Raw genomic sequence first — 57,671 nt, 5'->3', positions numbered from 1 at the left:
TTTTATTTTCTGGAAGAACATTGAAAATGGTATCTAGCAACGGTAGAAATACTATCAGTAGAAAAATGAAAGGAAATATGTATTGCCTAAATTTTAACATTAGAATCTAAAGTATATAAACGGGCTGTAAGTATCTGCAACCATATAGGAAATGCTAATGAGAAATAAAGCAATTAGAAGACTGTAATATGATGTTTTCAAGACAGAACCCCACTTTCCAGCTTTCATTTGAATCATATTAACCAACATATTTTTAACAGGAGTTGATAAGATAACTGCAAGGGATGAAATGATTACAACTTCTTTGTTGATTAGGTACTTAACATTATTTGGAAAGTCCAGACTTGTTGATGGAACAAACATCTTTTCAAGGTAAGCTATGGCATGTGCCAAGTTTTCTGCTCTAAAAAAGACCCAACCTACAATAACAACCATTAACAAGTAGAAATGGGACAATATTTTCGGTGTATTTTTTGGCTTTATAATTCTTTCGATCACTAAAAAGAAACCATGATATACGCCCCAAATAATAAAATTCCATTTGGCCCCATGCCATAACCCAGTTAATAAAAAAACAATTATCAGGTTTACAATTGTTCGAGTTGAACCTTTTCGATTACCGCCTAGTGGTATATATAGATAGTCTCTAAACCAGGTGGAGAGTGAGATATGCCATCTTCTCCAAAATTCTTTCACTGATTTTGCTATATATGGATAATTGAAGTTTTCAAGAAACTCAAATCCAAACATACGTCCCAAACCAATGGCCATATCTGAATAACCAGAAAAATCAAAATAAATCTGGAATGTGTACGCAATAATGCCAATCCAGGCCAAGGGTGTATCCAATTCTGAATCATTATAATTAAAAATAGTATCTGCGATATAGGCCATATTATCAGCTATCAGTAATTTTTTCACAAAACCAATAATAAATCGCTGAACACCACTTTCAAATTTTTTCAGTGTAAGGCTTCTTTGCTTCAACTGATCATTAATGTCGTGGTATCGTACTATGGGACCAGCAATTAGCTGCGGAAATAATGAAATATACAGAGCCAGATCAAGAATGCTTTTCTGTGGGTTTACTTGATTTCTATAGACATCGATAATATAGGAAAGAGCCTGAAAAGTGAAAAAAGAAATTCCAATAGGTAGCAATATTTGTGGCAAACTCAACAACTCGAACCCTGAAACATGATTGATGTTTTCAGCAATAAAGTTTAGATATTTGAATGTAATTAATAATCCTAGATTAAATATTAGGGCGGCAATCAGGGCTATTTTTCGGTTATAAGCCATTAACTTAAGGCCAATCCAATAGTTGATAAATATTGAGCTAATCATAATTAGTATCATAATAGGCTCACCCCAAGAATAGAATAGCAGACTTGCTACCAATAAAATGTAGTTATGATAGTTTTTATTTGTAACCCAAATTAGAAAAAGGCAGATGGGTAAAAAGCAAAAAAGGAATATTGCAGATGAAAAAAGCATGAATACAAACCCAAATAAAAATTAGGTCAATGCTAAGAATATATTATTAAACATTTTTACCCACAGCCCAAATTCTTCTTTAAGTCCCTATCTGGGAGCATTCCTGTATCGTAGGAGTTATTAGAAGGATAAACATTTGAAAGAAACTCTGATATGGCTACAAAACACTCTTGTGTTGCCTCGAACATGCCCATGTGAGCTACATCTTTTAATTCTTTGATAGTTGCATTTTGCATTAGCTCATAGTGTGCTCTTGATTTTTCAATTGGCACTGAACCGTCCTGATCTCCTGCAATAAACAATGTGGGCAGAGTTAATGATTCCAAAACATTAGATCTATCCGGTCGGTCACGCATGGCTTCCATATAACTGATTAGTGAAGTCTCCGAAGTTTCACCTGCAATTTTTGTGACTTGTCTTATTTCAGTTTCTAATCGAGATCTGTTTTTAACATAAAAAAGCTGCTGCACAAAAGAATCAGCAAATACCTCTACACCGCGTTTTTTAACAAAATCAATGGTTTTGTTTCTTGACCGTTTCTTTTCGTCATCATCTGCAAAAGACGTACTATGAAACAACCCGAAGCCTTTGAAATCCTCCGCATGGCGCTCGGCCAAAGCAAGTGCTACATAGCCGCCTAAAGAATGCCCGATTACTGCACTTTGTAAAAGATTATTATCTTCTAAAATACCGTGCACCATTTCAGCAATATCCATAATGCTAAAAGAGCTTGATGGGAGGGGGCTTTTCCCAAAACCAGGAAGGTCGAGTGTAATTACTTGATAGCTCAGCGCCAATTTATTAGTGAGTGGCCTCCACACAGAAGAGGTTTCACAAAATCCATGAATTAAAACAATAGGGTCTCCCTCTCCAATTATCTCAGAGTGGATACTCATAAATTACTTGGTTAAAACGCCTTCTGTCATTGAAATTACAGCCTCTGCAATACCATCAGGATCAAACCCACACTCTTTTTGAAGTTCAATTTGCTCCCCATGTTCAATAATGGCATCTGGAATACCTAAACGTTTAACCTGAGCTGAATAGTTGTTCTCTGCCATAAATTCTATGATAGCACTTCCGAAACCACCCATCAGACAACCATCTTCTACAGTAACTACTTTCTTGTATTTTTTAAATACTTCGTGAAGCATTTTCTCATCTAAAGGTTTTACAAATCGCATATCGTAATGCGCAGGATTCAGTCCTTCCTTCTCTAACTTCTCGCAAGCTTCAACGGCATAATTTCCGATATGACCAATGGTGAGTATAGCTACATCTTCACCATCTTTAATTTTTCTACCTGTACCAATTTCAATTTCTTCCATTGGAGTTTTCCACTCCGGCATTACTCCTTGTCCTCTTGGGTATCTGATAGTAAAGGCTTTTCCTTCCCTTGGTAGCTGAGCCGTATACATTAGATTTCTCAGTTCCGCTTCATTCATGGGAGCTGATACGATCATGTTAGGAATGCAACGCATATAGGCAATGTCATACGCACCGTGGTGTGTTGGTCCATCAGCACCGGCAAAACCTGCTCTGTCTAAGCAGAAAACAACCGGCAAATCCTGAATACACACATCATGTATTACCTGATCGAACGCACGCTGCATAAATGTGCTATAAATGTTGCAGAATGGAATAAGTCCTTGGGTGGCTTGTCCGGCCGAGAATGTAACGGCATGCTGTTCGGCAATACCCACATCAAAAGCTCTGTCTGGCATGGCTTCCATCATGATATTCATGGAAGAGCCTGATGGCATGGCCGGAGTAATTCCCGTTATCTTATCGTTTTTCTCAGCTAACTCAACAAGCGTATGCCCGAAAACGTCTTGGTATTTAGGAGGCTGAGGAGTTTCGTGTACTTTCTTTCGAATTTCTCCTGTTACTTTATCGAACTTACCCGGTGCGTGCCAGGTTGTTTTATTTCCTTTTTCAGCAGGGCCATAACCTTTTCCTTTTGTTGTTACACAATGTAGGATTTTAGGGCCTTTAATATCTTTTAAATCGTCAAGAACACTAACTAGGTGGTTGATGTCATGGCCATCTACCGGACCGAAGTATCTCAGATTAAGTGATTCAAATAGGTTGCTTTGGCTTAATAGTGCCGATTTTATTCCATTTTCAACTTTAGCCACAACGTCTCTAGCGCTTGGACCAAACTTACTAATCTTACCTAACAGGTTCCAAACCTCATCTTTAACCTTATTATATGTGTGGGATGTTGTAATGTCTGTAAGATAGTCCTTTAGTGCACCCACATTTGGGTCAATGGACATGCAGTTGTCATTCAGAATAATAAGAATGTTGCTATTAGATACACCCGCATGGTTCATTCCTTCAAATGCCAGCCCACCAGTCATAGCGCCATCACCAATAATGGCTACATGCTGTTGTTCGTCATCACCTTTGTATTTAGAGGCTACTGCCATACCTACTGCAGCAGAAATAGAAGTGGAAGAATGACCTACACCAAAAGTATCATACTCGCTTTCTTTTCTTTTCGGAAACCCAGACATGCCTTTATACACTCTATTGGTATGAAAGATGTCTCTTCGGCCGGTTAGTATTTTATGACCATAAGCTTGATGACCTACATCCCAAACCAATTGATCTTTTGGAGTATTGAAAACATAGTGTAGTGCAACGGTTAACTCAACCACGCCTAAACTCGCGCCAAAATGGCCACCATAAACTGAAACATTATCAATAATAAAGTGTCTTAGCTCATCGCATAATTGTACAAGCTGTGTTTGATCTAATTTTTTCAGATCATCCGGACTGTTAATTTTGGCTAGAAGCTCTCCTGGTTCGATAAGCATTTTAACTTTAATTGGTGTATATCCTTAAACAAGAAGGTAAGGTAACTGTTTTATTTTCTTTATGCAATTGCTAATTAAATGGCAAAAATACACTTTTTTGTTCAACGCAATCGTAATTTAATGGGATAGTAATATCTTTGAAATCTTAATCATTAAACAAATCCGGTGAGTTTCGAAATTAAGCTTCCTCTTTTTGAAGGTCCATTTGACCTGCTCCTTTTCTTTATCGAAAGGGATGAGCTGGATATTAATGATATTCCTATTTCTAAGATTACTAATGACTTTTTGGACTATCTGCACAATTTGGAGCAGTTGAATATTGAAGTGGCAAGTGAGTTTATTTTGGTTGCTGCTACACTTATGCGCATAAAGTCTAAAATGTTGTTACCAAGACCTCAACTCGATGAGGAAGGCAATGAAATAGACCCTCGAGAAGAGCTGGTGAAGCACCTGTTAGAGTACAAGAAGTATAAATCAGTACTTGAAGAGCTCAAAGAGATGGAAGCGGGGCAAATTGATAAAGAAAAGCGAGGCAATCTAGCGAAAGAGCTGCGCTCACTTTCAGAGTCTGTGAACGTAGAGTCGGAAATGCAGGATTTAGACCTGTACAAACTTCTGAAAGTCTTCCAGAACGTAATGGAGCGGTATGAAGTGGAAAAAAACAAACCGCGCCATGAGGTGATACAATATCCATACACCATCAGTGGGCAAAGAGATTTTATTATGGATAACCTGGCCAATAGAAATAAAATTTCTTTCGGTGAGATCATTGAGCAGGATGCCAATAAAATAGCTGTGATATTTAATTTTCTTGCCATTCTCGAATTGCTTCAATTGAATATGGTTACCCTGATCATAGGTGAAGGGTTCAATAATTTCTGGGTGGAGAAGCTGGACGAGGTCGAAGAAAAGGCCTAAAGCTTAATAGCCAATTAACATCATTTTATTGATTCACACTCGCTTAACAAAGCATAGAATTTCAACATTTTAGGGCTGATAGATTCTTGATACTTTTTACTGATTATTAACATTCAATTTAGATTCTACAGACATACTATTTCCAAATTTTATTCTGAATGAAAAAATGGGGAAACTTTATAATTCCTTAACAACCTTCTTAAAAACGTCCTTCTTTCTACTTAATCAATTAATAATGCTTTGATTTTGGCTTAACCGGTTTACTCGAAATGCTGCTGAAATTTGTGTTGAACAAAAAAGATAAAACCAATAACAACATGAAAGCAGCAAAAATTGAAATGTTAGTACTCTTGATAGTTTTGAGTATTACAACATTTGCCGGTACTGGCGAAAAGAAGACAACACGCTCCTCAAAAATTGAGGTAGTTAAGAATGATCAGGTATTTAAATTATTTTATCTGGCAGATGATGAGCGAGATGTAAATGTGAAGATAGTTGGTAAAAGGGGTGAAGTTTTATTCACTGAAAAGATCAATGGACTGAAGGGATTTACCCGTCCGTATAACTTCGAAAATTTGCCGGAAGGAGATTACAAATTTGTTGTTTTAGATGAGTCGGGCACAATGGAGTTTGATGTTGCTCACAATGATTTGAAAAAAGAAAATGCTCACTTTGTAAGGTTTGATGAGTTAAAAGGCATAAGCAACAAACTGTACAAACTTTCTATTGCAGGTGAAGGGCAGCATGTGGCTCAAGTGAAGATATATGACAATGAATCGCACTTACTTTATCAGGGCAAAGAATCATTTACCAATAATTTTGCCCAGTTATACAATTTAATGCAGATAACTACCAATGGATATGTAGAGGTTATTTTGGGAGATAAAAAAGAGATCTTCAACTTCTAGTAAAAAAACAAATGAGGGAAGACCGGCTTATAGCTGGTCTTTTTTTATTTTGTTAGCGATAAGATTTCGCTGAAAAGCATGATCTGCTGCTTCGTAAGAATCTTTAACAATAATCAACTCAGTTTCACTAAGCCCGGCAGTTGAAGAGTTAATTTTCTTATTTTTCTTGGACTTGTTCACATCTCGGATATATATTAATTCAATTCTTCCAGGATGCTCTTTGGCAAGTGACGTATAAATTTCCGCATCACGTTGTCCACTATCACCAATTAAAATAAACTTCTGTTCAGGAAAGGTATTTAATAGCTGTGCGATGCTTTCTTTTTTGTGACTATGCGTGCCACCTCCAGAGAAAATAATTTTCCATAAACTGGTTTTTAATTCCTGAAGCATCATCGGCCCTTTTGGAATACCTCGTACTTCGAAAAAATCTTCAAGGAAATCGTAAAGGTTCCACTCGCTACTGCTCACATAAAACAATGGGTTTTTAGAGTTGATATTTTTACCAGCTTGCAGTGCTTCATAAAATTTGGCAACACCTTCAAAAGGCAAGCGGGTTTTTGAGTTTTTAAGTAAGATTAACCTCAATTTTCTCAGAACTCTGGTGGCATAACTTACCAATACAGTATCGTCAATGTCTGACACAATGATGTATTCACTCGATCTATTGGCAACTAATACTTCACTGGTTGCAACTATTTCCTGATCGTGTTCCAAACCACCAACCACCCGGTAGTGAATGGTGTGCCAACCTTCAGAAAGGTCTGAAATATTAAATGAGCTTTTGAACATTCCGCGCTCATCGGTAATGGCCTTTTGTTTTATATTGTAAAAGGTTATTTCTAGTTCAACATCTGCTATGGTTTTTCCCAGATAGCGACTGATCATCGCCAGAAAATTCTTTCTTTTCTTATCATCAGCCTGGCTCTCCTTTAACAAACGATCAAAAAGCACATGCCCCTGAACGTAAACCCTGTTCCCATTACTATAACCTTTATATGCCAGTATTGCCGGGGGGCTTAATAGTCCCAATAACTTTCTTATTAGTCGCGTTATAAATGATGCAGGTGTTCTAATAGTGTATTTTCTTTGTTAACAACAATAAACCTTAATTTAGGATTATTAATTCGATGGGAAAAATACTGTTTGTAATAAATCCGATTGCCGGGGATACTGATAAAGGTCACTTAAAGAATGACATTACAAAAATATTGGGCTCAAACGAAATTTCATTTTTTGAAACGACAGGCGAAGATGATGAAACCAAATTAAATGAGAAGCTTGATGATGTGAGCCCTGAAATAACAGTGGCTTGTGGAGGAGATGGCACCGTTAATCTGGTTGTAAAATGCATTATTGGTAAGGACATTAAACTTGGTATTATTCCACTTGGCTCAGCAAATGGTCTGGCAACGGAATTGGAAATACCTGCGGATATAAATCAGGCGATTAACCTCTATAACAACCCCAAGGTGCGCACTGTGGATGTGTTAAGAGTTAATGATGAATTTTTATGTATTCATTTGAGCGATATAGGGCTGAATGCAAAACTTATTCGAAGGTTTGAGGGCGATAATAGCAGGGGCATGGTATCCTATTTCAAGCATTTTTTTCAAACCTTCTTTTCCAAAAAGGCTATTAATTATTCATTCGACTTTGAGAATGATTTTTTTCAGTACAAAGCGGAGATGGTGGTATTTGCTAATGCTAAAAAATACGGAACGGGAGCAATTGTAAATCCGGTTGGGGAGTTAGGGGATAGAAAATTTGAGGTCTGCATATTTCAACCCTATCCGTGGTATGCCTTTTTTAGATTAACATACTTATTTTTTGTAGGCCGGCTGAATTATTCGCCTTTCGTGAAAATTGTGGGTACTGAAAAAATTACTGTTACAGGAGAGCAACCCGAGCATCTACAAATTGATGGTGAACCGATTGGAAAGTTTAAGAAAGTGAAAGTAGAGGTTTTACCTGATCAGATACTAGTGGTTTGTTAGGTCAAGTAACTCTTTATGAAGTTTAAGTACCTGTGGGATGACTAATTCATGCTCATCATTCTTAATAACATAATCCGAACGCTTTAACCTTTCCTCTTCACTCAACTGCTTATTAATGATAGATTCAATTTGTGCTTTGTCTCTAAATGGGTCTCGTTTTAGAACCCGTTCGATTCTTAGTTCTCGAGAAGCACTCACGGTAATTACCTTATCCAGAGCTTTGTATGAGCCTGATTCAAACATTAAAGCAGCCTCTTTAATAATATAAGGGCTATTTTGTTGTTCACACCAATTTTTAAAATCCCTACCAACAGCGGGGTGAATGATACTATTTAACAACTCCAGTTTGGCGGTATCATTAAATACAATTTTTGAGATATAATCACGATTCAGCTCACCCTTATGATACGATTCCTCCCCAAAGTTTTCTATAATTTTTTCACGAATTAAAGGATCGTTGTTGTTCAGCCATTTAGCTCGTGAATCAGCATCATAAATTGGAATGCCGAGTTTCGAAAAGATTTTACAAATCAAACTTTTACCGGAACCAATTCCGCCAGTTATACCAACTTTGAGTAAGTTATCTTTCATTGAACACTACCTTGGCAGAATCCTTTTCCAACTTCACATCTCTAATGAAGCTTGGGAATGATAATAGTTGAAGAGAAGTGAGAGAGTCTTTAGGATTCATCAATTTTAAGTCAGCTTTTACCTTGAAATTAGACAACACAATATCAGGCTCTTTACTTGCACTAACTTTATACTTTAAAGTAATTGTTGGCGATTGCAAATAAGCAGAGCTATCGGGTGGGAAGTTAACCGGAGAAATAGGGATATCCTTTGTTACCTCCAGGTATTCTTCCACACTAAAGGCAATGCTCATGGTTGGCGGGTTTCTCGAAATCAGCCTGTTATTCTCAATTTCAATTGGGATTTCCTCATTAAAATTTTCATCAATTTCATCCTGAGGTACTTTAACTAGTAACGGGCTTTCCATTTTATCTAAAAGTGAGGCAGGGCCATGAAGAGTAATTGAATCTGGCGTATAAGCGATTGAACTGGTCACCCAATAATTTTCTGAAAGCTGAATAGAACTGCTATCAACCTTTAGGGCGTAACGCTTACTTGCTCTTTTATCAATATTTAAAACGAGTGTATCAGTAAGTACAAAATTGACATCAAAGTCAGGTAGTTGGTCGGTAATGGTTCCTAACAGGCTCGAGCCCGGAAGTTTCTTTACTTCTGTAGGGTTATCGAGGCGAATGGTTACAGGAGTAGTTTTTATACCGAGGTTATTTCTGAACAAGTTCCAACCTAATCCACTAAGATTAATCTGCACATCGGTAGGTGGTTCGCTAATGGCAATATACTTGTCTTTGTCATAGGCAAACTCAATGGGGTACCGGAATGTGGTAGAATAAGAATCATTAAGGGCATTAAGAAACCAGAAGGTTGCCGCTGCCAAAACACAAAGCGATATTACCCGAATGTTCTTTATCCTTTCAGGAGTTAAAGAAGGCAGTATCGCTTTGATTTTATTCAACATTATTTGTTTTCTCCTTCAACTAACGAGCTGGAAGAGTCCATTGATATGGCAGTGCGGTTAAAAGTTATTTTAACACCTTTATCTACTTCTAATACTATAGTCGTTTCATCAGTAGACAACACTTTACCATGTATACCACCAATCGTAACAACATTGTCGCCTCTTTTAATTTCCTCAATAAATTTCTTTTGTTGTTTTTGCTTCTTTTGCTGAGGCCTGATCATGAAGAAGTAAAAAACGATGGCAATACCTCCAAATAAGATTAGTGATGAAAGTCCACTGCCTTCTGCAGCCTGAAGTAAAATAGAATTTACCATTAGTAAGTTTAAGTTTTAAGTAAAATAAATTAATAAAAACAACACATCCCAACTCCTTACGAAGTTGGGATGCGCAAATATAGACTATTTATCTTAGCTGATTATTTCACTGGTCCTTCAGCTGCTTCATCTTTAGCAGCAGGAGTTACCATAGCCTTAATTCTTAACGTAGAGTTTTTAGGCCAAGTGTTAGCAGTAATAGTAACTGTTTTGTTTTGGATGTTTGGCTTCCCTTTGCTGTCAAATTTAGCTACAATTTCACCAGTTCCTCCAACAGGAATTGGCTCTTTAGGCCATGTTGGCACTGTACAGCCACAAGAACCTTTTGCACTCTGAATGATTAATGGTGCTTCACCAGTGTTAGTAAATGTAAAAGTGTGCTCAACAACATCACCTTCGTTAATTGTACCGAAGTCATGCTCTTCTTCAGCAAATTCAAACGCTGGAAGAGGGCCTTCAGGCTTTTCTTCAGGCTGAGCCGGAGTAGCAGCACCTGGCTTGCTAGACTCAAGCTTTTCCAACTTGCTTTCTAATTCTGCGATTCTTTTTTCAGCGTCTTTATCGCTACCGCATGCACCAAAAACAAAAGCCAACAGACCAATTGCTAGTGCAGATTTCATAACTCTGTTCATTTTAATTGTAATTTAGGTTTTAAACTTTTATTCTAAAGATTTTTAACTTTTCTCTTTTTCTCCTCCTTTTATGTGGCTGATCAACTCATCCACATCCTCTAATAATCTTTCAGCTTTTTCTTTCGCATCGTTCACAACTTTTTCGCCATGAGTTTTTGCTTCGCTTAACGGGCCATCTTTGTGATTCACCAAATCATCAAGCAGATCTTCAAGCATAGTCTTATACTTATCCAACCTGTAAGTTAATTTGTCTCTTGTATTAGACCCTTTATCCGGTGCATAAAGTATTCCTACTATTGCACCTGTAGCTGCTCCAAGAAGAAAAGCCATAAAAGTGTTTCCTGATTTCTTGCTCATACTATTTTTATTTATTGTCTATTAATCCACGGCCACTTTTTCTTATTACTCCTCTATTTTCCAACTCTCCGGCTATTACATCTAACACACCGTTAATGAAAACTTTACTTTTGGGAGTACTGTATCTTTTGGCCACCTCAATATATTCATTAATTGTCACTTTAACAGGAATACTGGGGAAATTGATCATTTCTGCTATTGCCATTTCGATAATTACTTTATCGGTGGCGGCAATTCGTTCAATATCCCAGTTTTTAGTCTTTTCCGCTATAAGTGAGTTATATGCTTCCTCTACTTTTATACTCTCTTCAAACAGCTTCTGAAAGAACGTTTTGTCATCTTCCCAGTTGTAAGAAAGTTCTTGAAGTTCAAATTCTTCATTTACATCTTCTTCGGGGATTGACTTTAGGGTTTTGGTTACCAAGCTTTTTATTATGGCTCTGTCCTCATCCCAATTAATATCACTTTCTTCCATAAAGCCTTCGATCAGCTCATTTTTGAAAATGATATTTTTAGCAATGTGAAGCACTATTTCCTGATCATCTTTAAAAGACGCGTTTTCCAGCTTCACATACTCTTTATATTTTTCGTCAGTTTTTAAAATATCTTTAAACCACTGTCTTAAATGATCAGTCTCGTTAGACCAATTTAAATTTCGCCTCAAGCTAAGTGTTTCAACAGACTTATTGAACCTTATGGCTTTGATTAACAAATTTTTAACAAAGGTTGTTTGATTGAGTTTATGATCTTTTTCTGCTAAGTCTGCAAACTCAACTATTAACAATAGGATGAGAATATAGCGATCCACTATTTTCTCAGCCTCCTGAATCATCGTTTTATTAAAGTGCTTCTGATCTTTCAGGTTTCTTTTGTGATAGTCTCTTATCGCCTCTTCCACAACAGACTCTATATTGTTATCAGCCTCTGCCTGATAGTCTTTTTCTTCGAAGTGAGTTTTAAATATTTTGGAAGCTTCCGCTTTATCCTTTTTTAACTGCTCTTTATCCTGTACCTCCATTGAATTTAAATCGGGCGAGAATGTTTCGGCAATAAAATCTAAGGCAAGAGCATAATTAGCTTCCTGGCTTTGCTTGTAGGCAAAAAGAGTTTGCATCGCTTTGATGCGTAGGGTGCGTCTATTGAGCATTTACAGTATTGAATTAAAAACCTTTTTGTTTCTAACAAAAGCGGTGGCAAGAAGCCACCACTTTCAAGACCGCAAAATTAGGGTATTTAATTTTATCTCGGCAATCTAACGTTACCGATATCTGAAATTCTCTTTTCAGCTAGCTTAATAGCCGCATCTTGAGTAGATATATTTTCGCTTTCAGCAACATCAAAGATGTTTAAACACGTATTGTAAATATTTTCTGCTTGCAGATAAGCACTTTCTCTATTGTAATTGCCTAAATATTCCTCATAAACGTTAATGATACCACCTGCATTAATTAAGAAATCTGGCGCGTAAGTAATGCCTTTATCTACTAACATATAGCCGTGTTTCTTTTCATCGGCCAACTGGTTATTAGCAGCACCGGCAATCATCTGGCATTTTAGTCTTTCAATAGTATCATCATTAATAGTAGCTCCCAATGCACATGGTGCGTAGATGTCGACATTTAAATCATACACTTCGTCCATCCCAACCACAGTGGCACCAAACTTTTCTGAGATAGTCTTTAGCTTAGCCTCAGAAATATCTGTGATATATAATTTGGCATTTTCTTTTGCCAGATGCTCCACTAAGTACATACCCACCTGACCAACGCCTTGAACGGCCACTTTTTTACCTGTAAGGCTATCAGATCCAAATACTTTTTTGGCAGTAGCTTTCATGCCCAGATATGTACCATAAGCCGTTACAGGAGATGGATCTCCACCACCGCCCCTTACTTCCGGTAGGCCAGTTACATATTTCGTTTCCATACCTATGATTTCCATATCACGGGTTTTCATATTCACATCTTCCGCAGTGATGTATTTTCCACCAAGGCTCTCAACAAACTTTCCGAATCTTCTTAAAAACCCTTCAGTTTTCATTGTTGTGGCATCACCAATAATCACTGCCTTACCACCACCAAAGTTCAATCCTGAAATAGCCGATTTGTAGGTCATACCTCTGGATAGACGTAAAACATCGGTAAGAGCTTCTTGCTCGTTGGTGTAATTCCACATTCTGGTACCGCCACATGCCGGACCCAATACGGTGTTATGAATTCCAATAATGGCTTTCAATCCGGTGGGTTCATCATAACAGAATACTACCTGCTCATGACCTAACTTAGAGACCTCTGAAAACAGAAATCCTCCCTCTACCTTTTCCATTTCTTTTACATCCATCATAATGCGCTAATTAGTTGTTTGTTGTAGTTTTGAGCCGATCAAAAGAGATAGTCTCATGAAAATTGTGGCGCAAAATTAATCCTTTTTTATAATAATTCAATCAAAGCAAACGATTGAAACAACCATTCGCAACTCAATGCGTTGTATTTGAAAGCTTTCTATGAAAGAACTCAGCTATCTAAATAAATATCTTTGGAAATATAAGTACCATCTGGCATTAGGTATCCTTTTCATTATTATCTCCAACATCTTTCAGATTATACCTGCACAGCTCGTGAGATATGCATTGGATCTTGTGGGAGACAATATATTAATTTATAAATCTTTTCAAAACCTGGAGCTACAGCAAAGCATGTATGAAACGTTTGCTTTGAGCATCCTCATTTATGGAGGAATTATTTTATTGATGGCTCTTTTGCGAGGGGCGTTCTTATTTATGGTTCGCCAAACAATTATTGTGATGTCTCGCCTGGTGGAGTATGATTTGAAAAATGAAATCTATTCGCATTACCAATCGTTACCACTAAGTTTTTACAGAAGAAATAATACAGGAGATTTAATGAACAGGATCTCCGAAGATGTGAGCAAAGTGAGAATGTATCTTGGGCCTTCTATTATGTATGGATTGAGCCTTATAACATTGTTTGCCATGCTGATTCCCTATATGTTTTCTATTAATGTGGAATTAACAATGTACGCGCTCATTCCATTGCCAATTCTATCGGTAAGCATCTATTATGTGAATAATATTATTAATAAACGGTCAGAAGAAATACAAATAAGTCAAAGTGGATTATCGACTTATGTGCAGGAGGCATTTTCAGGAATTAGAGTCTTGAAATCATTTACACGCGAAAATGACTCGATTAACAAGTTTGCTATAGAGAGCAATGACTATAAAGAAAAATCGCTTGACTTGACCAGAGTTCAGGCATTGTTCTTTCCTTTAATAATGGCCTTGATTGGCCTCAGTACTATTCTCACTATTTATGCCGGCAGTGCTCAGGTGATTGAAGGTACCCTGACCTTCGGCAACATTGCGGAGTTTATCATTTATGTAAACTTGCTTACCTGGCCGGTAACCTCTTTAGGATGGGTAAGTAGTATTATACAACGTGCCGCAGCTTCACAGAAAAGGCTTAATGAGTTTCTTAAAACGAAGAATGATATTGTTTCTTCAGAGGGAATTAAAAAAGAGTTAGATGGTAAAATCGAATTCAAAGATGTTGGGTTTGTATATCCTGATTCCGGAATTGAAGCCTTGAAGGATATAACATTCAGCGTAAATCCTGGAGAGTCATTAGCAATTATCGGAACGACAGGTTCGGGCAAGAGTACCATTGCGAACCTGATCAGCCGAATGTATGACACCACTTCTGGTGAAGTGAAAATTGATGGTGAAACCATCGACAAATACGATGTGGTAGGTCTTCGAAGTCAGATTGGGTACGTGCCACAAGACGTATTTTTATTCAGTGATACCATATTTAATAACATTGCTTTCGGTAGTGATGAGTCGGACGAGGAAACTGTTATAAAAGCAGCAAAAGATGCAGATGTTTATGGCAATATCATGGACTTCCCTAATGGGTTCAATACTCGGGTGGGTGAACGTGGCATAACACTTAGTGGAGGCCAGAAACAGCGCGTATCCATTGCCAGAGCAGTTGCTCGAAATCCGAAAATATTAATGCTGGATGATGCGCTTTCAGCCGTTGATATGAAAACGGAGAATACTATACTTAACAGTATGAAGAAGATCATGAAAGGCAGAACTACTATCATCATCTCCCATAGGGTTTCTTCAGCTAAATTGGCGGACAAAATTGTAGTGCTTGATGATGGCCAAATAGTTGAAAAAGGCACTCACGATGAACTGATGGCAATTAACGGTTCATACAAAGAATTATATGATAAACAGATGTCTGCTGAGGAGTACCTAGAGGAGTAACTAGTTAGCTTTCACTGGGAAAAGCACCGTCAATTCACCTTTTTCAGAATAAATCTCAATCGAGAAATCATCGAGGCGATACTCGTTTTCCGAAGCGAAGTTCTCAGCGGCTTTTTTAACATCTTCAGGTAGTGGCATTACCAAAGGATGTGCTGTAATTTTTGCTCTTAGCATCGTTACCTCTCTCATTTCTATAGACGGAATGTTTATTTCTGAAGATGATTTAAGCCCAATAAATTGTTTGATAGAATCTTCAGAATTTAAAAAGTAATCAACGACAGTAAACTCTTTGTTAGTAGTTCTTGACAATTGTTGAAAATGTGAAATAAGGCTATCTAATTCCCCACCTTCTATACTGCCTTGGTAGGGTGCACCATAAATCGTTAAATCTTCATTTACCAGTTCGAAGTCAACCTTATTGTATCCACCCAAATAGAAGTAGATGATAAAGGTAAAAACGGAAACAATTAAAACTGCTATTAAGAGTCTCTTTGTCATTTAGAAAACAAATCTAAGACCTACACCACCCTGAAATCTCTGCCAACCTGGATCGTTGACTAAATCGGTGTACCATTCAATTTCCATGAAGGCTGCTATGGGTATTGTGAAATAAGAGTATTCAATACCAACGGCTACAGTAGGACCCAGTGAGATAAAAGCTTCATCAAACGTATCAATTTCTGTTCTGTCGAATGAGACATCCACTAAATACTCATATTGAATTTCGGTATCACGATATTGAACACCAGCCCCCACATACCATTGTAAGCCTTTTAAAAGTTTTGAAGCATCACGTTGGTATAAAAATTTTCCTTCAAAAACGAGGTCTTTTTCAACTACATGGCCCAGGTATTCAACTCCTTGATCCTGTAGCAGAGTGTCTGGGCGAGTTATATTATCGAAATTCTCTCGGTAGTACTTACTATAGAGTCCGCTGGCTGTTTTACCACCATCTAGTACGATACTGAAATTTTTAGTAGCATAGAATTTATAGGTTAAAGCAAACGGATCGCCCACTTTCACACCTATACCATGATAGGGATATTGACTGTCTTCAAACACAGGGCAGACAACACTGGCCTTGGCACGGCTAATATTAATAGATTTAAACCTCCCTCTATGATGGGAAGTGGCGGTTGGTCTTTTTCTCTTCTGAGCATGCACTTCATCTGCCACCAGAATAAAAAGAAAAACGATTAGAAAAAATTTGGTCAATCTAAACATTAGCCAACTAAATTAGCCACAATTATATAATCAAGCGAAATTGATTAAATAAATCGATAAGAACTAGACAATTTCTTTATACTGCATATTGTGCAGTTGAGTGTAAAAGCCACCCTTGTTGAGGAGCTCCTCATGAGAGCCACTTTCTTTGATTTCACCTTTATCTAATACAATAATGTTATCAGCCTGCTGTATGGTGGAAAGTCGGTGGGCAATTACTATGGCCGTTCTTCCCTTCATCATTTTGTCAATGGCCTTTTGTATCATTTCTTCTGTTTCTGTATCCACTGACGATGTAGCTTCATCCAAAACCAGAATTTTAGGATTGTACACCATGGCTCTTACAAATGAGATAAGTTGGCGCTGACCCACTGATAGAGTGGCACCTCTTTCCATTACATTATAATTCAAGCCTCCGGGTAGGCGTTCAATAAATTTTTTAGCTCCCACAAGTTCAGCAGCTCGCATAATATCTTCATCACTAATATCAGGGTTGCCTAAAGTAATATTATGCTTAATTGTGTCAGAATAGAGGAATACATCTTGTAAAACCACGCCAATATTTGAACGCAGGGCATCCAAGTCATATTCCTGAATATTTTTACCATCTACATGAATTGAACCTCTGTTGATATCATAAAAGCGGTTTAATAAGTTGATGATGGATGATTTTCCGGCACCGGTCGCGCCAACCAAAGCCACTGTCTCCCCTGGGTTTACTTTTAACGTTATGTCCTTTAATACATACTCATTGTCATTATAAGCAAACCACACTTTATCGAAATCAACTTCTCCATCAATGGTTGTTGGTACATAGGTTCCATTGTTTGGTATGTGCTCTTCATTATCCAACAATTTCATTATTCTGGATGAACTCACGATACCTAATTGCAAAGTATTGAATCGGTCGGCAATCATTCTGATGGGGCGGAAGAACATTTGAATGTACATAATAAAAGCAATGAGCATACCCAAAGTAATACCAGTCTCTTCTTGATGAATAACACCTTTTGCACCATACCAAACCAAAAGGCCAATTCCTGCTGCACTTATTATTTCTGCCACAGGGAAGTAGATGGAATAATATAGCACAGACTTTAGGTTAGCTCTTCTATGCTCTCTGTTTATTTCAGTAAACTTTTTGTACTCTCGCTTTTCACTACCAAAAATCTGAACGATGCTCATACCTGTGATGTGCTCCTGAACAAAACTATTTAGGTTGGATACAGCATTTCTAACATCATTGAATGCTACCTTAATTTTTTCTTTAAATACATACGTGCTAATGATAAGCAACGGCAGTGTAGACAAACTTACAAGTGCCAATCTCCAATCTGTATAAATCATTATACCTAGGATGAAGATCAATTGAAGTAAATCACCAACCATGGCCGCAAGACCTTCACTAAACACATCGGCTAAAGTTTCTACATCAGATACATTTCGAGTAACCAATCGGCCTATAGGGGTTCTATCAAAAAACTTTAGACGAAGACTTACCAAATGTTTGTAAAGTCGGATTCGAATATCTCTAATAATGTGTTGCCCTAGCCAGCCCGACATATAGGTGTGCGCATATTGCACAACTGATTGAAAAATTAATAGACCAACGAGAAGGATGACCATATTAATGAGGCCGTTGTAATCTCCCACAGCAACTTCATTGTCTAGTGTAAGTTGAATTACCCACGGACGAAGCGGAGCTAAAATACCGAGCGAGATGGTGAGAAAGATGAGTAAGTAGAACTGCATTTTGTAGGGTCTTACAAACTGCATTAAACGCTTCAGTACTTTGAAGTCGACTATATTCCCACTGGTTTCCTGCTCTTTTTCCAATCTATTTCTTTCTTATTTCTGAAGGGTAAGTGACCTCCGTTAAAAACAATCCGTGTGCGGGGGCTGCTGCCCCTGCATGTTTACGATTTTTAGCAATGATAATATTTTTAAGTTCCATTGGAGCTATTTTTCCAAGCCCAACGTCCAACAATGTTCCAACAACAGCTCGCACCATTCCTCTTAAAAATCTATTTGCTCTTATATGAAAAATAAGGTCAGTGCCCTCAATCTTCCATTCTGCTTCGGTTATATCACAAACAAAGTTATTTACCTCGGTTTTTACTTTGCTGAAAGACTCAAAATCTTGTTTCCCGATTAATAACGCAGCGGCCTCATTCATGGTTTTAATATCCAATGGCCTATTAAAGAAATATTTGAAATCTTTCTGAAATGGATCTTTTTTGATGGTGATGCGATATTCGTATTTCCTTGATATTGCGCTAAATCGGGCATGCCCATCTTCAACTACTGGAAACATGTTGTTAATAGCTATTTCCGGAGCGAGCATTTTATTGAGCGTATATACTAATTGCGTTGATAACTTATCATCCGTTTCCAGATGAAAGAACTGCTGTTCGCAGTGAACACCCGTATCTGTTCGGCCACTGCCTAAGATAGAAACATCCCGCTGAAGAACTTTTGACAAAGCCTTTTCTACCTCTTCCTGCACAGTTTTGGCATTGTTTTGTTTTTGCCAACCGTGGAAAGGGGTGCCATTATAAGCTATCTCAAAAAAGTAGCGCATTATAACTTTTCAAATATCACAGCAGCGCCTTGTCCAACACCAATACACATAGTTGCCAGACCATATTTAGCATTATCTCTTTTTTGCATTTCATGAAGCAGAGTTGCTGTTATTCTGGTTCCGCTGGCACCTAAAGGGTGCCCAATGGCTATAGAGCCACCATTAACATTTACTTTGGCAGGATCTAACCCTAAATCATTCATACAAGCGATAGATTGTGCTGCAAAAGCTTCATTTAATTCAATTAAATCCAGGTCATTTACTTTCAATCCAGCTCTTTTCAGTGCTTTTTGAGTAGCAGGAACCGGGCCTATACCCATACAGTCAGGGGTTACACCCGCAATAGCCATGGATACAACTCTAGCCATTGGCTTAAGGTTAAACTCTTTTAGTGTGTCTTCATTTACAATGAGTGATGCAGCAGCACCATCGTTAATGCCTGATGAATTACCTGCTGTAACAGTGCCACCTTCTTTAAAGGCGGGGTTTAAAGTGGCTAGTTTATCTACAGATGATAGCCTTGGGTGTTCATCCTTACTAAAGACAATATCGTCACCCTTTCTTTGAGGTATTGTGTAGGCTTCAATTTCATTCTTGAATTTTCCTTCTTCGTGTGCAGCCTGATATTTTACCTGAGTATTGTGGGAAAACTCATCTTGTTGCTCTCGGCTTATCTTCCACTTTTCGGCAACATTTTCGGCAGTTTCTCCCATCGCATAGGGATAATGAAGCTTGGCTAGTTTAGGGTTTATAAATCTCCAGCCTATGGAAGTATCATACGTTTCCATGGTTCTGCCGTATGCTGATTCGGACTTGGCTGTTACAAATGGTGCTCTCGTCATACTTTCTACCCCACCTGCAATATACGCGGCTCCTTCTCCAAGCATAGTAGCTCTTGAAGCATCCATTATTGATTGCAGCCCTGAAGCACATAATCTATTAACCGTTACTCCGCCCGTTTCAATGGGTAATCCCGCTAATAAACCAGCCATTCGAGCCACGTTCCGATTATCTTCACCTGCCTGATTTGCAGCACCGAAAACCACATCTTCAATTAATTTAACATCAAGAGATGGATTTCTATCAATAAGCTTTTTAATGACAAAAGCGGCCAGGTCATCTGGTCTTTCAGTAGCTAATGTTCCTCCGAATTTTCCAACGGGCGTTCGAAGAATATCAACGATATAGGCAGTTTTCATAGAATTCTTTTCTTTTTAAACAGAATGGTTTCTTTTACATTTGCGCTGCAAATAAACCGAAAAATGTCAAGAGCACCTTGGCATAACCAGTTCAATCATATGTTACAGCGAATTCAAACTATCTTTTTAATACTAGTTGTTTTGTTCATGGGCCTATCGTTCCTTTTTCCATTATGGACGCTTACCAATGAAGAAGGAATTATTACTCATCAACTATTTAATCTTAAGCTTAACATATTTTCGCTTGAAGACGGTTCATTAACAGAAGTGTATTACCCTTATTTATTCGTTGGTGTATTGGCAGCTACCACAATGGTTATTGCCATTTTAGAAATTTCTAAGTTTAAAAACAGGCTTTTACAAATGAAGCTTGGCGCATTAAATGCCATGTTAATGGCTGGTACATTGGGCATAGGTGTTTATTTTGCTACCGACCTGATCAATTCTATGGTTAGCAATGGTGGTGCTTATGGCCCCGGCTTGTTTTTACCGGCCGCTGCTATGATTTGTAATATAATTGCCAACCGATTTATTAGAAAAGACGAACGCCTTGTTCGTTCGGTGGATAGGATTAGGTAATGATATGGGCCGTGTATTTAGGAATTTTATTAAGTGCACATAACCATGCCCAGGTATTTCAAAACGTAGACGATCTTCAGTCTTTTGAGAATATAAGCTTTAGTTCCAGTCCGGAAGACTTACCCGGAGATTTACAGCTTGATCTCATTATCTCTTATGGACTAAAATACTACAAGTACTCTCATTCCAGCTTGGATGAGGTGTTTGAGTTCAAAACCTCTGATATAAATCTGGGATTCAATAATGAAAAGTTAGAATACATGGATTTTTACTTTCCAGATTTGAATAATTTAGATTTTGACGAACTTAGAAATAAGTTGGAAGTCAGGTTCGGTTCAGCAACCATTGTTGATGCTATTGAAAAGGGAGTAACCAACTCAGTGCAATGGAAGGGGCAACGAGTAACTATTGATTTGTATAAATATGGTGAAGATGTGATCGACACGAATGATCAAAATAAAACCGTATTGGCGTTTACATTGCTCAATTAATTAGTCCTTCAACTGTCATTTTGTCACCAAAATGCTATTGGAATAGTATTTGGAATTAGGCCTTCAGCTAATTGAAATTAATTAACACTTAAAAATATTGTAACAATGGCAGAGAAAGGTACTATTTCGATTCACACCGAGAACATTTTCCCGATCATTAAGAAATTCTTGTATTCGGATCATGAAATTTTCTTGAGAGAGTTGGTATCAAACGCAGTAGACGCTACCCAAAAGTTAAAAAGGCTATCTTCTTTGGGTGAGCTAAAAGAGGAAATTGGTGATACAACTGTAGAAATAAGCTTCGATAAAAAGAAGAAAACGATCACCATTGAAGACCGAGGTATCGGTATGACAGAGGAGGAGATTAAGAAATATATTAATCAAATCGCGTTTAGTGGTGCTACTGAGTTCGTAGAGAAGTTTAAGGACAAAGAAGACATTCAGGATATCATTGGTAAGTTCGGTCTGGGTTTCTACTCAGCGTTTATGGTGGCTAAGAAAGTAGAGCTAATCTCTAAGTCTTATCAGGAAGGAACGACCGCAGCAAAATGGGTATGTGATGGCTCTACAGAATTTGAAATTTCTGATGCTGACAAAAAAGATAGAGGTACTACAGTAATCCTTCACATTGCAGATGACTCTGAGGAGTTTTTAGATGAATGGAGAATAAAAGGAATTTTAGATAAGTACTGCAAGTTTTTACCAGTGCCTATCAAATTCGGTAAGACTACTGAAAGCGTTGAGGATGGAAAAGACAAAGACGGCAAGCCAAAATATAAGTCTGTTGAAAAAGACAGATACATCAATGAAACAGAACCTTTATGGACAAAATCTCCATCTGATTTAAAAGATGAAGACTATATAAAATTCTACAAAGAGCTGTATCCAATGGCGGAAGATCCATTATTCTGGATTCACCTGAATGTAGATTATCCATTTAACCTAACAGGTATTTTGTACTTCCCTAAAGTGAAGAATGACTTTGAAGTACAGAAAAATAAAATCCAACTATACTCTCGTCAGGTGTTCATCACGGATGAAGTAAAAGATGTGGTTCCAGAGTTCTTAATGTTATTGCATGGTGTTATCGACTCACCAGATATTCCATTGAACGTTTCTAGAAGTTACTTACAGTCTGATAGTAACGTGAAGAAAATCAACAGTCACATTACTAAAAAAGTAGCGGATAAATTAGCTGAACTTTTCAAGAACGACAGAAAATCTTACGAAGAGAAGTGGGACGACATCGGCATTTTTGTGAAATACGGAATGTTAAGCGAAGAGAAGTTCTATGAAAAAGCGAAGGACTTTGCTTTATTCAAAAACGTAGATGACAAATTCTTCACATTTGGCGAATATGAGGATGCTGTAAAAGCGAATCAAACAGATAAAGACAAGAATAAGATTTACTTGTATACTACTGATGCAGGTAAGCAAGACACATACATCCAGTCAGCTAAAAATAAATCTTATGATGTGTTACTGATGGACGGCCCGCTTGATAGCCATTATGTGAATTTCTTAGAGCAGAAGTTAGAGCAAACTCAGTTGAAGCGTGTGGATGCTGAAACCATCGATAAAATCATAGATAAGGACGAAAAGATTGACAGCGTTCTAACGAAAGAACAGGAAGAGAAAGTAAAAACAATCTTCGAGGAGGCTATTAACAACACGAGCATGACTGTTTCAGTTGAATCACTTTCTCCAGATGAAATGCCTGTAACTATTACCATGTCTGAATTTATGAGAAGAATGAAGGATATGAGTAAAATGGGTGGAGGCGGATATGCCATGATGGGTAATATGCCGGATCAGTTCAACGTGAGTGTAAATGGCAATCACCCGGTGGTAGATAAAATATTGAAAGCTAAAAAAGCAGAGAAGAAATCTCAATTGGCTAAGCAAGCTTTCGATTTAGCGATGCTGTCGCAGAATATGTTAACAGGTAAAGACCTCACTAACTTTATCAAGCGCAGTGTAAGCCTAGCGGCTGAATAACTATAGATCCGGCATTGCCGGCACTCCCGCAAGGGAGACACTCATCAAGTCACCGAATGGCGGAAGCTGTTCGGTGATTTTTTTATAGTGTCACTGCGAACCGCCAGTGGGCGGTGTGGAGTCTTTAATTTGAGATTGCTTCTCCACCTTTTGGTGGATCGCAATGACGAACAAGAAACACCTATTGCCAAAAAAAATAAAAAAGGGCTTCTTTACGTTGTTTATTACGCACTTGAAAAAACTAGTATACATATCGCTATTGCTTATCATCCCACAGTTCATCTGGGCTCAGGGAGATATTGACCCTAACAGTACAGATGAGCAGTTTACGATATCTTCTCCGGTGACCATTGACTTAAAAGAGGACGAGGAAGAAGAGGAGTTTGTGGAGCCCAAGAAAAAGAAGAGGAAAAAGAAGGTCTTTTATGGAATTAAAACCAGAAAAGGCTACACGAGAGAAGGTTATGGTAATCGAGTGACCTATGAGTTGTTTTACATGCTCAAAGATCCGATTGAGTTGGACCCTTATGTGCGCGATATCTATTGGTACGATTTCAGAAGAAAGGAAATTAGAATTGGCGGCAAGGTGGATCAAAAATATGGAGCTGTGCTACACGGGCCTTATAAAAAGGTGCGTAACGATCAGGTGATTGTTGAAGGCATATTCTTTAAAGGCATGAAACACGGCCGCTGGATTCAGCTGGATAAAGATGATTTATTGGTTGACAAAGAAAAATACTATAAAGGCTGGCCAAAGGAATCTTTGGTTAGGTATTATAGCCGTGAGCAGGAGAAAATGAAGGAAATTATTCCTGTAGAATATGGAGAGAAAGAAGGTAATTATTTCTATTTCTATGAATCGGGCAAAGTTGGTGTAAAAGGGGAATACCATTGGGATAGACCTGTAGGTGATTGGTATGAATATTACCCTTCAGGTAGGAGAAAGAAAGTGATTCGCTACCCTAAAGATCCGTTTGAAGAAGATTTTAATCCATACATCTGGAAAGAGTGGGATCCGCAGGGGAGATTGGTGTATGAGAGAAGGTGAACTAGCTGCTGGTAGTTAGTCACTAGCAACCAGAAACCAGAAACCAGAAACTAATAAAACGCATCTTCAAAATGCTTAATCTCAAATCGGCCTTTAATTTTTACAATGGATATGACATCAAATCTGATATCTCCGTGCCAATTAGTTTCATGAATGTATTGCTCAGCCCCTTCTATTACTTTAGCTGCTTTTTTCTCGTCTACTGAAAGCTCTGGCTCACCAAAGGAGGTATAGCTCTTCGCTTTTACTTCTACGAAAATGAGTAGGTTTTTATGTTTACAGATGAGGTCAATTTCAGATCGTTTATAACGATAATTTTGAGCTAGAATTTCATAGCCTTTTTTACTGAGGTATTCAGCTGCCTGTTCTTCTCCTTGCCTGCCTAACTCAGCTTTTGTGTTCATAGAATTATCTACCTTTGAGGCTCTAAATTTAGCATGAACCACCACATCAACAAAAAAGTAAAATTTATAAACCTGGGTGAAATAGATTACCAGAAGGCCTGGGACTACCAGACAGAATTATTTGATGCAGTCGTTCAAAGAAAAATTGAAAACAGAAAAGTAGAAGCTGACCAACAAAAAGTAACAGATAACTACCTGATTTTTTGCGAGCACCCGCATGTATATACCTTGGGTAAAAGTGGTTCGGAAGATAATTTGTTGCTGGATGAGGCTGGACTGAAAGAGAAGAACGCCACCTATTACAAGATTAATAGAGGTGGAGATATTACTTACCATGGGCCTGGTCAGTTGGTGGGTTATCCTATTTTAGACCTAGATAATTTCTTTACAGATATTCATAAATACTTGCGGTTATTGGAAGAAGCGGTGATCCTTACATTAAAGGAGTACGGAATAGAGTCGGGGAGAATTGATGGATTAACAGGCGTGTGGTTGGACCATGAAAAGCAGGAGAACCCACGAAAAATTTGTGCCTTGGGAGTAAAATCCAGCCGCTGGGTAACCATGCATGGTTTTGCTTTTAACATTAATACAGATTTAGATTATTTTAAAAATATTATACCCTGTGGTATAGATGATAAGGCGGTTACTTCATTGAAGTTTGAATTGGGCAAGCCAGTAGAAATGAGTGAAGTGGCCAAAAAATTAATACATCATATTTCAGATTTATTTGAAATGGAATTGATATGAAAGAAGATATTATAAAACCGGAAGTAAAAAATGTAACTGTAGCTGTTGCCAAGAAGGTAAACGATGCCAATGTGGAGGAATGGTCGGTGTATTTAATCAACCAAAACGACCATGAGATTGAAAATACATTAGTTACATCTAAAGGCTATGGTGAGCAAGGCAATGAAATTCAAAAAACCTCAACCCTGAGACATTTTTTACAAACTGTAGATGCCAATAGTGCCGTTTTAATTGAGCCGATACAAAAAGAAGTTTTTCACCTCAATAATGAGTATTGGGTGAGCTATTACATAGAGTCAAAAATTTATGATAAAAAGTTCATATTCTTACCTGACTCCATAAAAGATGAAAATTTGACCTACATTAAGGAGCTGGACACCAAAGGCATTTTACATTCGTGAACAAGCAGTTAAAAAATATTCTGTTTTTAGATATAGAAACAGTAAGTCAGACCTTCGACTACCAAAAAGTTGATGAACGATTAAAAAAACAGTGGGCGAGAAAAGCTTCTTTTCTAAAAAGAGAAGAAGGAGTGAGTGATGAAGATCTTTACATTGAGCGTGCAGGTATTTTTGCTGAGTTCGGGCAAATAATTGTTATTGGAATGGCCTTTTTCCATATGGAAGGTGACGAACTTCAGCTGCGTACCAAAGCCATAAAGGGCGATAATGAAAAAGAGCTTTTAGAAGAGTTTAAAGGCATATTGTCTAAAATGAATTCTGACTTGCTACTATGTGCGCACAATGGTAAAGAATTTGATTTTCCTTATTTGAGCAGACGCATGTTGGTGAATGGAATTCCATTGCCAGATGTGCTGAATTTATCAGGCAAAAAGCCTTGGGAAGTAAACCATTTAGACACCATGGACATGTGGAAATTTGGCGATTGGAAACACTATACGTCACTGGATTTGCTCGCGGCCATTTTTGGTATTGAATCCAGTAAATCAGATATGGACGGCTCCATGGTAAATGCTGTTTACCATGAAGAAAATGGGTTGGATAAGATTGCGGATTATTGCATTCAAGATGTAATTGTTACTGCTCAACTATACGCCAAGTTGAGGAGTGTAGAGTTGGGGGAGTTTAAAATCCTAAGTTAATAGAATATGATTCGTCTGTTCAGCATTATTATTACGATGGCAATAGTTTCTGCATGTAGCAATAAAAAAGAAGAGATTTGTGTTCCATATGATCAATCGTGGTCAGAACTTAATCAGGAATTAGCTTTAAGCTTTGGTCAATTGGTAACCATTGAAAGCAAGATTAATGCAGTTGTGGTAGATGTTTCAAAGGATGAAGGAGGCATATGGTATGGCTTATGTTTTTACACTGATAAAGGTCTTTTTGGAAGACAAATACCAAACGGAATGGTATTCACAACCTGCACAGATATGGTTGACCTAACTTATTTGAATGAATCATCACTTGACATTGTTCAAAAAGGTGAGATTTTAAGTATATCCTGCTTCCCTTATAAAATTGGATCAAATACGCCAGCTGAAAATAAAGAGGATGTAATTCGTAGTTTCGAATATGGCATTAATAGAAGAAAATTGCAGCAAACACCGTGTGATGAAGGTATTTTTGATCTCAATACCGTAAGAGAGTGCTATTTCACTTTAAGTAGTATTACTGGTGAAGGTGGTAATTTCGAGTAATCTATATAATCATTTGTTAATCGTAATTAAATCCATCATCTTAAAATAAGTTGCATCTTTGTTAGTGAACAGAAAGCATTTATGAGCAAAAAGAGAAAAAAACAGAAAGCAGGGAAGTCAGAAAACATTCAGGAGAAGCTTTCTCAAAAAATAGTCAATCTGCTCAATTCAAATTCACAAAAGGCTTACAGCGTAAGTCAAATTACTAAGAAACTTGGATTTAGAAGGAAAGACTACAACAGGGAAATTCCTTATGTAGTGAAGCAGCTCGAGAGAGATTCCAGAATTCAGGCCCTTTCCAACGGAAGTTATAAGAGTAATAGAGAAACAGAATTTATTGAAGGTACGGTGGATCACGTAAATCCGCGTTTTGCCTATGTAATTCCCAAAGACGGTACGGACGATATTTATGTGTCGGACAAAGACCTAAAGTTTGCCATGGATGGCGATAAAGTGAGAGTTGGGTTAAAAGATAAAAAGCATGGTAAACATGCTGAGGGGGTTGTTCTTGAAATATTAGAAAGAGGAAAAGATGAGATTGTTGGTAGAATAGAATTTTCTCCACGCTTTGCTTTTGTGATAGCCGATAACAGAAAAATTCATCAGGATGTATTTGTGAGCCTGAATGAAACCATGAAGGCCGCGCATAACGATAAGGTGATCGTAAAAATTAAGCAATGGCCTTCGCATGATAAAAGTCCGGAAGGTGAGGTAATTAGAATATTAGGGAAAGCGGGTGAAAATAATGCCGAAATACATTCCATCATGGCAGAATTTGATCTCCCCTTTGAATTTCCTAATCATGTAGAGGAGGAGGCAGAAGCCATCAGCGAGCAATTGCCAAAAGATGAAATTGCGAAAAGAAAAGACTTTAGAGGCGTTACTACTTTTACCATCGACCCTGAAGATGCCAAGGATTTTGATGATGCACTTTCTTACAGGAAGTTAGACAATGGAAACACCGAAGTGGGCGTACACATTGCTGATGTTACCTATTATGTCCAGCCAAATACACAGTTAGAAAAAGAGGCCTATGATCGGGCAACATCGGTTTATTTGGTGGATAGAACCATACCCATGCTTCCTGAAAAGCTATCGAATGGTTTGTGTTCATTAAGGCCAAACGAAGACAAATTCACTTTTGCAGCCGTTTTTGAGCTGGATGAAGAAGCCAAAATTGTTAACGAATGGTTCGGCAGAACTGTTATACATTCAGACAGGCGTTTTGCTTATGAAGAAGCACAGCAGGGAATTGAAACAGGTGAAGGCGACTTTGGGAAAGAATTACAACTCCTGAATGCATTAGCTAAAAAGTTAAAGGCGAAGAAATTTGCTGCAGGTGCTGTAAATTTTGAAACGACTGAAGTAAAATTCAAGCTGGACGAAAAAGGGAAACCGCTAGGTGTAATTCCAAAAGTTAGGCAAGATGCGCACAAGCTAATTGAAGAGTTTATGCTACTGGCTAATAGGCAGGTGGCACGCTTTGTTTATGGCAAGAAAAAAGGCGAAGAAAAGCTCACATTTGTTTACAGAACGCATGATTTTCCTGATCCTGAAAAGATAGAAACTTTTGCCACTTTTGCCCGAAGGTTTGGCCATGAGTTGAAAACAGAAGGCAGTGCAGTGTCAAAATCATTAAATAATTTAATGACAGAAATTGAAGGCAAGCCGGAAGAAAATGTGCTTCAACAGCTAGCTATTCGATCTATGGCCAAGGCCAAATACACAACCGAAGCCATGGGCCATTTTGGGTTGGCGTTCGATCATTATTCTCATTTTACATCGCCTATCAGAAGATATCCTGATATGATGGTGCACCGATTGTTGCAGCACTATTTAGATGGAGGCAAGTCAGCCAAGAAAGAAGATTACGAAGAAAAGTGCGTGCATTCTTCTGAAAGAGAAAAACGAGCGGCAGAAGCAGAGAGAGCATCCATTAAGTACAAACAAGTTGAATACATGTCGTTGGTGGAGGAGAAGGTATTTGATGGGATCATATCGGGCGTAACCGAGTGGGGTATTTTTATCGAAATTGTAGCTACTAAATGCGAAGGCATGGTGCGTATGGTTGATCTTAAGGATGATTATTATGAGTTTGATGAGAAAAACTATCGCGTAATAGGGCGAAAAAATAAGAAAATGTATTCTCTAGGCGATAAAGTAACGGTGGCGATTAAAAATACGGATATCGACCGAAGAACAATCGACCTGGAGTTTGTTGATGAAAAGGATAAATTCTTTTACGAATAAGAAAAATATATGCAACACACCGTAGCGCGTTTCCACGCTATGCTGGAAAAAAAGTTTGAAGGCCATGAGTATGGTCAGCATCCCAAAGAACTTTACGAGCCAATTAACTATATAATGAGTCTTGGCGGCAAACGTCTGAGACCATTACTGGTGATGTTGGGCTATAACCTCTTTAAGGAAGATACTGAGACTATTTTAGATCAGGCCATGGCAGTGGAGGTGTTTCATAATTTCACGCTCATGCACGATGATATTATGGACGAAGCCCCCATTAGAAGAGGCAAGGCTACCGTGCATGAAAAATGGAACCACAATACTGCTATTCTTTCAGGTGATGTAATGTTGGTGAAGGCCTATGAGCTCTTACTGGGTACACCTAAAAAACAACTAAAACCGATTCTGCGATTATTCAACAAAACGGCCTGTGAGGTATGTGAAGGGCAACAGTTGGATATGGTATTTGAAACGAGAAAGAAGGTTTCTGAAGAGGAGTATCTGGAGATGATTCGTCTGAAAACAGCGGTGTTGCTAGGTATGAGTCTGGAATTTGGCGGTTTATTGGCTGAAGCAGATAAAGAGGATGTGAAAGCGCTGAGAGTGTTTGGTGAAAATATTGGGGTAGGCTTTCAGTTAAAAGATGATTTATTAGATGTGTATGCAGACAAAGCCAAATTTGGCAAACAGGTAGGTGGTGATATTCTTTCGAATAAGAAGACCTATTTACTGATTAATGCCATTGAACGAGCGAAAGGAAAGCAAAAGACAGAGCTGAGTAAATGGCTAAATGCCGAGATGTTTAAGCCCGAAGAAAAGGTGGCCGCAGTTACGGATATTTACAATCAGCTTGGTATTAAAGAGCTCACTGAAGCTAAAATGAACGAATATTTTGAAACGGCCTTCAGTCATTTAAAAAAGGTAGATTGCTCATTGCCACAAAGGGCTAAGCTCAAGGAGTTTGCAGAAGCTTTGATTGATAGGCAGAAGTAATTTTACTTCTTCACCAACTCCTGAAAAGCCCCGGCACGGAGCTGGTAATCCAGGGGGTTAATTTTAGCATCAATAGGACCAATGATTGTCTCTATTTTTTTGGTGATTTTATCGAGTGATTTATAATATTCTAACCAAGAAGTGGAGGAGGCATTCAATCCTAACTGATTACACCATTGCAGAAAATCATCGGATTCTTGATACTCTTCCAAACTATTCAAGATCAGAAACAAGCAAAGGGGCTGGTTTTCTAAGGTAAAGTCGTTGAACTCATCTTCAATGTAAAGTTCAAATTCATTATTGTTAATATTCAGTTCTACTAACAGCAGGCTGTCCTTATAATGTAGATTCGATTGAATGCGGATATTGTACTTTCTAATCAATTCAAGCAGCTCACTAATTTCAGGGTAACTCATTACTCAACAATTCTCCAGCCTATGAACCGAAAGGTTTCTTCTCTTAGAAATTCGTATAAAGAATTTTCTGGTGCTTTAAAGGGCTCCGTTAAAACCAACTCGTAGTGGATATCGCCTTTTTGTTTATGTGCTAAAATCTGCACTTTGGTACTACCTGGAATGCTGGCTAATTCAATATCCTCGCCTTTGTTCATTTTGTCCCGAAGCTCACGAGTACGATCTCGAAAATAAGGTGAAACGCCCCTGAAGTCATTTCTATCAGCAAGCAAAGTGAGGTTACTGTATGTTTTTACGGGAGTCTCAATTTTGTCAGCATCAAACCAACGAATCATGCCTATGGCTACGACCACTTCCTCAATAGTTGTTTGCAAGCTTTTTGAAATGGAGTAGGTGTATAATTTTGAAGTGTAAGAATCACAACAAGGATTCTCGACTGTTTTTAGTATTACACCGTTATCAGTTTTTTCCAGAGAAAAAATCCCACCGTTTAGCTCTTTTTTAATTTTTAGAACGTCATTATCCAACTCATACACTTTGGTACCCATCCTATTATTCCAGCCGTTTTGACCTGAATATATCAAGTCTAAATCGTCATCGCCATCTATATCAAGATAATAGAGACCATACATATTTAGAGGATAGTACTGTGTTTCATCTTCATCTTCTGAGTAAATGAATTGTACAGAATCGCCTTTAGGTAAGGCGTGCAACTTCTCCCATTTCTCTTCATCGGTCAGCACAGTTTGGTCTATTTTAAAATCAGAGGGCTTGAATAACGCATTGATTTCATTCGACATTTGCGCGGTTAGGGTGAATGGAAGAAGTATCAAAAGGATGAAAAATCGGGGCTTAATGGGAATCATTTAACTTAGTAAAAGTGCTTTTACTTGTAAGTTAATAACTTCCTACTAAGATTTAAACCCATGAAGCTTTCAGAATTATTTTTAGTCATACTCACTTTCCTATCTATTCAGGGCTATGGACAGACCTTTTTTCAAGCCTTAGACGCAGAGAATGCCTATTTTGAGAATGAACCGATTAAGCAATTTCAGGGGTTTAAAGCGGGGGATACTTTGGTAGTGGAGAAAAATGGATATGTGGCATTAGTCAGTAATTTTTACCATGCAGTTGAGCTACTTAACGATACAACATGGGTGGTTCCTCATATTGACCAGCATAAGTATTTATCGACAATGAAAGCCCCGATACTAAAACAATTTTTAGAAGAGAATAAGTTGGCATTAGATCAACCTGTGGAGCATGCTTTGCAGTATATGGAAATTTACTGGCCTCCCAAGAAGTGGGTTCTTGATGCCTCTGAAGAATTTCCGATCTTCTGGGAATTACATGGTTTAAAAGAAGGGTTAGTATCAACAAAAATTCAATTTACTAGTCTTTTTGGTGAGGTTATTTTTACTATTCAGGATTATGAGAAGGATGAACCGATCACTTTTTCGGATTCCTTAAAAACAGCATTTGAGAAAGAAAAAGAACTGTTTATGGAAGTTTCAGCCACAGCTTTTGAGAAGGAATTCTCTGAAAAAGTATTGCTAAGCATAACGGAAAATAAAATAGGAATAGCCAATGCAGCCGATGTTGATAATGCTGTCGAGGCTGTCGCATTGGCCTTCTTCTTTGAACGAAATTGTCCAGAATTAGAACATCGCACAAGAGAATTATATAAACAGGCACTTCGATTTTCTGATCGGGAAATTTACAGGCAACTGTATCAGGCTTTTGAAGAGCGGAATAACTAAAAAAGCCACTAACATTTCTGGCAGCGGCTTTTCGAATTAAACTTAATCAACTATTTAAAGACAATTTCCAAATTCGTTGTTTCCAATGGATTATATGGAGCTAAATCTTGAATTCTACTAGCTAATGAGTTCCATGATTCACCAGGACTAACACCTGCAGACAAGAATCCGTTTTTATCGAAGTATCCCGGAGGATTTGTGTTAACAAGAAATGCATCTAAATCTTGTTGCGGGATATTCGGGAATGCGTTTAAAATTCTTGTTGTAAACACATTCTTGATTGAGTAATCCTCCAATAATATTGATCTGTCATCAGAATCTAAGGCACTTGGCGGTAAACCCACTTCAGCTACACCAATGTTGTCTGAATCATCGCCTGAGGCTACGAATGCCCAGTTAAATCCAGGATTTTCAGAATCAGCGAACAACCTTGCTCTTGGGTGATTAGAGTTTCCAAACACATCTACTACATCACCCGTTCTTCCCACAAACATTCTTAGCTTACGCATCACAAAGTCATCGTCCTGTGGTCTGTCTGTTCTTAGCCCTGAGATGGCTACTTCCATGGTAGCATCATAAATGTCATTACCCGCAGAGTTATAGTCTATTCGGTACATGGCATTTAATTGACCATCTCCTTCACTTCTATTGATATTGTAGGGCTTTAAAATCGCTATTCCTTCTACAGCAGGGGTATTATTCCAAAATACTTGCATTGCTTTGCCACCATCAGCATCATTTTCAGAGTCTGAATCAACCACGGTTAATTGATACGCCCACTCTTTTCCTTCAAACACCACATTTTTCTCCACGGTCATGGTTTTACTTCTGCCATCTTCATCACTCTGATAAGTGATTACCTCAATATTTTGAATGTCGAATCTTCTTATGGCGGTGATGATATCTTCTACAAGCCTTCTTGAGCCGTCACCCACGTGAATAAATACTCTGAGCAGACCGTATACATCATCTCCGGCTAGTTCTTCTTCCACTCGGCCATTTACCTTACCACCAGTAGTAATAGTTGCACTGTTAATAGAAGATGGAATCTCGATTCCGAAAGACTCGGGCAAAATTTGATCTTGCGTTACCACATCGGGGTTCTCGTCACATGATGTTAATCCGATAGAAACCAGCAATGTTAAAACTGCCAGTACCAGTAGACTTAAGTTTGATTTTAACGTTTTCATAATTTTAAAATTTAATGTCCTAATTCAGTTTCAGTTTGTGAGAGTGTTTTGAACTCCCTTTCGCTACTATAACACGAGACTTGTCAGGCACCCTTACTCCGATGTAAAATTTTTTTCAATTAACTATCAAAGTATCCACATCTACAGTTACCGTAGCAAAAAAACCGACAGCATCACCTTCTACATTGGTAGGTATATTATCTCTGGTAATGTCAAAAAAGCCACCTCGCCATTCGGTTTCGGATAATAATGAACGCAAAAATTCTTTGTATCGATCACTTACTGTATGCTTTCGCCTGATTACCGTACTCCCTTGAGGAAAATAAAACTCATCTTTTTCTGTGGCGAAAATTTCCTGAACATCAATGTTTTTAAGGTCGTAAAAGACAACTCTTCCTTCACAACTTTCTTGGGGTGAGCAATTAGGTGTTGCAGACCAGTCAATATCATGTGTGACATAATTGGCAGCAGTACCTGTCTCCTGATATTCCAACCGATAATGAATGACCCCATCGATCAAGGCCGTATCTAATGCAACATCACCCAGAAACTGTCCGCCCGGAGGTGTATCAAACGCACGGTATTCTTTACCTCGGTGGCGGATGACTAACAAGTAAAATTTACCAAATACAGCCCTCATGGGAGGGGTGTAATACTCGCCTGAACCAACAGGATCTTCGGTTAAAACCACAAACTCTTCGTCACTATCAACAATGGCCATAAAGGCACGACTTACGGGTCTGGGATCTTCATTTTGGCTACCAAAAGGCCTGGTTAACTTTACGCGATGCCGTTTTAGCTCATTGGTCATGAGTCCTTCCACCACAATTAAATCTTGCGCGGCAAATTCAACATCCTCCTCAAACCGTTCTTCGCAGCTTATTATTAGCAAGAAAATGGACAATATGGTGGTTAACTGCTTCAAAGAAATCTGAAATTATAAGTGATAGAAGGAGTGAACCTGAATAGGTACGACTGTGTGGTGAGTCGATTGTTTTCTAATAAGTTTGAAGGCATTCTAAACTCACCTTCGGCATCTTCCACCTTGCCATAGTTGATAAATAGGGTGTTTTTACGACCATATAAATTGTATATGGAGAAGGAGAGATCGTGCGTAAAGCGGCTTTCAGGGTTTTTGTTCAACCTAAAGGTAGCCGACACATCCATTCTGTGATAATCGGGTAACCGACTGCCATTTTTTTCACCGTAAATGGGAGCTTCTAACCCATTATAATTAAAAAATCCTATGGGTTTAGAGTAAGGCGATCCGGTATAATAAGTCCAGTTCATACCTAGTTTTATTCTTTTCGTTAAATCGTAACCCATGACCAGATTTATCTCATGCGGCCGATCATAGAATGAGTTAAATTCTTTGCCTTCATTGATATCTTCAAAAGTGCGTGTAGCACGCGAGATGGTATAGCCTACCCACCCACGCAGTCGACCCAATTCTTTTCTTGCCATTAGTTCCAGGCCGGCAGCCTGGGCATCGCCAAACCGCAATTCACTTTCTATTAACGGATTAAGTAACGTTTCAGCGTGCGGCTCATAATCAATCTGGTTTTGCATGTTTTTAAAATACAGCTCTGCACTCAACATTAAACCTGACTTTTTTAGCTGCTGCTGGTAACCAAACACAATTAGGTCAGCAATTTCCGGCTCTATGTTGTAACTGCTGGGCAGCCAAACCTCTAACGAGGTAAACGGACTGATTGAGTTCGTGATGAGATGTACATTCTGAACGTTTCTGGTATAACTAAATTTAAGAGATGAGTAAGGGGTTAATTCATAATTTAAGCCTAAGCGAGGCTCGGTATTTCCAAAATCGATGTAATCTTCCCCTGCATCAAAAAATAAAGTATCCATCGGGCTGTTGTTCTCATCAAAAAGAAACTCAAAAGCACCACCCTGATTCGACCAGGATGATATTCTTAAACCATAACGGACACCCAAACGATCGGTAAGTTTTACTTCCTGCCCTCCATAAAGTACAGTTTCAGCAGAGTTTCTTATCGAGATTAATGGAGGCTGAACATTTGGATTATCCGTGGTAAGGTTGCCGGGGTTAAAGTTGTATCCATTGATTGCAAGGCCGAATGACCATACGTTGTTGGCTTTTTTAAAGTAGGTAAAATCAGACTTTAGGGTAATGGTAGCTATGCGAGATTTCCATTTGGTATTGGTGCTAACATCAGTATGTAGGAAATAATCATAGCTACTACCCGCTACAGTCGCATTCATAAAGAGTTTATCATTGAACAGATGGTTCCAGCGTAAGCTACCCAGTATGTTTTCCCACTCCAGCCCTACATTGTCTACAAAATAGTTGTCTTTACCTGTATAAGTAGAAATATAGATATTGTCTTTAGGGCCCAATGAGAAATTCAGTTTACCGGTAAGATCGTAGAAGTTCAATTTTTTCAAATCGTCATTTCCATTGTCGAAAAGGTATTTAATTCTTGAAACACGACCGGATACAAGAAATGAGCTGAAGCCTTTTTTAATGGGGCCTTCCACGCCTAATTTACTGGAGATAAGAGTGCTGTTACCCCAAACCTCAAAGCGTCTATCGTTTCCTTTTTTGGTGCGTATGTCAATGACTGATGAAAGCCTTCCACCCATAGATACCGGCATATCGCCTTTATAAATTTCAATGGAATTGATAGCGTCTGGGATTACGGTAGAAAATACGCCAAGCAAATGGCTGGAATTAAATACGGGAGCATCATCTATCATTAATAGATTTTGATCTCGATTGCCACCCCTCACATAATAGAAAGTAGAACCATCGGAATGAGCTTTTATACCAGGTACAAATTCCATTGATTTTACCACATCCATTTCACCAAAGAGAGCAGGCATTTCAGTCACCGTTTCAGCACTTATTTTCTCTTTGCTTAGTTGTACTTCTTCCAGCTCTACACTTTCATCGGATGTTATTACTATTTCCTCTAATACCGGTGGCTTTTCTTCCAGATCTATTGAATAGTTAACATCTCTATTGCCAGTTACCGAAATACTTACAGGATTGTAGCCAATAAAAGAGAAGGTAACTTTATGTTCACCTTCGGGTATAGGAAATGAGTAGTAGCCATAGGCATTCGTTAATACACCAATGGATAATGAATCAATAGAAACGGTGGCGCCTATAATGGCCTCACCATTCAATTGATCTTTCACATATCCACTGATTACTGCTTTTTTAGAATCCTTTGGTTTCTTTTTTTTTAACACTACCTGTTGCTCGATAAAATCGAATTCAATACCCATAGGATCGAAGAGTGACTTCAGAACGTTTTCCAATGTGGCAGTTCCTCGATAGCTTACTTTTTGGCTAGTCTTTATTAGTTTGGAATTATATGAAAAACTAATGCCAGCCTGCTCTTCAATCATATCAAGCACATCACCAACAGGTAAATTATCGGCTTGAATAGTTATGATTTTTTGAGCACTCGTTTGGGCGTACGCCTGTTGGGCGGCTAGGCAACTGATGATCGGGAAAATGGCAAGAAAATGTACAAGTCTTAGCACCCTGCTTTAGTTATTTCAATATCCTGACCGGTTTGTTCGATGGTCAAATCAAGGGTAGAAGTTAATACTTTTAATACAGAATCTAATGGCTGATTATCAAAAGTAGCGGTTACTTCGCACGTAGCAGTAACTTCATCGGATATAGAAATAGAGGACTTGTAAACTTTGTTTAGATCTTCAATGGCCTTTTTTAGTGAGGTGGATTCAAAAACTATTAAACCTGTCTTCCAAGAATTGAAATTTGTGTCTTCATTTTTATATTGAATAAGTTCCCCCTGGCTTGATAATTTTCCTGCATCGCCAACTCCTAATTCAATCTTTTTATCTGTTGATTGAGATGATAACGCCACCAATCCAGTAGACACCACTACCTCTGTGGCTGAAGAAGTAGTACTCACATTAAAAGAAGTTCCAAGCACAGTCACTCGGGCATCACCAGCCGAAATTATAAAAGGCAGCTTTTCATTTCTTTCCACCTCAAAAAATGCTTCACCCTTTAGCTCAATCGCTCTGGTGGTTGATCCAAACTCAGAAGTATAACTAATGGACGAATTAGCATTTAACGTAACAATTGATTTGTCAGGCAGAACGTATTCTTGTTTAGCATCAGCAGTTTGATGTATGATTAGGCTATCACTAAACAAATACTTGTAGATGATAAAGGTAGAAGCAAAAATTAATAAAATGGCGGCAGCTACTTTTAGCCAGTTGGCGCTGGATTTAGGTGTCATTTCAATGGTTTTGGCACCAGACACTTTACTTCTAAACAATTCCCATTCACTGTCAACATCAATAGCTAAATCAGGAACAGTGAAATGTCCTTTATCAATTGCATACAGTTTTTTGTAATGATCGAATACTTGTTGGTTTTCAGCGCTCTCTTTGCACCAATCTTCAACCGCAATTCTCTCATCATAAGTGCTTTGACCAGTAATGACTTTTGCAATTAGTATTTCTATATGGTTTTTATCTTCACTCAAATTTTCAATTCTCTATTGTTATAACACATCAATAATGGTTTACCCTTACTCCAGAAAAATAAAAAAAAGTAACATTAAAAAATCGGCCAGGTGCTCCCGCATCAATCGCAAAGCTTTAGACATTTGTGCTTCAACCGTTTTTACCGAAATATCCATTCTCTCTGCTATTTCAGAGTATTTTAACTCTTCAACCCTGCTCAGCTCAAATACTTTGCGGCATTTATTGGGCAAGGTGTTTAATGCATAAGATATCTCTCGTTCTAATTCTTTGGTTTCTATTGTTGAAGTACTATCGGCTGTCAGTTCTTCATTAGCCTCACTGATGGGCACCACTTTTTTACGGTCCCTTATTTTATTCAGACATCTGTTACGCACAGAGGTGTATAAATAGCTTTTGTAATTGGTATCAGGCTCCAGCCCCTTATGCTTTTCCCAAAGTTTGATAAAAGCATCATGCACAACCTCTTTGGCTTCATCAACATCTTGCACATATTTTACGGCAAATGCAGTTAGTCCACCGAAGTGTTCCTTAAATAAAGTTTCAAAAAGGGGAAGTTCCTGTTTGTTCAAATTTTTGGTATCTGCCTAACTCCCTACTGCAGGGATGGTACATTTTGGAATAAATATACTAAAAGCTTATTTCTTTCTATAGAAGTATAGAATTGCCTCAATATCCCTGGGTTCTTCACTCAATGTAAAAAAACCTGAGCCATCCTTCATCCAGGCTAATGCTTCACCCTGAGGCTCAACAATGTAGGGTACAATTTCAGGCTGAGACATAAGTAATTCGGCTATGCTTTCACCATTTCTTTTCCAATAAAATACGGAGTTATAAGTCTTAGTAATTATCTCCTGACCATCTGCAGAGATATCCGCTGCCACAGTATTGAAATAAGGCATAGTACCTAATTTTTCTAAAGTGATTGTTTCTGTTAGAGATTGAGGATATGCGGCTCTGTAAATACCAATATTTTGTTCTCTTTTGGATAGTATATAAATGTCTTTTGTTAAAGGGTCTACCATCAAACTTTCAGCATCTCTTTTTCCGTCAGGGAAAACGAAAGTAATGATATCCACCTCCTCAATATCTCGGCTTTCGGAGTCTAATCTTGGCTCTTCAAATCGGTAAATATATTTTAACTCATGAACGGCTTTGTTATCGCCCATTTCAGCCACATACAAATAGTTTTTAGTATCATCGGGGCCAACTCCGCTAGCTATATCTTCCCAGTCTCTGTTTTTTATTGTTGGGAAATTGAATTGTGCCTTAAACTTACCATATTGATCAAGCAAAAAGAGTCTTGCCTGATCTCCACTATCGTTATGCACCCAAAGCATATTCGGATTATTGATTCCCACAGCCAATCCAGAGGCTTCATTTATTTCGTTATTGTCAATTTCACCACGCGATTCTGCCGGATGAAAAGTAGGCTGTGCCAGTGCACTAAAAGAAATGAATAGAATTAAAACAGAGGTGTAGGTGATTCGATTCATGATAATTGATTAAAAAACACCGAAACATAATGCATAAATTTCTGAAATGGAAAGGAAAAATTTGAAATTACTACACTTCGCATTTTGTTAATGATGTGTTAAATATTCATTCGGCTTGCTGTATTTTCATTAATTTCAATTCTTATGAAGCGGAAATCCATTTTGGCTTTGGTAGTGATGGCAGCCATAAGCATACTCGGTATAGTAGGTGTGCAGGTATATTGGTTTAACAAGGCCTTCAATACAGAAGAGGAGCTCTTCAACAGAGAGGTAAATGCCGCACTTTACAATGTTGCAACTAAGTTTTTTGAGATAAGTGAAACGGCAATTCCTGCCAATAATCCCATTAAGCAGCTTAGTACCAATTACTATGTAGTCATGATTAACAACGAGATTGATGCGAACCTGTTAGAATATCTTCTTAAATCTGAGTTTGAAAAAAGGAATATCAAAGCTGACTTTGAATACGGTATTTATGATTGCACGAGCGATAAAATGGTGTATGGAAACTATGTGAGTGTGGAGGCCGTGCAAAAGGAAGAGGCTGACCTGGCAGGGCTGCCAAAATGGGAAAATCAGAACTATTATTTTGGAGTGCAATTCCCTAATAAGGCATCCATTATTACCGATAGAATGGAAATTTGGATCTTTTCATCGGCCGTATTAGTGTTAGTGATCATATTTTTTTCCTATGCACTTTTCGTGATTTTAAAGCAAAAGAGGCTTTCTGAAATTCAAAAAGATTTTATCAACAACATGACGCATGAGTTTAAAACTCCTATTTCTACCATTGCTTTAAGTGCCGATGTGTTAAGCGATCCGAATATCAGCTCACAACCAGAGCGAATTAAGAATTACACAACCATTATTAAGCGTGAAAATGTCCGCTTGAAGAAACAGGTGGAACGCGTGTTACAAATGGCCGGAATGGATAAAGACGAAATCGCACTTAAAAAGGAAAAAACGTCATTGCATAAACTTATAAATGAGGCAGTAGAAGGCATTGCTGCCGGGAATGCCGGTAATAAGAACAGGATTCAACTCCAATTAAATTCTGCGAATGACAATGTAGAGGTTGATCGGTTACATGTTTCTAATGTGATATACAATCTCATTGATAATGCACTAAAATATTGTGAGCAGGAGCCAAAAATTGTTATCTCCACCGAATCTGTAAAAGATAAAATATGGGTAACAATAGAAGATAACGGTATCGGCATTAGCCAGGACGATCAGAAAAAGGTATTCGATAAATTTTATAGAGTTTCTACCGGAAACCGGCACGATGTAAAGGGTTTTGGCTTGGGGCTAAGCTATGTAATGCAGGTAGTTAAAGCGCATAAAGGGAGCTTGAAACTTATGAGTGAATTAGGTAAGGGTAGTACATTCAAATTTTCCTTATACAATGAATAAGACTTCAATAATGCTAGTGGAGGATGATGAGAGCTTATCTTTTGTGATTAAAGATAACCTCTCATTAAATGGTTATGACGTGATTCACTATGCGGATGGAGCTTTGGCAAGCAAGTCATTTACCAAAGGAAAGTTTGATCTGTGCCTGTTAGATGTAATGCTTCCAGCGGTTGATGGGTTTACCTTGGGCAAAGAGATAAGAAAGAAGGATTCTAATGTGCCAATATTATATCTCACGGCCAAGTCGATGCAAGAAGACAAACTTGAGGGGTTTAAAAGTGGTGGTGATGATTATATTACCAAGCCGTTTAGCATGGAAGAACTCATTTTTAGAATAGAAGTCTTTCTTAAACGTAAGTTGAGCACCAGCACAACCAAACAAAATTTTAAAATTGGCGAGTACGATTTTAACTACTCTGATTTAAGCCTTACTTACAAAGGCGAAATAAAGAACCTAACCCAGAAGGAAGCAGATGTGCTCCGGTTCTTTTGTTTAAATAAACAGAGAGTAGTAAAGCGCGATGAAATTCTCAAAGAAGTGTGGGGCGATGACGACTATTTTTTAGGTCGTAGCCTTGATGTTTTTATTTCTAAGCTTCGAAAGTACCTCGCTAAAGATTCTAATGTGAGTATAGCCAACAGGCATGGCATTGGATTTGAACTTGTGATAACAATCAATTAATAAAGAATTGTTAAATTCAGGCTTTCTCAAAATAACAGAGTAAGCATGAAATTAGAAACACTAACCCCAAACCTCATGGTAGATGATGTAAGGGCTACTATTAACTACTACCATGGAATTTTTGGATTTGAAACAGTATCAACTGTTCCTGAAAAAGGTGATGTGCTTGACTGGGCTCGAATGAAAAAAGGCGATGTGGACATCATGTTTCAAAGTGAAGAAAGCCTTAAAAAAGATATTCCTGAAATTAGACATGAAAGCCCGGGAGGAGGAGCGACATTATTCATAAAAATGACTGGTATAGAGGAGTTTTATGACAGGCATTATAACGATGCTGATATTGTTGTTCAACTTCATGACACTTTTTATGGGATGAAGGAATTTACGGTTAGAGACATCAATGGCTATTACCTAACTTTTGCCGAACCAATCGACAATCAATAAATACTAAAAATATTCTAAATTACTAATCTAATTAGTAATTTAGAATATGAATGATTTACTCAAAGGGAGAGGGGCGCAATCTGCGATTTCCAATGATTTTTTAAATCAGGAGATTGTAACAGATCACATAGAAGGGTTAGATGAGGAATTGTTAATTGAACGGCCGAAAACGCAGCTGTTCTACGAAACACCAAACAAGGTGGTCAATAAGGTTACCAGCCCTGATGTGGGCATGGAATACTCACTAAACCCCTATCAGGGTTGTGAACATGGCTGTATTTATTGTTACGCGCGCAAAACACATGAATACTGGGGCTACAACTTAGGTCTTGATTTTGAAACTAAGATTATTGTAAAAAGTAATGCCCCAGCTTTACTAGAAAATCATTTGCTTAAACCTTCCTGGAAACCTAAGCCCATTGTGCTTTCTGGCAATACGGATTGTTATCAACCTATTGAGCGTGAGCTAAAAATCACACGGCAACTTCTAGAGGTTTTTGCCAAATACAGGCACCCTGTGGGTATTATTACTAAGAATGTGCTGGTTACACGAGACTTAGATATTTTGAAAGATCTAGCTTCTGATAATCTGGTGAAAGTAATTCTATCCATTACCACTTTAGATGACGGACTCAGAAGAATTTTAGAACCACGAACAGCGAGCGTAAAGTCTAAATTGTTGGCAATAGAAAAGTTAACCGAGGCAGGTATTCCGGTAAGCATTATGAATGCCCCAATAATTCCTTCTATCAATCATCATGAAATACCCGCAGTTATTAAAGCAGTGGCAGAAAGGGGGGCTCAAGGAGTTAATTATACCACCGTTCGATTAAACGGTAAGATTGCAGATATTTTTGAAGCCTGGCTACAGAAATATTTCCCTGATAGAGCAGAAAAGGTGATTAATCAAATAAAGGAGCTTCATGGTGGCACAGTGAATGACAGCGAGTTTGGCAAAAGAATGAAAGGTGTTGGGAATATTGCCTCTACTATTAATAAGCTACATCACATCTCTAAAAATAGATATATGAAGAATGTTAAAAGTACACCCTTGAACCTCACAGCCTTCCGAAAAGGGGGTAATTATAGTTTGTTTTGAACAGGCATTTGGTTAATGCGAGGAATGAAGAATTATTAATTTTATTAAAGACTCGGTGAACAGTCTTGATGAGATTGCTTCTTCGTTCATTCCTCACTCATCGCAATAACTAGATACGTTGATGACTTTAGGTAAATGTCGTGCCAGCGTCAAACTTAATGCAACAATGGAGTAGCTCATTCAGTTATAGAAGTGAACTAGAGAATAAACAATGCTAAAATTACCATCAATACTACTCATAAGCATACTCATGGTTTGCTGCGCTGCCAAAAAAGACGAACAGAAAACTGAAAAATCTTCCATTACACATGAACAACGGGCAAGGTTAGATACAGCTTACTTTGCCAGTGGGTGCTTCTGGTGCACCGAGGCCGTTTTTGAAAGAGTAAAAGGAGTAGTAGATGTTGTATCAGGCTATGCTGGCGGTGACAGACCCAACCCAACATACCAACAAGTGAGTGCCGGTATTACTAATTATGCTGAGGCGGTTAGAATAGCGTACGATCCCGAAGTTGTCTCATATAAACAGCTTATTGAATTCTTTTATGCGAGCCATGATCCAACTCAGCTGAACCGACAAGGCCCCGATGTAGGCAAGCAATATCGCTCTGAAATTTATTTTCAAAATGATGAGGAAAAGAAGCTGGCCGAAGCAAGAAAGGAGTATTTGGATCAATCAGGTAAGTACGACTCTAAAGTTGTTACGCTTATTACCCCATATACCAATTTCTATGAGGCGGAAGACTATCACCAAAACTATTATGAGTTACATCCTAATCAACCTTATGTCTATTCTGTCTCAAGACCCAAAGTAGAAAAGTTCATGAAAGAATATAAGGAATTCCTTAAAGAGGATTATAAATAAAATTTCCCTTTAGGGTGGGGATAAAGAGGTAGGTTCATACCCTTAAATCTTCAAATCTACTTGCCCTTTCAATAGGTCTTCCATGGTTTCTCGTTCTCTTATTAAATGGGCTTTGCCATCGAGTACAAGTACCTCGGCAGGGCGGAATCTTGAATTGTAATTAGAAGCCATGGAAAAGCCATAGGCTCCTGCATTTTTCATCATAAGGATATCTCCTTCACGCACTTCACTTAATTTACGATCCCAACCAAATGTATCAGTTTCGCAGATGTACCCTACAACAGTATAAACCCGTTGCGTTCCTTTCGGGTTAGAAATATTTACGATTTCATGATATGCATCATACATCATTGGGCGAAGCAGGTGGTTCATTCCACTATCAACCCCCACAAATACAGTGGCAGGAGTAGTTTTAATTACATTGGCTTTAGCTAAAAAGTAGCCTGCCTCACTTACGAGATATTTACCCGGCTCAAACCACATTTCTAATTTTCTTCCGTAACTCTCGCAAAAGTTATCGAATGCCTTTCCAAGCTTCACACCCAGGTCATAAACGTTGGTGGTAATGTCATTTTCTTTATAACCTACTTTAAAGCCACTTCCAAAATCTATGAATTCAAGATCAGGGAAATCTCTGGCCACCCCGAAGAGTATTTCAGCAATCTTTAAGAATACCTCAGCATCCAGAATGTCAGATCCGGTATGCATATGCAAGCCGGTAACTTTAATGCCAGTTGTGTTTACCACTCGTATTAAATGTGGCAGCTGATAGATCGAAATACCAAACTTAGAGTCCACATGGCCGGTAGATATTTTGGTGTTTCCACCTGCCATAATATGCGGATTTAATCGAATGCAGCACGGTACTTTATTATGATATTTATGACCAAATTGCTCGAGTATAGAAATGTTGTCAATATTGATCATTAAACCCAGCTTCACTCCTTCCACTATTTCATCAAAAGACACACAATTTGGAGTGAACAAAATCTCACTAGGTTCAAAACCTGCCTTTAAAGCCAGTTGTGCTTCTTGAATAGATACCACGTCCACACCTGCACCATGCTTCTTCATTAACTTAAGTATGTTAATGTTGGTCAATGACTTTGCAGCATATTTAATCTTCAATTTTTGGTTAGAAAAGGCATTTTTTAACGATTGAAGCTGGTTTATGATCTTCTCTGCATCATAAACATAAAGCGGAGTACCAAATTCTGAGGCGATTTTGGTGAGGCTAACTCCTTGTATACTGTATTGACCGTTTTTCGAATCCATGGCCGAAATTATCTGTAAGCGCACTAAAAACCAAGAAAAGTGGCCACTGGCTGAAAAGTTAAAAAAGGTTAATTCTTCAACTGGCTGCATTTATACGTGTATTTTTGAACAATGAAGAAGTCCTCGGTATGGATAATAGTTGTACTTATGAGCATTGCACTGATAGGCCTGGCGAGCTTTCAGGTGTACTGGATTAATAATGCTATTAGCTTAAACAGGCAATCTTTTAATGAAAATGTGATTCTATCACTCAGGCAAGTAGCCACCAGTCTTGAGCGAATGGAGGTAGCCAACCTTGCCGCAAGTAGTTTTTATGCAGCTGTAAAGGAGTCTGATAGTGAGAAAATTAAACTCATTTACAGAGAAGAAACTATTGATGTCGATGGTAAAAGGCATGTCCTTATCGATGATGATAGTATTTCCGTATCAGAGAGACATTTGAAGTCGTTTAGGGAAGTGACACAAATTAGTGAGATCAAACCGCCTAGCCCTCCCCCTAAGCCCATCGATTTAGTTGTAATTAATGATTCTGTATTTAAGAGCAACAGAACTGAAAAATTTCTATCCAAGAGTCACATGGTAAATGTGGTTATTGAGCAATTAATAAGTCCGCATGCTATTAAAGAGAGAGTAAATCAGAAACTATTAGACTCCCTGTTACATACAACATTTTTGAGTAATGGAATCAACATACCTTATCATTTTGGAGTATTAGATGCTACTAAAAATGAGATTATTATGGGCGAGGCCGAGTCATTTGAAGAACTCAAATCTACTGAGTTAAGGGCCTCATTATTTCCGAACGATATTTTATCGAATGCCAACTATCTGCTGGTCAATTTCCCCGGACAAACAAGCTATCTGTTCAGGCAAATCTGGGCAACATTAGCGGCTTCAGTTTTATTTATTATTATAATTCTGGGATGCTTTACTTATGCTATTTACATCATCTTCAAACAGAAAAAAATCTCTGAAATGAAGAATGATTTTATTAATAATATGACGCATGAGCTGAAGACCCCAATTGCTACAGTAGGTTTGGCGGTGGAGGCATTAGGCGAAACAGAGATGCGTTCAAATGAAGCTACGCTTATCCGATATTTGGGAATGATTAAAGAAGAGAATAACAGGCTTTCTGTGCAGGTTGAAAAAGTGCTGCAATCCGCATTATTGGATAAGGAAACATTTAATCTTAAAACTGAGAAAATTCAACTGCATAGACTTATTGAATCAGCAGTAGATAAGATTCAAATAAGCTTGGAAGAAAAAAGTGGTTGGCTAAAAGTTGACCTCCAGGCGCAAAATGATCTGATAATTGGCGATTCGCATCATATCACCAATGTGATCATCAATATCCTGGACAATGCCATGAAATACTCGATAGACGCACCAGTTTTAACGGTATCAAGTTATAATAAGTCGAAAGGTATATGGTTAGAGATTACTGATAATGGAATGGGAATGGATTCTGAAACACTCAAGCATATTTTTGAAAAATTCTATAGGGCACATACTGGCGACAGGCATGATGTGAAAGGTTTTGGTTTAGGATTAAGCTATGTTAAAACTATTATAGACAGGCACGAAGGGTATGTTGAGGCAGAGTCTGAGCTTGGAAAAGGAAGTACATTTAAAATTTATTTGCCCAATGAACGATAAACAAAAAATACTTCTGGTAGAGGACGACCCAAACCTTGGCCAGATATTAAAAGAATATCTGGAGCTGAAAGGCTATCACATTCAGTTGGCACGAGATGGTGAACAGGGCAAAACCATGTTTGCCAAAGGGAAATATAATTTGTGTTTGTTAGATGTAATGATGCCGAAGATTGATGGGTTTGAGTTAGGCTCAACTATTAGAGAGATCGATGAAGAGGTGCCAATCATTTACCTAACAGCAAAGTCGATGAAAGAAGATACTATTAAAGGTTTTAAAATTGGAGCAGACGATTATATCACCAAGCCTTTTAGTATGGAGGAGCTCTTGCTAAGAATCAAAGCCATTTTTAAAAGAGTTGCACCCAATACGTCTTCAGTTGAAGGTCCCATCTCATTGGGTAGCTTTACTTTCGATCCTACAAGAAGGTTATTGGCCAAAGATGGTGAAGAGAGTAAGTTGACTACCAAGGAAAATGAGCTGCTTAAAATGCTTGTGTCATATCAAAACAAGGTGCTTACCCGAACGCTTGCATTAAAGCATATTTGGGGTGACGATTCTTATTTTAATGCCCGCAGTATGGATGTGTACATTACCAAGCTCAGAAAACACCTGAAAGCAGATGAAAATATCCAGATTCTAACCATACACGGAGAGGGGTTTAAGCTTGTTAAATTGTAATTATTTTAGTACTTTACCATTTCCCCTTAGGATTAACGAGTAAAGTGCTGTGTGAATTCCTTCGGCCAATTTTTGATAATTATTTAACAAATTAATTACAGCCAATCGGCAATGGTTGGTTAGAATTGTAGTCTCTAAAAGTTAAGATAATATGATTCAAATAATACCCTCTATCGCAATCATAGATGGCAAGGTGACTAGGCTCCAGCAAGGAGATTTTAGCAAAGAAAAGGTATATGATCAAACGCCCATCGATTTGGCTAAAACCTTTGAAGATCATGGCATAGAGGTAGTGCATTTGGTGGATTTAGATGGAGCCAGACGCGGCCAGCCTGTTAATTATCATATTTTGGAAGCCATTGCCGGCCATACCAATTTAAAAGTAGATTTTACAGGTGGTATTCATACCGATGGAGATATTTCAAAGGCCTACGAGTATGGAGCCAGCTATATCACTGCTGCCAGTATTGCTGTAAGCAGAAAAGAATTATTTGCTTCTTGGATTATTTCTTATGGTAGGGAGAAAATTACATTAGGTGCTGACGCACTAAATGAGAAGATATCAATTCGGGGTTGGCAAAAACAAACAGAGCTGGATTTATTTGACCACATCGACTATTTCTATTCCAGAGGTTTGAAATATGTAAAAACCACAGACATTTCTAAAGATGGTGTAATGGAAGGACCAGGTTTTGATCTATACAACAAAATGATGGAAAGATTTCCTGATATATGCCTTTTAGCTAGTGGTGGCGTGAGAGATATTAGCGACATTGAAAAGTTGAATGAAATGGGCGTATTTGCGGTGATCTTTGGTAAGGCTTTCTACGAGGGTAGAATCAAGCTGAAAGAGTTGGAAAAGTTTCTAATAAAAGTATCATAAAAAAACCTCCCCGATTGCCGAGGAGGTTGTAACTGATTTCAACCTAAACCAAAAAGAGAATATCAGTTAATTGTAATATCAAATTCTAAGTCAATATCACTTTCACCATCTTGTGCAGTGGATGTAGCAGATTTAATATCAGGCTGATGCTTGAGAATAATTCTGAATGTTCCAGATTGAGCGGTTGCTGCAGTTTGCCATACCGTAGTTAAACCTAATGGGTAACCAGCAGCATCATTTTCTGAGGCGTCATAATTTACAGCTCCATCTCGGCTATCAACGTTACCATTGCCTGCGGGGTCAGCGAACAAACCTGAAGTGAATTCAAAAAAGAACATATGCTCTTCATCTTCTTCTCTAATTTCTGCAGTGATGTCTTCACCTTCGGCAATATTATTAACGGATAATGTAAGTGTATAAGTCTCATCAGTTGAAAGAGTTATGGAAGGTGTGGTAAAATCAGCGGCACCATCACCGTCAGGATCAATGGCTGAGACAACTACTGGGGCTGATGAACCAGCTGGAGTAAACGTCAGAATAACGTTATCAATTACTTCTTCTTCATTTTCTGCTGCAGGAGCATCGTCATCATCGCAAGATGTAAAGCCTATTAATAAGGCCAACATAAAAATGTTAAGATATTTCATGGTACTAGTTTTGTTTTGATTTCTGCAATTATATTGCAAATGCAACAATGTTGCAAACAGATTATAATTTTAATTGCACGCCAACTTCAAAGTTGATGCCTTGCTCATCGGCAAAGTAGCGAATTAGGTTAGTATACTGCCTATAGGACGTATTCAGGGCATTTAAAACTCTTACAGAAAAAACCCACTGTCGTAAGCTTAATGCTGATGATAGATTCAGAAGAGCATAGCCATCAGGAGCCTCCGTAAAGTCAAAATTGGAATTATTATCCAAGAAAGGATTGTAATCAGGATTTTCCACAAAAACCTCTGGTGCAATGACTCTTGGTGCATTGTATTGCCTAAAAGTATAACTTACATCTGCAGCAGCAGACCATTCATACTCACCAATTTTAGTACGGTAGCCCAACTGATATGATAATCTATTGGGTGGGATGTTAAATAAAACATCGTCATTTTTAATATCTTTTGTGTACAGGAATGTGCCGCTAACCTTAGATGATAACCTATCAGTATGCTTGTATTTAATCGTTACATCTGCCCCGGTAAACACGGCATCAGTTTGTTTATAAATAAATAAAGGTAATGTACCTCTTACCGTACCGGAAATACCTCCCGGTGCTTTATAAATATAATTGTTAATCATATTTAAATAAGGAGAAGCTTCAATTTGAAACCTATCGTTAGAATAGGTATAGGTAGCAATTAGCTTATAGCCAAGTTCATTGCTCACTTCCAGATCGTTATTATCAAGAACACGGTCCGTGCTGAGCGTGGTACCCTCTAAACTGTATCTGTAAAAACCATATTCATTAGTAAACTGATGTTTTCCAAAACTGTAGAGTTCAGCAATATTAGGTGGGCGCCAGGCAGTGGCTGCATTCACTCTAATAATGCCTCCATTACTCATCGTTCTTGAAAGGCCAATGATTCCACTTACGCTATTGAAGTTCTGCTCATTTCTAAATATATCATTGCTGCTGTCTCTACCCCTGAAAGAGGCTAGCTGAATGTCATATCGAATACCAATATCGAACTGGTAATTATTTCCAAGCGGTCTGGTTTCCGTTAAAAATAAGCCAAAGCGAGTGTTATTGTAGTTGGGGATAAACGGAATGGTGTTGGTTCCTGGTATATTATTATTGTCCTGATACAGCCATTGCATGCCAATAGAACCTTCCCAATCGTTAACAATAGGATGCCACCATTCTACATCAAGTGTGTGGGTGGTAAGCTCTAAATTAATGGATGGAGTCTCATTGTTACTACCTCTTCTCACATCAAACTCCTTTCTATTATTCATCTGCAACCCATAAGTTAGGCCTAATTGGCTATTCGTGAAATTGTAGAAGGCCTCGGTTTTAAATACTGCGTGTTCAGTGACCTGTTTTGGTGAATTAATATCGTAGGAGAAACCCCGAGTAAAGTCGGGAACTTCATCATTAATTGCATCAGCTAAATCTTCGATATTTCCGGTAATGGAGCCTCTTAATATGCCAAGTTCCTGATGCAGGAAACTAAAATAAGATTTCATGTCCCAGTTTTTCCGATGAAAGCGCAAGCCTATCGCGCCACTCATTTCTCGCATGCCTGTGTTGGTGAGCTGATAGTCTGGCGCTTCTAAATCACCCTGATACCTGGTCGCACCCTGTGCCATCCAGGCGAAATTGCCATACCCTTTTTGTAATAATATGCTGCCATCTATGGCTCGGCCGTTAGACTCTCCTTTCAAATGAACGTCACCATGCAAATGGGAAGTCAATTCCATTTCAGGTGGATTCACCAATATAACACCTCCCAGTGCATTCGGCCCGTATTTTACTGCTGCTGCACCTTTAATTACTTCAATTTCATCAATAAGAGAGGCATCAATTTCAGGAGCATGTTCCTGACCCCAATCCTGTGACTCATGTCTTAAACCATTGTTAATAATTAAGATTCGATTGCTATGCAATCCGTGAATAATTGGCTTGGTAACATTACTTCCTGTAGAAAGTGTTGATACACCCGCTACTGAAGACAATACGTTACCTAGAGAAGCTGATTTTATTTGCTCTAATTCCCGACCCTCAATTTTAACGGCTGTGTTACTTTTAAATGCGCTTACGTCACTTTCTTCTTCTATTACAATACTTTCCAGAATCAGATTATCGGGAGCAAGTTTAACTATTGGTTCTTCATGAAAAATATCATGGTGGTGTGTGATGGGTTTATAGCCGATGTGCGAAATAAGCAAGTCTACTTCGGTTTCACAGAGTCCGGTAAACTCAAAATAACCTTCTGCATTGGTAGTGGTGCCTTTCGCAGTTCCTTTTATCTGCAATGAAGCAAATTCAATAGGCTCATTCGTTTGCCCATCTACTATTGTTCCCGTAATGGCACACGTACAATTGGCAGCACAATTAGTGGACTGACTATAACTTGAGCTACTAAAAGAAAGTATAAGGAAAATTAAAAATCGGAATCGCATTACTCTTTCAAATGCAACAAAGTTGCATAAACATTTTAAAAGTAATAGTAATTGAGGATTAATTACTGATCGATAACCTCGGTGAACTTAAATTTTTGGATGATGTAGTACAGAAAATTAAATGAAAGTACTGATTCTGCTTCGCTACCGCTGCTGCCTGAAGATGACTTTTTATCTTTTTCATCGTTGGAGTCGCGTTGTTTAACTACTTCTTTTTTGGAAATGCTCTTGGTGGGTGCTTTCAACTTTTCTTTTTGATCCAGATTTTCTTCCGGTTTCACCAAAGATTCATCGCTGTATTTTTCGCTAGCGTCATAACTTTCATTGATTCCAAACTCTGGATTGATAGCGCCATAATCATCACCTGTTTGTGCATAAGCACTGCTGAATAAGGCTGGGAGCCCTATCATTACCATACTCAACACATATAACTGCAGCTTAATTTTATGCATCACATTCTAGAAATGTGGTGTAATATACGCATTAAACATCAAAAGGTTATTTACTGTTTTTGCGGATGTACCTTATTTTCGTTAATTACATCAAAATTGTATTTATGGATCAGATCACCTGGAAAGATTTTGAGAAAGTGGAGCTGCGGGTTGGAACAATCAGTAGGGTAGAAGATTTTCCTGAAGCCAGAAAACCGGCTTATAAACTATGGGTTGATTTTGGGGCAGAACTAGGCGAGAAAAAGTCTAGTGCTCAGATAGTTAAGCATTACACTAAAGAAGAGTTGATAGGTAAGCAGGTTATTGGTGTGATAAATTTTCCTGAAAAACAGATAGGCCCGGTACTTTCTCAGGTATTGGTAACGGGCTTTGAAGATGATAGTGGTAATGTGGTGCTGGCCACACCGGATAAACGTGTACCAAATGGCAAAAAATTATTTTAATGGCTGATTCAATGTACATGAAACCACTGAAACCTGTAGATCTCACAGAGATGTACATTACGTTTCTCGATGCCTTTTCAGACTATCCCATACCCTTTAAACTTACCAAAGAGCAGTTTGTACGGAAGTTCGTACAGAAATTAAAATTGGATTTTGGACTTTCAGTGGGTGCCTATCATTACGATGGAGCCTTGGCGGGTTTCATATTTACGGCAGTAAATTACTATGAAGGAAAGCTCACTGCCTACAATGGAGGCACAGGTGTGAGGCCACGCAGTCGAGGCTTCAGACTCACCACACAGATGTATGAATACCTCATACCGCTGTTAAAAGCAAGGGAAATAAAGCAATGTGTTTTGGAGGTACTTACATCCAATGACAGAGCAATTAAGGCGTATGAGGGTATCGGCTTTGAGCGGACTAAATACTTTAAATGCTATATTCTTAATAATGAAAATCCTGATTTTAGTAAAACAGACCAATCAGGTAATTATGAGATAAAGGAAGTTAAAATTCCTAACTGGAATTTGTATGACAAATTTTGTGATTATGCACCAAGTTTTTTAGATACCTCTCGCATGATTGATGATAATCTGGCAAATGAAACCATTGTAGAAGTGCGTGAAGATGACGAATGCGTTGGTTTTGCTATTTATCAACCTTCTTTTGGAAGGATAAGCCAGATTGGTATAAAGCCCGAAAAGCGAAGAAATGGCATCGGCACTACATTAATGAATTATATTTATCAGAATAGTATTCTCAAGAAAATTACGATCATCAATGTGAATGAAGAATCGGAAGGCACCAAGCTTTTCTTTCAAAGCCTAGGCTTCGAAAATCAGATAGATCAGTACGAAATGATCTTAAGCATATGACTTTCAAAGAAGTCTTACATATTACTGGCGGAAAATCCCTGAAATCGGATAGCCCTGATTTAGCCATTAAATCTTTGTTGATTGATAGCAGAAAGCCATTTATCGCCAAGGGAGCTGTATTTTTTGCTGTTGATGGCAGCAACCATGATGGCCATGAGTATATCAATGATTTATACGCGAAGGGAATCAGAAATTTCATTGTTGAGAAGGATGTTGCTCTGCCCGGAGATGGCAATGTGGTAAAAGTGAAAAGCTCCATTGAAGCACTTCAAAAGATTACCAAGTATCATCGTCAGCAATTCGATATTCCAACGATAGCCATTACCGGTAGTAATGGAAAGACCATTGTGAAAGAATGGTTGTATAGCTGTCTTTCTACCAAATTCAGGATTGTAAAAAGTCCACATAGCTTTAATTCGCAGATTGGGGTGCCACTTTCCGTTTGGAATATGAGTGGTGAGCATGAGCTGGCCATTTTTGAGGCTGGAATTTCCAAGGCTGGTGAAATGCAAAAGCTGGCGGATATCATACAGCCTACAATTGGAATATTTACCAATTTAGGAACAGCCCATGATGAAGGGTTTGAATCAAGAGAGAAAAAATTTGAAGAGAAAAAACAGTTATTTAAAACGGCCCAAGTAGTTGTATTTAATGCAGACCAGCAAGGGATAAATTTTGGCAATAAAGGCTTTGGTTGGGGAGAGAGTGGTAATGGAGAAATTCAGGTTGTTGAAACACATGCTGATAAATCGTATACCAATATTCGATTAACTTATAAATCCAAGGACTATACTTTAGCGATTCCATTTTTGGATCATTCTTCCATTGAAAATGCGATGCACTGCGTTGCAACTATGCTTTATCTCGATTTCTCGGAGCACGAGATTCAGGAAGCCTTAAAAAAGTTGCACGGTATCGGCATGCGCCTGGAATTGAAGAGAGCCATCAATGGAAGTTATTTAATAGATGACACTTATAACAACGACCTTGCCGGACTCAAGCAAGCTATTGAGTTTCTATCGCTTCAAAATCAGAAAAAACGGAAGGTCATTATCCTTTCCGATCTTCTTCAATCAGGCCTTCAACATGATGTTCTCTACAAGGAAATAGCCGAACTAATTAATGCGGCTAATATTGAGATGACAATTGGGATTGGTGAGCATATTACTTCTCTAAAAAAATATGTTTTAGGCGATACTGCATTCTTTAATAGCACCAAGCAGTTTTTGGAGAACATTTGCAATTTTGATTTGGCTTCGTCATTAATTTTAGTGAAGGGTGCTCGTGTGTATCAGTTCGAAAAAATAACTCGCGTACTCGAAGAAAGGATTCATGGCACCGTTCTGGAAATTAATCTGGATGCACTGACTAACAACCTCAATTTCTATCGGTCAAAATTAAAGGACGAAACTAAACTGATGGTTATGGTAAAAGCCTTTGCTTATGGCAGTGGAAGCTTTGAAGTAGCCAACTTGTTGCAGTTTCATCGGGTAGATTATCTGGGAGTGGCTTATGCCGATGAGGGTGTGCAACTCAGAAATAACGGGGTTTATCTACCAATTATGGTGTTAAATCCTAGTGAAGAGAGTTTCGAATCCATGTTAGAACATGACCTTGAGCCAGAGATTTATAACCTCTCCCTGCTGCATTCCTTCATTCAGTTTTTAGATGGTCAAAAAGCTTCAATTCATATTAAATTGGAAACGGGCATGAAAAGGCTGGGCTTTGAGAGGCAGGATTTGGACGAGCTAATTGAATTACTCAAGGCGAATAAAAACATTGAAGTCAAAAGTATTTTTAGTCATCTGGCTGGAGCCGATGAATCAAGGCACAACGATTTTTCTAAGCAACAGGCAGCAGTTTTTAATCAGGGATCTCAGAGGATTATGAGTGAGTTAGCTATTAAACCATTGCGGCACCTGGTAAATTCTGCCGGCACACTTCGTTTTCCTGAATTTCATTACGATATGGTGCGTCTGGGTATTGGCCTTTATGGATTAGAAACCAATGAAGAAGAGCAGGATAAATTATTAAATATTAGTACGCTAAAAACCGTGGTTTCTCAGGTTAGAAAGCTTGAGAAGGGAGAAACGGTTGGCTACGGCAGAAATGGTGTGGCAGAAAAGCCAATGGAGATTGCAACCATAGCCATAGGTTATGCAGATGGCTACACACGCGCCTTTAGTAAAGGTATTGGTGAAGTTTGGGTAAATGGAAAACGAGCAAAGGTAATTGGCAACGTGTGTATGGATATGACCATGATTGATGTGACTGGCATGAATGTAAAAGAACGTGATGAAGTTGAGATTTTTGGTCCGCACATACCTATTCAGGAATTAGCTAATAAAACCAATACCATACCTTATGAAATACTCACCAATGTAAGTCAAAGGGTAAAGCGTGTCTATTATGCGGAGTAGTAAACACTAATTATAAGTCAATTCTACACTTTTTCATGTGTTCATATTTTGTTCAGGATTTTCTTGATTAAAAAACGAATACTTGAAGAAAAAACATGAAAAAAGCGTATTGGCTCACTGCAGCATTCTTCATTATTTCCTTACTCATTATTTTACTAAAGCAGTCCAGTCCTTTTGGCTGGATATTTTCACTGGCACTGAATTTATTTTTTGCGTGTGTAGTGGCTTTTTTACTATTCGGGGGACTTCACTTATGGTACAAAAACAAAGTGCTCTCAAGAATATTCTCATCACTTATTCTGGCTTTTGCCCTATTGATAGGCGCCATTCAATTATTGATTAATATTGACTATCGCTTGGTACTTCCTCTTACCTCAACCGACATGTCTCAGGAAGATTGGCAGGAAGACATTAATTTTTTACAATCTAAAATAGTTGGCCATCCAGCGGTGAAAGCAGATGTCATATTGCCAAGAAAAATTAATTATAAAAATTTAGAAGGATTAAGTGATGATGACAAGTTGCTTGAGATCATACGACAAGTTTCCGTATTTAAAGATGGACATAGCTATGTGCCGCCATTTCAATTGTACAACCAATCCCAATACCTTCCTTTAAAGGGATATTATTTTGATGATGGTTATTACGTGCTGGCAGCCGCTTCAGAATATCAGGAACTAGTAGGTAAACAAATATTGAAAATTGGAGGCGTTAGTATCGAACATATTTTCAATCAAGTAATTGAAATTACTGGCCCTGAAAATGAGTATAACGCAAAGTATCGATTTGATTTTTACCTCTATAACTTAAACCTTTTAAAATCATTAAAAGTAGTTGACGGTGACAAGGTGCCAATTATCTATCGTGATAATGAAAAGGAAAATGTAGTTACAGTTAAAGGTGGGTCTTTCATTAACTGGCTGTTTTGGGTGCTCAAACCAAATGAGCTTATTTTGCCACCAACCATAGGGTTGCAGAAGCCTAATTACAACTTATTTTTTGAAGATAAGAATCTGGTTCTCAGGCTTAACTTAATCGAAAACATATCGGATGATAACAGCATTGAAATGCTAGCCGATCAATTACGTTCTCAATTAAAAAGTGAGCCGGAAAGTTTGATTATCGATCTTCGAAATAATTCTGGAGGAAATAATCAATTATATGAACCTATTATTCGTGCTATTCTTGAGAGCACCTATATCAATGATAGTAGCAGACTTTTTATTTTCACGAGTTATACTACATTCTCGGCAGGTATAAACTTTTTAGATGAACTAAAGCAAAGGACTACAGCAACACTTATCGGTCAGCCAACAGGAGCAGGCCCTAACCACTATGGTGATGCTCAATTGATGACACTCCCTAATTCAGGCATTTTCTTTTTTCTTTCAACCAGACAATGGACGGGTATAGGCAAAAATGATTCGCTAAAAACGATGAAGCCAGACATTTTAGTGCGGTACAATTTCGAAGATTACTTAGAAGGAACTGATCCATGGACTACTGCTATGAAGTCTTTCAGTGATGAGGAAAAAAGA

Annotated in this window: 58 protein-coding genes (3 of these 58 running past the window's edge); 27 read left to right on the top strand and 31 right to left on the bottom strand. The window is 38.1% G+C overall.

All coding sequences use genetic code 11. The features are described 5' to 3' along the window. The 4 genes from JR347_RS03165 to dxs all read right to left on the bottom strand — a co-directional run. Positions 1-100: the 5' end (the start) of an alginate O-acetyltransferase AlgX-related protein gene (locus JR347_RS03165; RefSeq protein WP_205722604.1), read on the bottom strand. The gene continues 1,040 nt to the left of window position 1, outside the view; the window shows 100 of its 1,140 coding nt (coding positions 1-100); it begins with the start codon at positions 98-100; its stop codon lies beyond the left edge, outside the window. Further along, entirely contained in the window at positions 100-1,347 is a 1,248-nt protein-coding gene (locus JR347_RS03160) for an MBOAT family O-acyltransferase (RefSeq protein WP_235689742.1), read from the bottom strand. The genes JR347_RS03165 and JR347_RS03160 overlap by 1 nt, the downstream gene beginning before the upstream one ends. Positions 1,348-1,553: 206 nt before the next feature. After that, the gene (locus JR347_RS03155; protein WP_205722602.1) at positions 1,554-2,393 is read right to left on the bottom strand and encodes an alpha/beta fold hydrolase; all 840 of its coding nucleotides are present in this window, start codon (positions 2,391-2,393) and stop codon (positions 1,554-1,556) included. Positions 2,394-2,396: 3 nt separating this feature from the next. Continuing rightward, positions 2,397-4,319, bottom strand: a complete 1,923-nt coding sequence (dxs, locus tag JR347_RS03150) for a 1-deoxy-D-xylulose-5-phosphate synthase (protein WP_205722601.1) — start codon at positions 4,317-4,319, stop codon at positions 2,397-2,399. 165 nt (positions 4,320-4,484) lie between these two features. Between dxs and JR347_RS03145 the strand changes: the two genes are divergently transcribed. Both JR347_RS03145 and JR347_RS03140 read left to right on the top strand, forming a co-directional pair. Beyond that, complete coding sequence (locus JR347_RS03145; RefSeq protein ID WP_205722600.1) at positions 4,485-5,237, top strand: segregation and condensation protein A; 753 nt, start codon at positions 4,485-4,487, stop codon at positions 5,235-5,237. A 317-nt stretch (positions 5,238-5,554) separates the two neighbouring features. Next, complete coding sequence (locus JR347_RS03140) at positions 5,555-6,145, top strand: hypothetical protein (protein ID WP_205722599.1); 591 nt, start codon at positions 5,555-5,557, stop codon at positions 6,143-6,145. A gap of 27 nt (positions 6,146-6,172) precedes the next feature. Here JR347_RS03140 and JR347_RS03135 read toward each other — a convergent pair whose 3' ends face one another. Then, positions 6,173-7,177, bottom strand: a complete 1,005-nt coding sequence (locus JR347_RS03135) for an App1 family protein (RefSeq protein ID WP_205722598.1) — start codon at positions 7,175-7,177, stop codon at positions 6,173-6,175. Positions 7,178-7,275: 98 nt separating this feature from the next. Here JR347_RS03135 and JR347_RS03130 point away from each other — a divergent pair, with 98 nt between their 5' ends. Further along, complete coding sequence (locus JR347_RS03130) at positions 7,276-8,142, top strand: diacylglycerol/lipid kinase family protein (RefSeq protein WP_205722597.1); 867 nt, start codon at positions 7,276-7,278, stop codon at positions 8,140-8,142. Here the strand turns inward: JR347_RS03130 and coaE are convergent. The 7 genes from coaE to JR347_RS03095 all read right to left on the bottom strand — a co-directional run bounded on the left by coaE (position 8,128) and on the right by JR347_RS03095 (position 13,337). Beyond that, positions 8,128-8,733, bottom strand: coding sequence for a dephospho-CoA kinase (coaE, locus tag JR347_RS03125; protein ID WP_205722596.1), 606 nt, complete (start codon positions 8,731-8,733; stop codon positions 8,128-8,130). The two genes, JR347_RS03130 and coaE, sit on opposite strands and share 15 nt — an antisense overlap. After that, positions 8,723-9,688, bottom strand: coding sequence for a YbbR-like domain-containing protein (locus JR347_RS03120; protein ID WP_205722595.1), 966 nt, complete (start codon positions 9,686-9,688; stop codon positions 8,723-8,725). The genes coaE and JR347_RS03120 overlap by 11 nt, the downstream gene beginning before the upstream one ends. Further along, complete coding sequence (yajC, locus tag JR347_RS03115) at positions 9,688-10,005, bottom strand: preprotein translocase subunit YajC (protein ID WP_205722594.1); 318 nt, start codon at positions 10,003-10,005, stop codon at positions 9,688-9,690. The genes JR347_RS03120 and yajC overlap by 1 nt, the downstream gene beginning before the upstream one ends. 101 nt (positions 10,006-10,106) lie before the next feature. Then, positions 10,107-10,625, bottom strand: a complete 519-nt coding sequence (locus JR347_RS03110; RefSeq protein WP_235689741.1) for a DUF1573 domain-containing protein — start codon at positions 10,623-10,625, stop codon at positions 10,107-10,109. 54 nt (positions 10,626-10,679) lie between these two features. Next, positions 10,680-10,994 carry a YtxH domain-containing protein gene (locus JR347_RS03105; RefSeq protein WP_205722592.1) on the bottom strand — a complete coding sequence of 105 codons (315 nt, stop codon included), beginning with the start codon at positions 10,992-10,994 and terminating at the stop codon, positions 10,680-10,682. A gap of 7 nt (positions 10,995-11,001) precedes the next feature. Next, entirely contained in the window at positions 11,002-12,141 is a 1,140-nt protein-coding gene (gene nusB, locus JR347_RS03100) for a transcription antitermination factor NusB (RefSeq protein ID WP_205722591.1), read from the bottom strand. A gap of 92 nt (positions 12,142-12,233) precedes the next feature. Continuing rightward, the gene (locus tag JR347_RS03095) at positions 12,234-13,337 is read right to left on the bottom strand and encodes a Glu/Leu/Phe/Val family dehydrogenase (protein ID WP_205722590.1); all 1,104 of its coding nucleotides are present in this window, start codon (positions 13,335-13,337) and stop codon (positions 12,234-12,236) included. Positions 13,338-13,497: 160 nt separating this feature from the next. Here JR347_RS03095 and JR347_RS03090 point away from each other — a divergent pair, with 160 nt between their 5' ends. Further along, positions 13,498-15,288 (top strand): ABC transporter ATP-binding protein, encoded by a 1,791-nt coding sequence (locus JR347_RS03090; RefSeq protein ID WP_205722589.1) that lies wholly within the window; start codon positions 13,498-13,500, stop codon positions 15,286-15,288. Here the strand turns inward: JR347_RS03090 and JR347_RS03085 are convergent, their stop codons facing one another. The 5 genes from JR347_RS03085 to JR347_RS03065 form a co-directional block, all read right to left on the bottom strand. After that, positions 15,289-15,786, bottom strand: coding sequence for a hypothetical protein (locus JR347_RS03085; RefSeq protein WP_205722588.1), 498 nt, complete (start codon positions 15,784-15,786; stop codon positions 15,289-15,291). Beyond that, positions 15,787-16,512 carry a hypothetical protein gene (locus tag JR347_RS03080; RefSeq protein ID WP_205722587.1) on the bottom strand — a complete coding sequence of 242 codons (726 nt, stop codon included), beginning with the start codon at positions 16,510-16,512 and terminating at the stop codon, positions 15,787-15,789. 63 nt (positions 16,513-16,575) lie between these two features. Next, positions 16,576-18,288, bottom strand: coding sequence for an ABC transporter ATP-binding protein (locus JR347_RS03075; protein WP_205723825.1), 1,713 nt, complete (start codon positions 18,286-18,288; stop codon positions 16,576-16,578). 61 nt (positions 18,289-18,349) lie between these two features. Further along, positions 18,350-19,093 (bottom strand): tRNA pseudouridine(38-40) synthase TruA, encoded by a 744-nt coding sequence (truA, locus tag JR347_RS03070; RefSeq protein ID WP_205722586.1) that lies wholly within the window; start codon positions 19,091-19,093, stop codon positions 18,350-18,352. Continuing rightward, a complete protein-coding gene (locus tag JR347_RS03065) occupies positions 19,093-20,292 on the bottom strand; it encodes a thiolase family protein (RefSeq protein WP_205722585.1) in 1,200 nt (399 codons plus the stop codon). Before JR347_RS03065 ends, truA begins: the two co-directional genes overlap by 1 nt. Positions 20,293-20,355: 63 nt before the next feature. Here JR347_RS03065 and JR347_RS03060 point away from each other — a divergent pair, with 63 nt between their 5' ends. The 4 genes from JR347_RS03060 to JR347_RS03045 all read left to right on the top strand — a co-directional run bounded on the left by JR347_RS03060 (position 20,356) and on the right by JR347_RS03045 (position 24,408). After that, positions 20,356-20,871 (top strand): DUF4293 domain-containing protein, encoded by a 516-nt coding sequence (locus JR347_RS03060; RefSeq protein WP_205722584.1) that lies wholly within the window; start codon positions 20,356-20,358, stop codon positions 20,869-20,871. Between the two features lie 11 nt (positions 20,872-20,882). Beyond that, positions 20,883-21,362, top strand: coding sequence for a hypothetical protein (locus JR347_RS03055; RefSeq protein WP_205722583.1), 480 nt, complete (start codon positions 20,883-20,885; stop codon positions 21,360-21,362). A gap of 105 nt (positions 21,363-21,467) precedes the next feature. After that, entirely contained in the window at positions 21,468-23,360 is a 1,893-nt protein-coding gene (gene htpG / locus JR347_RS03050) for a molecular chaperone HtpG (protein WP_205722582.1), read from the top strand. Positions 23,361-23,592: 232 nt separating this feature from the next. Next, a complete protein-coding gene (locus tag JR347_RS03045; RefSeq protein WP_235689740.1) occupies positions 23,593-24,408 on the top strand; it encodes a toxin-antitoxin system YwqK family antitoxin in 816 nt (271 codons plus the stop codon). Between the two features lie 50 nt (positions 24,409-24,458). Here JR347_RS03045 and JR347_RS03040 read toward each other — a convergent pair whose 3' ends face one another. After that, positions 24,459-24,812 (bottom strand): YraN family protein, encoded by a 354-nt coding sequence (locus JR347_RS03040; protein ID WP_205722581.1) that lies wholly within the window; start codon positions 24,810-24,812, stop codon positions 24,459-24,461. Between the two features lie 33 nt (positions 24,813-24,845). Here JR347_RS03040 and lipB point away from each other — a divergent pair, with 33 nt between their 5' ends. The 6 genes from lipB to JR347_RS03010 all read left to right on the top strand — a co-directional run bounded on the left by lipB (position 24,846) and on the right by JR347_RS03010 (position 30,459). Continuing rightward, a complete protein-coding gene (gene lipB / locus JR347_RS03035) occupies positions 24,846-25,562 on the top strand; it encodes a lipoyl(octanoyl) transferase LipB (protein ID WP_205722580.1) in 717 nt (238 codons plus the stop codon). Continuing rightward, positions 25,559-25,963, top strand: coding sequence for a hypothetical protein (locus tag JR347_RS03030; RefSeq protein WP_205722579.1), 405 nt, complete (start codon positions 25,559-25,561; stop codon positions 25,961-25,963). The genes lipB and JR347_RS03030 overlap by 4 nt, the downstream gene beginning before the upstream one ends. Then, positions 25,960-26,664, top strand: coding sequence for a 3'-5' exonuclease (locus JR347_RS03025; protein ID WP_205722578.1), 705 nt, complete (start codon positions 25,960-25,962; stop codon positions 26,662-26,664). The genes JR347_RS03030 and JR347_RS03025 overlap by 4 nt, the downstream gene beginning before the upstream one ends. Before the next feature lie 6 nt (positions 26,665-26,670). Further along, a complete protein-coding gene (locus tag JR347_RS03020; RefSeq protein WP_205722577.1) occupies positions 26,671-27,222 on the top strand; it encodes a hypothetical protein in 552 nt (183 codons plus the stop codon). A gap of 81 nt (positions 27,223-27,303) precedes the next feature. Beyond that, a complete protein-coding gene (gene rnr / locus JR347_RS03015) occupies positions 27,304-29,472 on the top strand; it encodes a ribonuclease R (protein ID WP_205722576.1) in 2,169 nt (722 codons plus the stop codon). A gap of 9 nt (positions 29,473-29,481) precedes the next feature. Beyond that, a complete protein-coding gene (locus tag JR347_RS03010) occupies positions 29,482-30,459 on the top strand; it encodes a polyprenyl synthetase family protein (RefSeq protein WP_205722575.1) in 978 nt (325 codons plus the stop codon). Between the two features lie 2 nt (positions 30,460-30,461). On the opposite strand, the gene JR347_RS03005 is transcribed toward JR347_RS03010, so the two are convergent. Beyond that, positions 30,462-30,875, bottom strand: a complete 414-nt coding sequence (locus JR347_RS03005) for a hypothetical protein (RefSeq protein ID WP_205722574.1) — start codon at positions 30,873-30,875, stop codon at positions 30,462-30,464. After that, positions 30,875-31,672 (bottom strand): hypothetical protein, encoded by a 798-nt coding sequence (locus JR347_RS03000; RefSeq protein ID WP_205722573.1) that lies wholly within the window; start codon positions 31,670-31,672, stop codon positions 30,875-30,877. Before JR347_RS03000 ends, JR347_RS03005 begins: the two co-directional genes overlap by 1 nt. Positions 31,673-31,798: 126 nt before the next feature. Here JR347_RS03000 and JR347_RS02995 point away from each other — a divergent pair, with 126 nt between their 5' ends. Beyond that, positions 31,799-32,632: a hypothetical protein gene (locus JR347_RS02995; RefSeq protein WP_205722572.1), complete on the top strand. Its 834-nt coding sequence runs from the start codon at positions 31,799-31,801 to the stop codon at positions 32,630-32,632. 50 nt (positions 32,633-32,682) lie between these two features. Here the strand turns inward: JR347_RS02995 and JR347_RS02990 are convergent, their stop codons facing one another. The 6 genes from JR347_RS02990 to JR347_RS02965 all read right to left on the bottom strand — a co-directional run bounded on the left by JR347_RS02990 (position 32,683) and on the right by JR347_RS02965 (position 39,827). Beyond that, positions 32,683-33,822, bottom strand: coding sequence for a hypothetical protein (locus JR347_RS02990; RefSeq protein WP_205722571.1), 1,140 nt, complete (start codon positions 33,820-33,822; stop codon positions 32,683-32,685). A gap of 115 nt (positions 33,823-33,937) precedes the next feature. Next, the gene (locus JR347_RS02985) at positions 33,938-34,747 is read right to left on the bottom strand and encodes a DUF4249 family protein (RefSeq protein WP_205722570.1); all 810 of its coding nucleotides are present in this window, start codon (positions 34,745-34,747) and stop codon (positions 33,938-33,940) included. Then, entirely contained in the window at positions 34,744-37,353 is a 2,610-nt protein-coding gene (locus JR347_RS02980) for a TonB-dependent receptor (RefSeq protein WP_205722569.1), read from the bottom strand. The genes JR347_RS02985 and JR347_RS02980 overlap by 4 nt, the downstream gene beginning before the upstream one ends. Further along, positions 37,347-38,333 carry a FecR family protein gene (locus JR347_RS02975; RefSeq protein WP_205722568.1) on the bottom strand — a complete coding sequence of 329 codons (987 nt, stop codon included), beginning with the start codon at positions 38,331-38,333 and terminating at the stop codon, positions 37,347-37,349. Before JR347_RS02975 ends, JR347_RS02980 begins: the two co-directional genes overlap by 7 nt. Before the next feature lie 45 nt (positions 38,334-38,378). After that, positions 38,379-38,903 carry an RNA polymerase sigma-70 factor gene (locus JR347_RS02970; protein WP_205722567.1) on the bottom strand — a complete coding sequence of 175 codons (525 nt, stop codon included), beginning with the start codon at positions 38,901-38,903 and terminating at the stop codon, positions 38,379-38,381. A gap of 66 nt (positions 38,904-38,969) precedes the next feature. Beyond that, a complete protein-coding gene (locus tag JR347_RS02965; RefSeq protein WP_205722566.1) occupies positions 38,970-39,827 on the bottom strand; it encodes a hypothetical protein in 858 nt (285 codons plus the stop codon). Between the two features lie 144 nt (positions 39,828-39,971). Between JR347_RS02965 and JR347_RS02960 the strand changes: the two genes are divergently transcribed. From JR347_RS02960 to msrA, 5 genes are all read left to right on the top strand, one after another. Continuing rightward, positions 39,972-41,240: a sensor histidine kinase gene (locus tag JR347_RS02960; RefSeq protein WP_205722565.1), complete on the top strand. Its 1,269-nt coding sequence runs from the start codon at positions 39,972-39,974 to the stop codon at positions 41,238-41,240. Beyond that, positions 41,233-41,922 carry a response regulator transcription factor gene (locus tag JR347_RS02955; protein ID WP_205722564.1) on the top strand — a complete coding sequence of 230 codons (690 nt, stop codon included), beginning with the start codon at positions 41,233-41,235 and terminating at the stop codon, positions 41,920-41,922. The genes JR347_RS02960 and JR347_RS02955 overlap by 8 nt, the downstream gene beginning before the upstream one ends. 45 nt (positions 41,923-41,967) lie before the next feature. Next, complete coding sequence (locus tag JR347_RS02950; protein WP_205722563.1) at positions 41,968-42,366, top strand: VOC family protein; 399 nt, start codon at positions 41,968-41,970, stop codon at positions 42,364-42,366. 46 nt (positions 42,367-42,412) lie between these two features. Next, positions 42,413-43,465, top strand: coding sequence for a PA0069 family radical SAM protein (locus tag JR347_RS02945; RefSeq protein WP_205722562.1), 1,053 nt, complete (start codon positions 42,413-42,415; stop codon positions 43,463-43,465). Positions 43,466-43,676: 211 nt separating this feature from the next. After that, on the top strand, positions 43,677-44,330 hold the full coding sequence (gene msrA, locus JR347_RS02940; protein WP_205722561.1) for a peptide-methionine (S)-S-oxide reductase MsrA: 654 nt from the start codon (positions 43,677-43,679) through the stop codon (positions 44,328-44,330). A 42-nt stretch (positions 44,331-44,372) separates the two neighbouring features. On the opposite strand, the gene lysA is transcribed toward msrA, so the two are convergent. Beyond that, positions 44,373-45,605: a diaminopimelate decarboxylase gene (gene lysA, locus JR347_RS02935; RefSeq protein WP_205723823.1), complete on the bottom strand. Its 1,233-nt coding sequence runs from the start codon at positions 45,603-45,605 to the stop codon at positions 44,373-44,375. A 147-nt stretch (positions 45,606-45,752) separates the two neighbouring features. Between lysA and JR347_RS02930 the strand changes: the two genes are divergently transcribed. From JR347_RS02930 to JR347_RS02920, 3 genes are all read left to right on the top strand, one after another. After that, complete coding sequence (locus JR347_RS02930; RefSeq protein ID WP_205722560.1) at positions 45,753-47,264, top strand: sensor histidine kinase; 1,512 nt, start codon at positions 45,753-45,755, stop codon at positions 47,262-47,264. Next, the gene (locus JR347_RS02925; RefSeq protein ID WP_205722559.1) at positions 47,254-47,943 is read left to right on the top strand and encodes a response regulator transcription factor; all 690 of its coding nucleotides are present in this window, start codon (positions 47,254-47,256) and stop codon (positions 47,941-47,943) included. The genes JR347_RS02930 and JR347_RS02925 overlap by 11 nt, the downstream gene beginning before the upstream one ends. A 151-nt stretch (positions 47,944-48,094) precedes the next feature. Further along, a complete protein-coding gene (locus JR347_RS02920; RefSeq protein WP_205722558.1) occupies positions 48,095-48,826 on the top strand; it encodes a 1-(5-phosphoribosyl)-5-[(5-phosphoribosylamino)methylideneamino]imidazole-4-carboxamide isomerase in 732 nt (243 codons plus the stop codon). Between the two features lie 62 nt (positions 48,827-48,888). Here JR347_RS02920 and JR347_RS02915 read toward each other — a convergent pair whose 3' ends face one another. The 3 genes from JR347_RS02915 to JR347_RS02905 all read right to left on the bottom strand — a co-directional run bounded on the left by JR347_RS02915 (position 48,889) and on the right by JR347_RS02905 (position 52,395). Then, entirely contained in the window at positions 48,889-49,473 is a 585-nt protein-coding gene (locus tag JR347_RS02915; protein WP_235689739.1) for a hypothetical protein, read from the bottom strand. 61 nt (positions 49,474-49,534) lie between these two features. After that, positions 49,535-51,943 (bottom strand): TonB-dependent receptor, encoded by a 2,409-nt coding sequence (locus tag JR347_RS02910; protein WP_205722557.1) that lies wholly within the window; start codon positions 51,941-51,943, stop codon positions 49,535-49,537. A gap of 62 nt (positions 51,944-52,005) precedes the next feature. Continuing rightward, a complete protein-coding gene (locus JR347_RS02905) occupies positions 52,006-52,395 on the bottom strand; it encodes a hypothetical protein (protein WP_205722556.1) in 390 nt (129 codons plus the stop codon). 104 nt (positions 52,396-52,499) lie between these two features. On the opposite strand from JR347_RS02905, the gene JR347_RS02900 reads away from it, so the two are divergent. The 4 genes from JR347_RS02900 to JR347_RS02885 all read left to right on the top strand — a co-directional run. Continuing rightward, on the top strand, positions 52,500-52,838 hold the full coding sequence (locus tag JR347_RS02900) for a tRNA-binding protein (protein WP_205722555.1): 339 nt from the start codon (positions 52,500-52,502) through the stop codon (positions 52,836-52,838). 17 nt (positions 52,839-52,855) lie between these two features. Then, on the top strand, positions 52,856-53,713 hold the full coding sequence (locus JR347_RS02895; protein ID WP_205722554.1) for a GNAT family N-acetyltransferase: 858 nt from the start codon (positions 52,856-52,858) through the stop codon (positions 53,711-53,713). Further along, on the top strand, positions 53,710-56,133 hold the full coding sequence (locus JR347_RS02890) for a bifunctional UDP-N-acetylmuramoyl-tripeptide:D-alanyl-D-alanine ligase/alanine racemase (RefSeq protein ID WP_205722553.1): 2,424 nt from the start codon (positions 53,710-53,712) through the stop codon (positions 56,131-56,133). The genes JR347_RS02895 and JR347_RS02890 overlap by 4 nt, the downstream gene beginning before the upstream one ends. Before the next feature lie 95 nt (positions 56,134-56,228). After that, positions 56,229-57,671 carry the 5' portion of a S41 family peptidase gene (locus JR347_RS02885; RefSeq protein ID WP_205722552.1) on the top strand. It continues 9 nt past the right edge of the window, so 1,443 of the gene's 1,452 nt are visible here — the first part of the coding sequence; it begins with the start codon at positions 56,229-56,231; the stop codon falls past the right edge of the window. After that, positions 57,652-57,671, bottom strand: partial view of a winged helix-turn-helix domain-containing protein gene (locus JR347_RS02880; protein ID WP_205722551.1) — the end only. The gene runs 460 nt beyond the window's last position; only the last 20 of its 480 coding nucleotides appear in the window; its start codon lies off the right edge, out of view; it ends in the stop codon at positions 57,652-57,654. The two genes, JR347_RS02885 and JR347_RS02880, sit on opposite strands and share 29 nt — an antisense overlap.

The sequence above is a fragment of the Fulvivirga lutea genome (genome assembly GCF_017068455.1).
Taxonomy (GTDB): Bacteria; Bacteroidota; Bacteroidia; order Cytophagales; family Cyclobacteriaceae; genus Fulvivirga; species Fulvivirga lutea.
Note: the sequence above shows the minus strand (reverse complement) of the source record. Positions and strands in the feature narration are given on the sequence as shown.

Coding starts and splice junctions, on each gene's coding strand:
- JR347_RS03160 (WP_235689742.1), bottom strand. CDS start 1,347: ATGATTAGCTCAATATTTATCAACTATTGGATTGGCCTTAAGTTAATG.
- JR347_RS03155 (WP_205722602.1), bottom strand. CDS start 2,393: ATGAGTATCCACTCTGAGATAATTGGAGAGGGAGACCCTATTGTTTTA.
- dxs (WP_205722601.1), bottom strand. CDS start 4,319: ATGCTTATCGAACCAGGAGAGCTTCTAGCCAAAATTAACAGTCCGGAT.
- JR347_RS03140 (WP_205722599.1), top strand. CDS start 5,555: ATGAAAGCAGCAAAAATTGAAATGTTAGTACTCTTGATAGTTTTGAGT.
- JR347_RS03130 (WP_205722597.1), top strand. CDS start 7,276: ATGGGAAAAATACTGTTTGTAATAAATCCGATTGCCGGGGATACTGAT.
- coaE (WP_205722596.1), bottom strand. CDS start 8,733: ATGAAAGATAACTTACTCAAAGTTGGTATAACTGGCGGAATTGGTTCC.
- JR347_RS03120 (WP_205722595.1), bottom strand. CDS start 9,688: ATGTTGAATAAAATCAAAGCGATACTGCCTTCTTTAACTCCTGAAAGG.
- yajC (WP_205722594.1), bottom strand. CDS start 10,005: ATGGTAAATTCTATTTTACTTCAGGCTGCAGAAGGCAGTGGACTTTCA.
- JR347_RS03110 (WP_235689741.1), bottom strand. CDS start 10,625: ATGAAATCTGCACTAGCAATTGGTCTGTTGGCTTTTGTTTTTGGTGCA.
- JR347_RS03105 (WP_205722592.1), bottom strand. CDS start 10,994: ATGAGCAAGAAATCAGGAAACACTTTTATGGCTTTTCTTCTTGGAGCA.
- nusB (WP_205722591.1), bottom strand. CDS start 12,141: ATGCTCAATAGACGCACCCTACGCATCAAAGCGATGCAAACTCTTTTT.
- JR347_RS03095 (WP_205722590.1), bottom strand. CDS start 13,337: ATGATGGATGTAAAAGAAATGGAAAAGGTAGAGGGAGGATTTCTGTTT.
- JR347_RS03090 (WP_205722589.1), top strand. CDS start 13,498: ATGAAAGAACTCAGCTATCTAAATAAATATCTTTGGAAATATAAGTAC.
- JR347_RS03085 (WP_205722588.1), bottom strand. CDS start 15,786: ATGACAAAGAGACTCTTAATAGCAGTTTTAATTGTTTCCGTTTTTACC.
- JR347_RS03080 (WP_205722587.1), bottom strand. CDS start 16,512: ATGTTTAGATTGACCAAATTTTTTCTAATCGTTTTTCTTTTTATTCTG.
- JR347_RS03075 (WP_205723825.1), bottom strand. CDS start 18,288: ATGCAGTTTGTAAGACCCTACAAAATGCAGTTCTACTTACTCATCTTT.
- truA (WP_205722586.1), bottom strand. CDS start 19,093: ATGCGCTACTTTTTTGAGATAGCTTATAATGGCACCCCTTTCCACGGT.
- JR347_RS03065 (WP_205722585.1), bottom strand. CDS start 20,292: ATGAAAACTGCCTATATCGTTGATATTCTTCGAACGCCCGTTGGAAAA.
- JR347_RS03060 (WP_205722584.1), top strand. CDS start 20,356: ATGTCAAGAGCACCTTGGCATAACCAGTTCAATCATATGTTACAGCGA.
- htpG (WP_205722582.1), top strand. CDS start 21,468: ATGGCAGAGAAAGGTACTATTTCGATTCACACCGAGAACATTTTCCCG.
- JR347_RS03040 (WP_205722581.1), bottom strand. CDS start 24,812: ATGAACACAAAAGCTGAGTTAGGCAGGCAAGGAGAAGAACAGGCAGCT.
- lipB (WP_205722580.1), top strand. CDS start 24,846: ATGAACCACCACATCAACAAAAAAGTAAAATTTATAAACCTGGGTGAA.
- JR347_RS03030 (WP_205722579.1), top strand. CDS start 25,559: ATGAAAGAAGATATTATAAAACCGGAAGTAAAAAATGTAACTGTAGCT.
- JR347_RS03020 (WP_205722577.1), top strand. CDS start 26,671: ATGATTCGTCTGTTCAGCATTATTATTACGATGGCAATAGTTTCTGCA.
- rnr (WP_205722576.1), top strand. CDS start 27,304: ATGAGCAAAAAGAGAAAAAAACAGAAAGCAGGGAAGTCAGAAAACATT.
- JR347_RS03010 (WP_205722575.1), top strand. CDS start 29,482: ATGCAACACACCGTAGCGCGTTTCCACGCTATGCTGGAAAAAAAGTTT.
- JR347_RS03005 (WP_205722574.1), bottom strand. CDS start 30,875: ATGAGTTACCCTGAAATTAGTGAGCTGCTTGAATTGATTAGAAAGTAC.
- JR347_RS03000 (WP_205722573.1), bottom strand. CDS start 31,672: ATGTCGAATGAAATCAATGCGTTATTCAAGCCCTCTGATTTTAAAATA.
- JR347_RS02995 (WP_205722572.1), top strand. CDS start 31,799: ATGAAGCTTTCAGAATTATTTTTAGTCATACTCACTTTCCTATCTATT.
- JR347_RS02990 (WP_205722571.1), bottom strand. CDS start 33,822: ATGAAAACGTTAAAATCAAACTTAAGTCTACTGGTACTGGCAGTTTTA.
- JR347_RS02965 (WP_205722566.1), bottom strand. CDS start 39,827: ATGAATCGAATCACCTACACCTCTGTTTTAATTCTATTCATTTCTTTT.
- JR347_RS02960 (WP_205722565.1), top strand. CDS start 39,972: ATGAAGCGGAAATCCATTTTGGCTTTGGTAGTGATGGCAGCCATAAGC.
- JR347_RS02955 (WP_205722564.1), top strand. CDS start 41,233: ATGAATAAGACTTCAATAATGCTAGTGGAGGATGATGAGAGCTTATCT.
- JR347_RS02950 (WP_205722563.1), top strand. CDS start 41,968: ATGAAATTAGAAACACTAACCCCAAACCTCATGGTAGATGATGTAAGG.
- JR347_RS02945 (WP_205722562.1), top strand. CDS start 42,413: ATGAATGATTTACTCAAAGGGAGAGGGGCGCAATCTGCGATTTCCAAT.
- msrA (WP_205722561.1), top strand. CDS start 43,677: ATGCTAAAATTACCATCAATACTACTCATAAGCATACTCATGGTTTGC.
- lysA (WP_205723823.1), bottom strand. CDS start 45,605: ATGGATTCGAAAAACGGTCAATACAGTATACAAGGAGTTAGCCTCACC.
- JR347_RS02930 (WP_205722560.1), top strand. CDS start 45,753: ATGAGCATTGCACTGATAGGCCTGGCGAGCTTTCAGGTGTACTGGATT.
- JR347_RS02925 (WP_205722559.1), top strand. CDS start 47,254: ATGAACGATAAACAAAAAATACTTCTGGTAGAGGACGACCCAAACCTT.
- JR347_RS02920 (WP_205722558.1), top strand. CDS start 48,095: ATGATTCAAATAATACCCTCTATCGCAATCATAGATGGCAAGGTGACT.
- JR347_RS02915 (WP_235689739.1), bottom strand. CDS start 49,473: ATGAAATATCTTAACATTTTTATGTTGGCCTTATTAATAGGCTTTACA.
- JR347_RS02910 (WP_205722557.1), bottom strand. CDS start 51,943: ATGCGATTCCGATTTTTAATTTTCCTTATACTTTCTTTTAGTAGCTCA.
- JR347_RS02905 (WP_205722556.1), bottom strand. CDS start 52,395: ATGCATAAAATTAAGCTGCAGTTATATGTGTTGAGTATGGTAATGATA.
- JR347_RS02900 (WP_205722555.1), top strand. CDS start 52,500: ATGGATCAGATCACCTGGAAAGATTTTGAGAAAGTGGAGCTGCGGGTT.
- JR347_RS02895 (WP_205722554.1), top strand. CDS start 52,856: ATGAAACCACTGAAACCTGTAGATCTCACAGAGATGTACATTACGTTT.
- JR347_RS02890 (WP_205722553.1), top strand. CDS start 53,710: ATGACTTTCAAAGAAGTCTTACATATTACTGGCGGAAAATCCCTGAAA.